The organism is Castellaniella defragrans (assembly GCF_014203015.1).
GTDB classification, from domain to species: Bacteria; Pseudomonadota; Gammaproteobacteria; order Burkholderiales; family Burkholderiaceae_B; genus Castellaniella; species Castellaniella defragrans.
On the sequence record NZ_JACHIB010000005.1, the window covers coordinates 55,815 to 111,228 of the forward strand.

General features: G+C 72.4%; 51 protein-coding genes (2 of these 51 only partly in view). 25 read left to right on the plus strand and 26 right to left on the minus strand.

Annotated elements, in window-relative coordinates; genetic code table 11:
- Positions 1 to 183, plus strand: partial view of an ATP-binding protein gene (locus HNR28_RS05205; protein ID WP_151025464.1) — the final stretch only. It extends 2,814 nt beyond the left edge of the window; 183 of the gene's 2,997 nt are visible here — the last part of the coding sequence; its start codon lies beyond the left edge, outside the window; the stop codon is at positions 181 to 183.
- A 259-nt stretch (positions 184 to 442) separates the two neighbouring features.
- Positions 443 to 1,822 (plus strand): sigma-54-dependent transcriptional regulator, encoded by a 1,380-nt coding sequence (locus HNR28_RS05210; protein ID WP_151025463.1) that lies wholly within the window; start codon positions 443 to 445, stop codon positions 1,820 to 1,822.
- Between the two features lie 60 nt (positions 1,823 to 1,882).
- Here HNR28_RS05210 and treY read toward each other — a convergent pair whose 3' ends face one another.
- From treY to HNR28_RS05240, 6 genes are all read right to left on the minus strand, one after another.
- A complete protein-coding gene (treY, locus tag HNR28_RS05215) occupies positions 1,883 to 4,453 on the minus strand; it encodes a malto-oligosyltrehalose synthase (RefSeq protein ID WP_221291613.1) in 2,571 nt (856 codons plus the stop codon).
- A 7-nt stretch (positions 4,454 to 4,460) separates the two neighbouring features.
- Positions 4,461 to 6,287, minus strand: a complete 1,827-nt coding sequence (gene treZ, locus HNR28_RS05220; RefSeq protein WP_244978185.1) for a malto-oligosyltrehalose trehalohydrolase — start codon at positions 6,285 to 6,287, stop codon at positions 4,461 to 4,463.
- Positions 6,284 to 7,342, minus strand: coding sequence for a mechanosensitive ion channel family protein (locus HNR28_RS05225; RefSeq protein ID WP_151024376.1), 1,059 nt, complete (start codon positions 7,340 to 7,342; stop codon positions 6,284 to 6,286). Before HNR28_RS05225 ends, treZ begins: the two co-directional genes overlap by 4 nt.
- 1 nt (position 7,343) lies before the next feature.
- Positions 7,344 to 7,868, minus strand: coding sequence for a DUF421 domain-containing protein (locus tag HNR28_RS05230; protein ID WP_151024377.1), 525 nt, complete (start codon positions 7,866 to 7,868; stop codon positions 7,344 to 7,346).
- A gap of 97 nt (positions 7,869 to 7,965) precedes the next feature.
- Positions 7,966 to 8,469, minus strand: a complete 504-nt coding sequence (locus tag HNR28_RS05235; RefSeq protein ID WP_043683761.1) for a CinA family protein — start codon at positions 8,467 to 8,469, stop codon at positions 7,966 to 7,968.
- Positions 8,466 to 9,233, minus strand: coding sequence for an alpha/beta hydrolase family protein (locus HNR28_RS05240; RefSeq protein WP_151024378.1), 768 nt, complete (start codon positions 9,231 to 9,233; stop codon positions 8,466 to 8,468). Before HNR28_RS05240 ends, HNR28_RS05235 begins: the two co-directional genes overlap by 4 nt.
- A gap of 250 nt (positions 9,234 to 9,483) precedes the next feature.
- Between HNR28_RS05240 and HNR28_RS05245 the strand changes: the two genes are divergently transcribed.
- Positions 9,484 to 11,553, plus strand: coding sequence for a hypothetical protein (locus tag HNR28_RS05245; RefSeq protein WP_170288443.1), 2,070 nt, complete (start codon positions 9,484 to 9,486; stop codon positions 11,551 to 11,553).
- A gap of 134 nt (positions 11,554 to 11,687) precedes the next feature.
- Here HNR28_RS05245 and HNR28_RS05250 read toward each other — a convergent pair whose 3' ends face one another.
- The gene (locus HNR28_RS05250) at positions 11,688 to 12,422 is read right to left on the minus strand and encodes an endonuclease/exonuclease/phosphatase family protein (RefSeq protein WP_151024380.1); all 735 of its coding nucleotides are present in this window, start codon (positions 12,420 to 12,422) and stop codon (positions 11,688 to 11,690) included.
- A gap of 316 nt (positions 12,423 to 12,738) precedes the next feature.
- On the opposite strand from HNR28_RS05250, the gene HNR28_RS05255 reads away from it, so the two are divergent.
- Positions 12,739 to 13,344 (plus strand): PRC-barrel domain-containing protein, encoded by a 606-nt coding sequence (locus HNR28_RS05255; protein WP_148304964.1) that lies wholly within the window; start codon positions 12,739 to 12,741, stop codon positions 13,342 to 13,344.
- A 79-nt stretch (positions 13,345 to 13,423) separates the two neighbouring features.
- Positions 13,424 to 13,609, plus strand: coding sequence for a hypothetical protein (locus HNR28_RS05260; protein WP_043683750.1), 186 nt, complete (start codon positions 13,424 to 13,426; stop codon positions 13,607 to 13,609).
- A gap of 26 nt (positions 13,610 to 13,635) precedes the next feature.
- Here the strand turns inward: HNR28_RS05260 and HNR28_RS05265 are convergent, their stop codons facing one another.
- The 4 genes from HNR28_RS05265 to HNR28_RS05280 are packed head-to-tail and all read right to left on the minus strand — an operon-like array spanning position 13,636 to position 17,662.
- A complete protein-coding gene (locus HNR28_RS05265; protein ID WP_151024381.1) occupies positions 13,636 to 14,196 on the minus strand; it encodes a ferritin-like domain-containing protein in 561 nt (186 codons plus the stop codon).
- Positions 14,186 to 15,187: a putative bifunctional lysylphosphatidylglycerol flippase/synthetase gene (locus HNR28_RS05270; protein ID WP_151024382.1), complete on the minus strand. Its 1,002-nt coding sequence runs from the start codon at positions 15,185 to 15,187 to the stop codon at positions 14,186 to 14,188. The genes HNR28_RS05265 and HNR28_RS05270 overlap by 11 nt, the downstream gene beginning before the upstream one ends.
- Positions 15,184 to 16,524: a cardiolipin synthase ClsB gene (gene clsB / locus HNR28_RS05275; protein ID WP_151024383.1), complete on the minus strand. Its 1,341-nt coding sequence runs from the start codon at positions 16,522 to 16,524 to the stop codon at positions 15,184 to 15,186. The genes HNR28_RS05270 and clsB overlap by 4 nt, the downstream gene beginning before the upstream one ends.
- Positions 16,514 to 17,662, minus strand: a complete 1,149-nt coding sequence (locus HNR28_RS05280) for a DUF3182 family protein (protein WP_170288444.1) — start codon at positions 17,660 to 17,662, stop codon at positions 16,514 to 16,516. Before HNR28_RS05280 ends, clsB begins: the two co-directional genes overlap by 11 nt.
- A 134-nt stretch (positions 17,663 to 17,796) precedes the next feature.
- On the opposite strand from HNR28_RS05280, the gene glgA reads away from it, so the two are divergent.
- Together glgA and HNR28_RS05290 are read left to right on the plus strand one after the other, a co-directional pair.
- Positions 17,797 to 19,374: a glycogen synthase GlgA gene (glgA, locus tag HNR28_RS05285; protein ID WP_151024385.1), complete on the plus strand. Its 1,578-nt coding sequence runs from the start codon at positions 17,797 to 17,799 to the stop codon at positions 19,372 to 19,374.
- A gap of 186 nt (positions 19,375 to 19,560) precedes the next feature.
- On the plus strand, positions 19,561 to 19,797 hold the full coding sequence (locus tag HNR28_RS05290) for a hypothetical protein (RefSeq protein WP_043683747.1): 237 nt from the start codon (positions 19,561 to 19,563) through the stop codon (positions 19,795 to 19,797).
- 48 nt (positions 19,798 to 19,845) lie between these two features.
- On the opposite strand, the gene HNR28_RS05295 is transcribed toward HNR28_RS05290, so the two are convergent.
- Positions 19,846 to 21,231, minus strand: coding sequence for a UDP-glucose dehydrogenase family protein (locus tag HNR28_RS05295; protein ID WP_043683745.1), 1,386 nt, complete (start codon positions 21,229 to 21,231; stop codon positions 19,846 to 19,848).
- Between the two features lie 281 nt (positions 21,232 to 21,512).
- Between HNR28_RS05295 and HNR28_RS05300 the strand changes: the two genes are divergently transcribed.
- The 7 genes from HNR28_RS05300 to HNR28_RS05330 are packed head-to-tail and all read left to right on the plus strand — an operon-like array spanning position 21,513 to position 28,779.
- Complete coding sequence (locus HNR28_RS05300; RefSeq protein ID WP_151024387.1) at positions 21,513 to 22,835, plus strand: glycosyltransferase family 4 protein; 1,323 nt, start codon at positions 21,513 to 21,515, stop codon at positions 22,833 to 22,835.
- Positions 22,836 to 22,841: 6 nt separating this feature from the next.
- Positions 22,842 to 23,513: a D-glycero-alpha-D-manno-heptose-1,7-bisphosphate 7-phosphatase gene (locus HNR28_RS05305; protein ID WP_084330681.1), complete on the plus strand. Its 672-nt coding sequence runs from the start codon at positions 22,842 to 22,844 to the stop codon at positions 23,511 to 23,513.
- Positions 23,510 to 24,661: a glycosyltransferase family 9 protein gene (locus HNR28_RS05310; protein ID WP_151024388.1), complete on the plus strand. Its 1,152-nt coding sequence runs from the start codon at positions 23,510 to 23,512 to the stop codon at positions 24,659 to 24,661. The genes HNR28_RS05305 and HNR28_RS05310 overlap by 4 nt, the downstream gene beginning before the upstream one ends.
- An 18-nt stretch (positions 24,662 to 24,679) precedes the next feature.
- Positions 24,680 to 25,678, plus strand: a complete 999-nt coding sequence (locus HNR28_RS05315) for a glycosyltransferase family 2 protein (protein ID WP_184142561.1) — start codon at positions 24,680 to 24,682, stop codon at positions 25,676 to 25,678.
- A complete protein-coding gene (locus HNR28_RS05320) occupies positions 25,675 to 26,766 on the plus strand; it encodes a glycosyltransferase family 9 protein (RefSeq protein ID WP_244978186.1) in 1,092 nt (363 codons plus the stop codon). The genes HNR28_RS05315 and HNR28_RS05320 overlap by 4 nt, the downstream gene beginning before the upstream one ends.
- Positions 26,763 to 27,785, plus strand: a complete 1,023-nt coding sequence (locus HNR28_RS05325) for a glycosyltransferase family 4 protein (protein ID WP_151024389.1) — start codon at positions 26,763 to 26,765, stop codon at positions 27,783 to 27,785. Before HNR28_RS05320 ends, HNR28_RS05325 begins: the two co-directional genes overlap by 4 nt.
- A gap of 4 nt (positions 27,786 to 27,789) precedes the next feature.
- Complete coding sequence (locus HNR28_RS05330) at positions 27,790 to 28,779, plus strand: UDP-glucuronic acid decarboxylase family protein (RefSeq protein ID WP_052355843.1); 990 nt, start codon at positions 27,790 to 27,792, stop codon at positions 28,777 to 28,779.
- A 30-nt stretch (positions 28,780 to 28,809) separates the two neighbouring features.
- Here HNR28_RS05330 and HNR28_RS05335 read toward each other — a convergent pair whose 3' ends face one another.
- The 6 genes from HNR28_RS05335 to HNR28_RS05360 form a co-directional block, all read right to left on the minus strand.
- Positions 28,810 to 29,376, minus strand: coding sequence for an NADPH-dependent FMN reductase (locus HNR28_RS05335; RefSeq protein ID WP_151024390.1), 567 nt, complete (start codon positions 29,374 to 29,376; stop codon positions 28,810 to 28,812).
- 68 nt (positions 29,377 to 29,444) lie between these two features.
- The gene (locus HNR28_RS05340) at positions 29,445 to 30,326 is read right to left on the minus strand and encodes a pirin family protein (protein WP_151024391.1); all 882 of its coding nucleotides are present in this window, start codon (positions 30,324 to 30,326) and stop codon (positions 29,445 to 29,447) included.
- A gap of 61 nt (positions 30,327 to 30,387) precedes the next feature.
- Positions 30,388 to 31,686 (minus strand): TRAP transporter large permease, encoded by a 1,299-nt coding sequence (locus HNR28_RS05345; RefSeq protein WP_151024392.1) that lies wholly within the window; start codon positions 31,684 to 31,686, stop codon positions 30,388 to 30,390.
- A complete protein-coding gene (locus tag HNR28_RS05350; RefSeq protein WP_043683729.1) occupies positions 31,679 to 32,185 on the minus strand; it encodes a TRAP transporter small permease in 507 nt (168 codons plus the stop codon). Before HNR28_RS05350 ends, HNR28_RS05345 begins: the two co-directional genes overlap by 8 nt.
- 74 nt (positions 32,186 to 32,259) lie before the next feature.
- Complete coding sequence (locus HNR28_RS05355) at positions 32,260 to 33,240, minus strand: TRAP transporter substrate-binding protein (protein WP_043683726.1); 981 nt, start codon at positions 33,238 to 33,240, stop codon at positions 32,260 to 32,262.
- A gap of 361 nt (positions 33,241 to 33,601) precedes the next feature.
- On the minus strand, positions 33,602 to 34,273 hold the full coding sequence (locus HNR28_RS05360) for a GntR family transcriptional regulator (RefSeq protein ID WP_151024393.1): 672 nt from the start codon (positions 34,271 to 34,273) through the stop codon (positions 33,602 to 33,604).
- 118 nt (positions 34,274 to 34,391) lie between these two features.
- Here HNR28_RS05360 and HNR28_RS05365 point away from each other — a divergent pair, with 118 nt between their 5' ends.
- The 5 genes from HNR28_RS05365 (at position 34,392) to HNR28_RS05385 (ending at position 40,064) form a co-directional block, all read left to right on the plus strand.
- Positions 34,392 to 35,216, plus strand: a complete 825-nt coding sequence (locus HNR28_RS05365) for a LamB/YcsF family protein (protein WP_151024394.1) — start codon at positions 34,392 to 34,394, stop codon at positions 35,214 to 35,216.
- Positions 35,217 to 35,274: 58 nt separating this feature from the next.
- Entirely contained in the window at positions 35,275 to 37,287 is a 2,013-nt protein-coding gene (locus HNR28_RS05370; protein WP_184142564.1) for a 5-oxoprolinase subunit B/C family protein, read from the plus strand.
- A gap of 214 nt (positions 37,288 to 37,501) precedes the next feature.
- Positions 37,502 to 38,116, plus strand: a complete 615-nt coding sequence (locus HNR28_RS05375) for a MauM/NapG family ferredoxin-type protein (RefSeq protein ID WP_151025058.1) — start codon at positions 37,502 to 37,504, stop codon at positions 38,114 to 38,116.
- The gene (gene napH, locus HNR28_RS05380; RefSeq protein ID WP_151025057.1) at positions 38,109 to 38,948 is read left to right on the plus strand and encodes a quinol dehydrogenase ferredoxin subunit NapH; all 840 of its coding nucleotides are present in this window, start codon (positions 38,109 to 38,111) and stop codon (positions 38,946 to 38,948) included. The genes HNR28_RS05375 and napH overlap by 8 nt, the downstream gene beginning before the upstream one ends.
- 102 nt (positions 38,949 to 39,050) lie before the next feature.
- Positions 39,051 to 40,064: an AraC family transcriptional regulator gene (locus HNR28_RS05385; RefSeq protein WP_043683718.1), complete on the plus strand. Its 1,014-nt coding sequence runs from the start codon at positions 39,051 to 39,053 to the stop codon at positions 40,062 to 40,064.
- A 99-nt stretch (positions 40,065 to 40,163) separates the two neighbouring features.
- Here the strand turns inward: HNR28_RS05385 and HNR28_RS05390 are convergent, their stop codons facing one another.
- From HNR28_RS05390 to HNR28_RS05415, 6 genes are read right to left on the minus strand one after another with little or no spacing between them, the layout of a single operon-like run.
- Positions 40,164 to 41,771: a phytoene desaturase family protein gene (locus HNR28_RS05390; RefSeq protein WP_043683715.1), complete on the minus strand. Its 1,608-nt coding sequence runs from the start codon at positions 41,769 to 41,771 to the stop codon at positions 40,164 to 40,166.
- 4 nt (positions 41,772 to 41,775) lie between these two features.
- Entirely contained in the window at positions 41,776 to 42,567 is a 792-nt protein-coding gene (locus tag HNR28_RS05395; protein WP_043683712.1) for a cyclase family protein, read from the minus strand.
- Positions 42,568 to 42,597: 30 nt separating this feature from the next.
- Positions 42,598 to 43,149: a flavin reductase family protein gene (locus HNR28_RS05400; protein WP_151025056.1), complete on the minus strand. Its 552-nt coding sequence runs from the start codon at positions 43,147 to 43,149 to the stop codon at positions 42,598 to 42,600.
- Positions 43,150 to 43,198: 49 nt separating this feature from the next.
- Positions 43,199 to 44,134 carry a SphA family protein gene (locus tag HNR28_RS05405; protein ID WP_151025055.1) on the minus strand — a complete coding sequence of 312 codons (936 nt, stop codon included), beginning with the start codon at positions 44,132 to 44,134 and terminating at the stop codon, positions 43,199 to 43,201.
- Positions 44,135 to 44,192: 58 nt separating this feature from the next.
- Entirely contained in the window at positions 44,193 to 45,437 is a 1,245-nt protein-coding gene (locus HNR28_RS05410) for a styrene monooxygenase/indole monooxygenase family protein (RefSeq protein WP_151025054.1), read from the minus strand.
- A gap of 23 nt (positions 45,438 to 45,460) precedes the next feature.
- Positions 45,461 to 46,249, minus strand: coding sequence for an SDR family oxidoreductase (locus tag HNR28_RS05415; RefSeq protein WP_151025053.1), 789 nt, complete (start codon positions 46,247 to 46,249; stop codon positions 45,461 to 45,463).
- A gap of 266 nt (positions 46,250 to 46,515) precedes the next feature.
- On the opposite strand from HNR28_RS05415, the gene HNR28_RS05420 reads away from it, so the two are divergent.
- On the plus strand, positions 46,516 to 47,025 hold the full coding sequence (locus HNR28_RS05420; protein WP_151025052.1) for a hypothetical protein: 510 nt from the start codon (positions 46,516 to 46,518) through the stop codon (positions 47,023 to 47,025).
- A 16-nt stretch (positions 47,026 to 47,041) separates the two neighbouring features.
- On the opposite strand, the gene HNR28_RS05425 is transcribed toward HNR28_RS05420, so the two are convergent.
- Complete coding sequence (locus HNR28_RS05425) at positions 47,042 to 48,316, minus strand: adenosylmethionine--8-amino-7-oxononanoate transaminase (RefSeq protein WP_151025051.1); 1,275 nt, start codon at positions 48,314 to 48,316, stop codon at positions 47,042 to 47,044.
- Between the two features lie 205 nt (positions 48,317 to 48,521).
- Between HNR28_RS05425 and HNR28_RS05430 the strand changes: the two genes are divergently transcribed.
- From HNR28_RS05430 to bioD, 3 genes are read left to right on the plus strand one after another with little or no spacing between them, the layout of a single operon-like run.
- A complete protein-coding gene (locus tag HNR28_RS05430) occupies positions 48,522 to 49,700 on the plus strand; it encodes an aminotransferase class I/II-fold pyridoxal phosphate-dependent enzyme (protein WP_409360357.1) in 1,179 nt (392 codons plus the stop codon).
- Positions 49,697 to 51,298 carry a methyltransferase gene (locus HNR28_RS18310; protein WP_244978187.1) on the plus strand — a complete coding sequence of 534 codons (1,602 nt, stop codon included), beginning with the start codon at positions 49,697 to 49,699 and terminating at the stop codon, positions 51,296 to 51,298. The genes HNR28_RS05430 and HNR28_RS18310 overlap by 4 nt, the downstream gene beginning before the upstream one ends.
- A gap of 47 nt (positions 51,299 to 51,345) precedes the next feature.
- Positions 51,346 to 52,008, plus strand: a complete 663-nt coding sequence (bioD, locus tag HNR28_RS05440; protein ID WP_184142582.1) for a dethiobiotin synthase — start codon at positions 51,346 to 51,348, stop codon at positions 52,006 to 52,008.
- On the opposite strand, the gene HNR28_RS05445 is transcribed toward bioD, so the two are convergent.
- On the minus strand, positions 52,005 to 52,940 hold the full coding sequence (locus HNR28_RS05445) for a DMT family transporter (RefSeq protein ID WP_244978188.1): 936 nt from the start codon (positions 52,938 to 52,940) through the stop codon (positions 52,005 to 52,007). The genes bioD and HNR28_RS05445 overlap by 4 nt on opposite strands.
- A gap of 147 nt (positions 52,941 to 53,087) precedes the next feature.
- Here HNR28_RS05445 and HNR28_RS05450 point away from each other — a divergent pair, with 147 nt between their 5' ends.
- Entirely contained in the window at positions 53,088 to 54,491 is a 1,404-nt protein-coding gene (locus tag HNR28_RS05450) for a cytochrome ubiquinol oxidase subunit I (RefSeq protein ID WP_043683687.1), read from the plus strand.
- A protein-coding gene (locus HNR28_RS05455; protein ID WP_043683685.1) for a cytochrome d ubiquinol oxidase subunit II crosses the window boundary here: on the plus strand, positions 54,481 to 55,414 show its 5' portion. The gene runs 71 nt beyond the window's last position; the window shows 934 of its 1,005 coding nt (coding positions 1-934); its start codon is at positions 54,481 to 54,483; its stop codon lies beyond the right edge, outside the window. The genes HNR28_RS05450 and HNR28_RS05455 overlap by 11 nt, the downstream gene beginning before the upstream one ends.

Consider the following 55,414-nt stretch of genomic DNA (forward strand, 5'->3'; position numbering starts at 1 on the left):
CCCGGCCTGCCGGTGCTCTTCATGACCGGACACCTCGAAGCGGCGTCGAAGGACGCGGCGGGAGCGGCTCCGGGCATGGAATTGATCGTCAAGCCGTTCACCCTGGACGTGCTGGCGGCCCGCGTGCGCGCTATGCTGCTCGCGGGGGCGGACGGCGCCGGCGGGGAGCCGCCGGCGCCGTGACGGGAATCCCGCGCCGGCCGCCGGCGCGGGGAAGGGCGGCGCGGGAAAAGACGCCGCGCATCCGCACACAATCTTTTTCCAGACTGCGTGCAAATGCTAACAAACGAAAATGTTCGCACGGAATCGCCGACAGTCCAGGCCGGATGAGGCATAGTAGATGTCCTCCCCGCAGCTTATGTTTGGCACCTGGGCCGATCGATAACGAAACCGGGAGTAACGGCCACTCGGGTGTCCAATCTCTTCTTGATCAGGACATGCCATGCCACATCTGCTCATTCTCGATGACGATGATCTGGTGCGCGAGATGCTTGTCGAGCTGGGCCGCGAGTGCGGCTACACCGTCGCTCAGGCAGCGTGCGTGAAGGACGCCTTGATCCAGCTGGACATGCGTCCCCCCGATCTGGTGCTGGCCGATCTGTGCGTGCCCGGGGGCGACGGGATGGAGGTGTGCCGCAACGCGGCGGCCGTCGGCAGCGAAGTGGTGATCATCACCGGCCACGGCAACATGGACAACGCGGTGCAGGCGCTGCGCCTGGGGGTCAGCGACTATCTCGTCAAGCCGGTCTGCATGGACCGGCTGCGCACCCTGATGAGCCGCGTGGCGGGCACCCGCGGCAAGCCGCCCCGGCCCCGCGCGTCGGGCGAGCAGGGGCATTTCGGCTGCATGTTCGGCGAATCCGAGGCCATGCAGGATGTCTATCGGCAGATTTCGCGCGTCGCCCCCAGCGCCATGACCGTGTTCGTGGTGGGCGAGAGCGGCACGGGCAAGGAGCTGGTGGCGCAGGCCATCCACCAGAGCAGTCCGCGGGGCGGCAAGCCCTTCGTGGCGGTCAATTGCGGCGCCATCGCGCCCAGTCTGATCGAGAACGAGATGTTCGGCCACGAGCGCGGCAGCTACACCGGGGCCGACCGGCAGCACAAGGGCTATTTCGAGCGCGCCGACGGCGGCACGCTGTTCCTCGACGAGATCACCGAGATGTCCTTCGACCTGCAGGTCAAGCTGCTGCGGGTACTGGAGACCGGCCGCTTCATGCGCGTGGGCACGCACCAGGAGATCGCCTGCGACGTGCGGGTGGTGGCGGCGACCAACCGTTCGCCCGAGGAGGCGGTGCGCGAGGGCAAGCTGCGCGAAGACCTGTATTACCGGCTGGCGGTGTTTCCGCTGGTCCTGCCGCCGCTGCGCCAGCGGGGGGACGACGTCATCCTGCTGGCCAACCGCTTCCTGGACGAGCTCAACGCCGATGGCGGGACGAACAACCGGTTCAGCGACGCGGCGATCGAGCGGCTGCGGCGGCACGACTGGCCGGGCAATGTCCGCGAACTGCGCAATGCGGTGCGCCGCTCCTACATCATGGCCGAGGGCGACGAACTCGACGCGCTGCTGGTGCCGTCGGCGATGCGGGAGGACGACGAGGAAGAGGCCGCCGGCAGCGTCACCCTGCGGGTGGGCGAGACCCTGGCCGAGGCGGACCGGCGCCTGATCCTGGCGACGCTGTCGTGCTGCGGCGGCGTCAAGAAGCAGACCGCCGCGATCCTGGGCGTCAGCCCCAAGACGCTCTACAACCGCCTCGAAGCCTATGCGGCGGCAGGCTACGAGGTGCCGGACCTGCACGGCGATACCAGCTGCGCGGAGACCTGATCCGCGGGGAGGCCCGGGCGCGGCCTCCGCCTCCGCCTTCGCGGCCGGGGATCCCCGGGCCTAGGGTGCGGAAGCCCCGGCCGCCCTGACGCACAGCGCCACCGGCCAGCGCCGCAGCAGCGCGGCGAGCGGCAGACGGCCGTCGGACCCGGCCTCCGCGGCGCCTGCGCCCAGGACGTCCTTCCAGCCGCCGGCGCCCGCGGGCGGCAGCACCAGGGCCGTGCCCTCCCAGTAGCGGCAGGCCTCGGCCGCCTCGCCCCGGGCGTAGCCCGCCAGCGGCAGGGCGCACAGGCGCGGCGCCACGACGAGCGCCCAGTCCTCCCCCCCGCCGCGCAGGAAGGCCACCACGTGCCGCGCCCGCGGCCCTTCGGCGGCCACGGGGACGTAGCCCGAACCGGCGCAGAACAGCCGGGGATGGGTGGCGCGCAGGGCCAGCGCGGTCTGGATCAGGTATTGCTTGACGCGGCCGCCGCGCCAGTCGGCCGGCGTCGGCGCGTGGGGCGGCGGACCGGCCAGCAGCCGATCCAGCCGGCGATGATCGACCGGGCGGCGGTTGTCCGGATCGACCAGGCTTTCGTCCCAGGTTTCCGTGCCCTGGTAGAGGTCGGGGATGCCGGGCGCCGTGTTGCGCAGCAGGGCCTGCGCCAGGCCGTTGATCCATCCGGGCGCCGCGAGCGGGGCCGCGAAGGCGGCCAGGGTCTTGAGCGGCCGCGGGTCTTCCGCGTCCGGGTCGAGGGCGTCCAGACAGGCCTGCGCGTCGGCTTCGTAGGCGGCATCGGGATCGGTCCACGAGCTGCGCAGCCCGGCCTCGCGCAGCGCCTTGCGCTGCCATTGCGCCACGCGCGCCAGCCAGGCGCGCACGGCTCGGGGATCCAGGCGCGTCGCGTCGGCCGGCCAGGCCGAGGGCCAGGATCCGACCAGGGTCTGCAACAGCATGTACCGGTCCGTGGGGACGAGCCGGTTGCGGGGCGGCAGCTCCAGCCAGCGCAGGGCGAAGCGCGTCCAGGGGCCGGGCATTTCCGTCAGCGCCGCCAGGCGCGCGCGGACGTCCTCGCCGCGCTTGTGGTCGTGCGTGGCGGTGGCCAGCATCGCCAGGGGCCAGTCCCGCGCCCGGCGCAGGTTGCGCCGATGGAACGCCGCTCCGTCCAGCGAGAAGCGCCGCGGCGAGGCGCCCACTTCGTTGCGCGAGAGCAGCGGTCCGTAGCGGTAGAAGAGCGTGTCCTCCAGCGACTTGGCGGCCAGCGGCGGCGTCAGCTGCTGCAGGCGCCGCAGGGCGGGCAGGACCCGCGGGGACGGAGGGGCCAGCCACGCCAGCCACAAGTCCAGCAGGCCGGCGTCTTCCGCCGGCAGCCGGGTCCGGGCGACGCGGCCCGCCTCGGCCCATGCCGCGCGGTCGGCCTCCGAGGGGCCGCCGTCCTCGGCGTAGCTGCGATAGACCGGAAAGCCGGCCAGCCAGGTGCGCAGCAGGCGCCGCCAGGCGTCCGTCCCCCAGCGGCGCGCGCGCGGGTCGTGCCGGGCCGCCGCCGCCCAGGCCTGGACGAGGGCGCGGAATTCGCCGGCCATCTGCCGGTCGAGCAGGGAGGCGCGGATGGCGCGCAGCTGGCGGGCGTGGCGGTGCGGCGATCCGCCGCAGGCGCGCCAGAACGCGAGCAGGGGGCGGCGCGCCGCCGGCGCGTGCAGCAGCGCCCCGGCATCGTCCATGAAGTCGTAGCCGGTGGTGCCTTCGATCGGCCAGCGGCGGTCCGGCGTCTCGCCGGGGGCGAGGATCTTTTCCACGACCAGATAGGGATTGCGGTCGGGCGCGGCGGCCTGCAGCGCCGCGCGCAGCCGGCGCAGGTACGCGCCCGGCTCGGCCAGCCCGTCGATGTGGTCGATGCGCAGGCCGTCGAGCAGGCCCTCGCCGTACAGGTCCAGGATCAGCGCGTGGGTGGCCTGGAACACCGCGGGGTCTTCGACGCGCACGCCCACCAGTTCGCTGACCAGGAAGAAGCGCCGCCAGTTGAGCCGGCAGGCGGCGGCGCGCCACCAGGCCAGCCGGTAGTGCTGCCGTTCGAGCAGCGCGTGCAGGCGGGCGCGGCCGGCGTCGCTGGCCGGATCGAAATCCCGCGGATCGGCGTCCCCGTCGCCGCGCGCCAGGGGCAGCGCCTGCCCGCCCGCGAGCACGGCGGCGGCGCCGTGCCCGCGCACCAGCCGGATGTCGCCCGCCGCCAGCGCGTCGCCGTAGGACCGGGGCAGCAGGGGTAGCAGGATGCGCCCCTCGCCGGCGGTCCAGTCGATGTCGAAGACCCGTGCGTGCGCGCTGGCCGCGCCGTGCTGCAGGACGTCGCGCCACCAGGGGTTGCGGGCATCGGCGGCCATGTGGTTGGGCACGATGTCGGCGATCAGGCCCATGCGCCGCGCGGCCGCATCCCCGGCCAGGCGGCGCAGCCCCGCCCGCCCGCCCAGCGCCTCGTCGACGCGGGTGGGGTCGATGACGTCGTAGCCGTGCGTCGAGCCGGGCCGGGCGCGCGTGAGGGGCGAGAGGTAGAGGTGGCTCACGCCCAGGGCCGCGTAATGGTCCAGCACGGCGCGGGCATCGTCGAAGGTGAAGTCCGCATGCAGTTGCAGGCGGGCCGTGGCGCGCGGGATCATGCCGCCCTCATGCCGCGGACTCCAGGAAGCACAGCAGACAGTCGGGCGCCAGTTCGCCCAGCCGGAACCGCAGCAGCGCCTCGCAGTCGGTCTCGAAGCGCAGGGCGCCGCCGTCCGGCGCGGCGGCGCGCAGGTCCTGCGGGAGGGGGCAGGCCGCGGATCCCAGGTTGGCGTAGAGCGTCAGGCGGGAGCCGTCGCCCAGGCGCCAGGCCGCCCGCACCGCGGCCGGCCCGAGCGCCTGCGCGCCCAGCGAGCGGGCGCCGCGCAGGCGCGGCGCCAGGCAGCGCGCCCGCAGGTCCAGCAGCCGGGCGTAGTAGCCCATCCACTCGCGTCCCGCGTCGTTGCAGGGCTCGGGCCGGCTGGCGGCGAAGGTGGCCTCGGCGTTCGGGTCCGGCAGTTCGGATCGGGGCGCTGCGTCGTCCATGAGGACCTCGGAGGCTTCCCTGCGGCCGCGCCGCACGGCCTCCGCCAGCGCGGGATCGGCATGGCTGGTGAAATAGAGGAAGGGCGTGCGCGAGCCGCATTCCTCGCCCATGAACAGCAGCGGCACCGCGGGGGAGAGCAGCTGCAGGGCGATGGCGGCGCGCAGGCGCGCGGTGCTCGGGCACAGCGCCGTCAGCCGTTCGCCGCGCGCCCGGTTGCCGATCTGGTCGTGGTTCTGCAGGAACGACACGAAGGCCGTGGGCGGCAGGTGCGCGCTGGGCGTGCCGCGCGGCGCGCCTCCCCGGTGGGCCGAGGGCTGGCCGCCCTGGTAGTGCCAGCCTTCGGCCAGGCAGCGCGCCAGGATGGCGGCGGGCTCCTGGCCGTAGTCGCCGTAGTAGCCCTGCCGCTCGCCGGTCAGCAGATGGTGCAGGACGTGGTGCAGATCGTCGTTCCATTGCGCGTCGTAGCCGGCTTCCAGCAGGCCGGCGCGATTGGCGTCGTCCTCGACCACGAGGTGCACGCGGCGGCCCGGCAGCCGCTCGCGCAGCCGGCGCGGCAGGGCGCGCAGCCAGTCCTCGTCGAAGATGGCGTGCACGGCGTCCAGGCGCAGGCCGTCGATGCGGAATTCGTCCAGCCAGCGGTGGGCGCAGTCCTCGAAGAACCGCCGCACGGCGGGCTGGCCGAAGTCGATCGCGGCGCCCCAGGGCGTCGTGACATCGGTGCGGAAGAACGAGGGCGCGTAGCGGGGCAGGTAGTTGCCGTCCGGGCCGAAGTGGTTGCAGACGAGATCCAGCATGACGCCGATGTCCAGGTTGTGGGCGCAATCAACGAAGCGCTTGAGGTCCTCGGGCGAGCCGTAGCTGCGGTCGGGCGCGTAGGGCAGCACGCCGTCGTAGCCCCAGTTGCGCGCGCCGGGGAAGTCGGCGATGGGCATCAGTTCGATCAGGTTGACGCCCAGGGCCACCAGGTCCGGCAGGCGCCGGCACAGGCCCGCGTAGCCGCCGCACAGGCCGGCGTGCACTTCCTGGATGACCGACTCCTCCCAGGGGCGCGGCCGCCAGTCCGGGTGGCGCCAGGGGTAGGGCGCCGGATCGGCCACGATGCTGGGATCGCGGATGTCGCCGTCCTGCAGCCGGGAGGCCGGATCGGGCATCGCCGTGCCGTCGGCCAGGCGGTAGCGGTAGCGCGTGCCCGGCGGGCAGCCGGCGACCCGGATCTCGACGTAGCCCTCGGCATCGGGGACGGCGGGCAGCGGCGGCCGGCCCTCCACTTCCAGGGTCATCCCGGCCGGCGCCTGCGGCGCCCAGAGGCGGAACAGCGTCGCGCCGTCCGGCTGGGCGAATGCGCCCCAGGGCCGCGCCGCGGCGGTGGCGCCGTGCGGGGCGGCGTCCATGCGCAGGGCGGCGCTCATGAGGCCGGCCGCGCAAGAGGATCCCGCCGCAGCCGGACGGTGCGTTCCATCGGCGTCAGGACGATGCCGCGCGCTTCCAGCGCCTTCAGGATGCCCAGGTTGATCGCCTGCTGGATGTCCATGTACTGGTTGTAGTCGGCGCTCAGGACGTAGTAGACCGCTTCCAGTTCCAGGGCCCAGTCGCCCAGGCGGGCGATGTGCGCCCGGTCGTGGCGGGTATCGGGCTGCGCCATGATCTGCGCCTGGACGTCGCCGGGCAGCGCGGCCAGCGTGTCGGCCGGCACGCCGTAGGGCAGGTGCAGCGTGAAGACCACGCGGCGCTGCTCCATCCGCTTGTAGTTCTGGATCGTCTGCTTGAGCAGTTCCGTGTTGGAACAGACGATCTGCTCGCCGCCCAGGCTGCGGATGCGGGTGGTCTTCAGGCCGATGTGCTCGATGCTGCCCGCCACCGAGCCGAACACGATGAAATCGCCCGGCTCGAAGGGCTTGTCCAGGCCGATGGCGATCGAGGCGAACAGGTCGCTCAGGATGGTCTGCACCGCCAGGGCGACCGCCACGCCGCCGATGCCCAGGCTGGCCACCAGCGTGGTGATGTTGACCCCGAGATTGTCCAGCACCGCGAGCATCGCCACGATCCAGATGACGGTGCGCAGCAGGTAGGACAGCAGCAGGGTGGTGACGGGGCTGGCCCGCGTGCCGGCCTTGGCGATGGACAGGAACGACAGGCAGGCGGCATCCAGCCAGAGCGCCGCCTGGACGGCCACCAGGGCGAACCAGACGTGCGCGTCCACCCAGCGCCACCAGGGCAGGAGGGCGCCGGTGGCGTGCGCGGCGATCAGCAGCGCGAGCAGCGCGAGAATCAGGCGGTTGCTGCGCGCCAGGATCGCCAGCAGCGACCTGAAATAGGCGCGGTGGGGCGTTTCGGCGTGGGCGCGCCGCTGCAGCGCGTTGAGCAGGGTCGCCAGGCCGAGGTAGATCAGGGCGGCCAGGATCAGGGCGCCGAACCAGGCGCCCCAGATGTCGCCGTAGCGGGCGGAAAGCTCGGCCAGGACCATGTCAGCGGCCTTTCGCCGCGGCGCCGGCGCCGTGCGCGCGCAGCACGCTGATGTTGCCGTCGGCCTCGATGTAGGCCCGCCGCACCAGGGCCAGGCGGTCGATGCCCTGCAGCCGCAGTTCGCTCATCAGCTCTTCCTCGGTGATGGCCTCGCGGCGCAGGTTGCGGCGCATGAGGGTGCCGTCGCGCACCAGGCAGATGTGGTCGATGGCCAGCGCCCGCGACAGGGCGGGGATGCTGTAGACCGCGCGGTCGATGAGCACGGTCCAGCCGACGATGGTGGCGACCAGCAGCATGCCGTCGATCACGGAGACGTAGTCCCCCGCCATGCCGTTCTGCGCGGCGTCGGCGATCAGCACCAGCACCAGCATGTCGGCCACGCCCAGCGAGCCGATGTCGCGCCGCCCGGCGATCCGCAGCAGGACGAAGATGAACCAGTACATCAGGCTGCCCCGGATCACGGTTTCCAGCGGCGGGACCGAGAAGGCGAACATTTCCGACCAGTCGGGGCTTGTGAGCAGGTGCATGGCGCGTCCTTCGGGCGAACGGGGATGCCCGGGGCGGAGCAAGCGCCGTGCCCGCGCGGCCGGCATCGTTCCGGCCGGCGCCGTGGGCCGCGGCGGCTCAGGCGCCGCCCTTCACCCACAGCGCGTGATAGCGGGGGATGCGCGCGATGGCGTAGTTCGCCGCGAGGCTGCGCACTTCGTTGCGCGTGCCGGGAAAGCGGCAGGTCTCGACGAAGATCCGCGGGGTGGGGCTGCCCGCTTCGCCGCGCAGCAGCCAGGCGTAGCATTGCGTGCCGGCCGGCACGCCGGCGCCGCCGCCGTCGGCCACGCCGGTGTTGGCCACGATCACCCCGGCCCGCGCGCGCTCGGCGGCCCCCATCGCCATGGCGCGGGCCACGGCTGTGCTGGTCAGGTTGTGCCGCTGCAGCACCTCGGGCGCGACGCCCAGGCAATGGAGCTTGGCCTGCGGCGAATACACCACGAACGCGCACTCCAGCAATTGCCCGGCGCCCGGCACTTCCGCGAGCAGCGAGGCGATGAGGCCCGCCGTGCAGGACTCGGCGGTGGCCAGGGTCAGGCGCTGCAGGCCCATGTAGCGGGCGACGTCCTCGACCCGGCTCATGGGCGTTCTCCGCCGGGGACGGGCGCGCCGGCCAGGCGGGCTCCCGTGACCATCTCGGTGATCCAGTTCACCAGCAGCGCGGTGTAGGCCCGCTGCGCCTTCTTGTCGGTCAGGGCATGGTCGGCGCCGTCGACGATCCGGTGGGTCAGGGAATGGGCGCGGCGGAAGGCCGAGCGGTAGCTCATGATGGTGGAGTGGGGGATGAAGTCGTCGCGTTCCGATTCGACGATCAGCACGTCGCCCGGGAAGCTGGCGCAGGCGGTCAGCGCGCGGTTGCCCTCCGGGGCCACGTGGCTGCTGCGGTAGGTGCGCAGCACGTCGCGGTTGAGCTGGTCCTTGGGCATGAACCATTCATCGTCGCGGTACAGGGCCGGTACGTGCAGCCCCAGCCAGCGCACCTTGCGCAGGCCGGTCAGGATGGCGGCCAGGTAGGCGCCGTAGCTGCTGCCGACGACGGCGATCTCGCCGCTGTCGAGCGCCGGATGCGCAGCGAGGGTGTCGTAGGCCGCCATCACGTCGCGCAGATTGTCCTCGCGGGAGACCTGGGAGCGCCGCGTCTCGGTGGCGGCATGTCCGCGCAGGTCGAAGGTCAGGCAGATGCAGCCCAGGGCGGCGATGCCGCGCGCCCGATTCAGGTCGAAGTCCTGATGGCCGCCCCAGCCGTGGATGAAGAGTACGCCCGGCACCTTGCTGCGGGGCGTCAGGAACGTGCCCTCGATGGCGTCCTCGGCCACCTGGATCCGTACCGTGTCGCTTTGAGCCATGCATTCCTCCATTCCGGCGCCCGCGGCGCCCGGGCGCCGCCCGGGGAGGCGGCGGCGCGCCTGGGCGAGCAAGCGACATGCCCGGTTCTGCGCGGGTACGCGCGGGTCCGGGCGCGGGTTCAGGGGGTTCAGGGATTCGGGCGGGTTCGTGTCCGCGCGTCCGGGGGCGGCGGGCGGCTGCCGGTTGCCCGGGTACGCGGCTTGCTCCTGCCGCCGGCGTCTCACCACAGCAGGAACGCACAGGAACGTCATGATGCAGTCTCTCATCGATCGCGCCGCGCGCGAGGCCGGCCCGGCGCCGCATCCCCGGCTCGCGCCGCTGTATTCCTCCGCCTCGCGGCTGGCGCCCGCGCTGAACCGCTTGCGCATGGTCCTGCCGCAGGACCTGCACGAGCGCCTGACCGAGCGCATGCGGCGGCTCGACGGCGCGCACTGGAGCGCGCGCTTCTGGCGCGGCGATGCCAGCCTGTGGAGCGGCGGGGACGAGGCCGGATGGCTGGGCTGGACCGACCCGGCGCGGCTGGCGGCGGTGGCGCACCGCTCGCTAGGCCTGTGCGCGCGCCTGCGCAGCCGGGGGCGCACCGATGCCGTGCTGCTGGGCATGGGCGGCGCCAGCCTGGGCGCCCAGGTGCTGGCCAGCGTCCTCGCCCCGGCGCAGGGCGGGCTGCGCCTGCACGTCCTGGATTCGACCAATCCGGAGCAGGTGCGCTCGCTGCAGGCGCGGGTGCCGGTCGCGCATTGCCTGTACCTCGTCGCCAGCAAGTCCGGCGGGACGCTGGAGTCCACCTTGCTGGCGCAGCACTTCGAGGATCACGTGGCCCGGGTCGAAGGGCGGCAGCGGGTCGGACAGCGCTTCTGCGCCATCACCGATCCCGGCACCCCGCTGCACGCGCGCGCGGAGGCCGGCGGCTATGCCGCCGTGTTCCTCGGCGATCCGCGCATCGGCGGACGCTATTCGGTCCTGTCGCCTTTCGGCATGGTGCCGCTGGCGCTCATGGGCCACGATCCCATCGCCTTCCTGCGCGAAGCGGGCACCATGCGCGACTTCTGCGGCCCGCGCGCGCACGGCCACGCCAACGTCGGCCTGCGCCTGGGCGCCCTGCTGGGCGAGGCGGCCCTGATGGGGCGCGACAAGATCACGTTCTGGGCCGACGAGGAACTGGCGCCGCTGGCCGAGTGGCTGGAGCAGCTGCTGGCGGAGTCCACCGGCAAGCAGGGGCGGGGCCTGGTGCCGGTGTGCGGCGAGCCCCCCGGCCCGCCCTGCCGGTACGGCTCCGACCGCCTCTTCGTCGTGCTGCAGGGGCCGGGATCGCCGGCGCGGGGAGACGAGCGGACCCGCCTGGGCCGGGAACTGGCGCGCGCGGGCCATCCGGTGGTCCACGTGCGCATCGCAACGCCCTATGCGCTCGCGCAGGAGTTCTATCGCTGGCAGTACGCCACCGCGGTGGCCGGCCACGTGCTCGGCGTCAATCCCTTCGACCAGCCCGACGTCGAGGCCTCCAAGCAGCGCACCCGCGGCCTGCTGGCGCGGGGAGCGGAGCCTGCGGACCGGCCCGCCGGGCAGCGCTGGGGCAGTCTGCTGCTGGATGTGGGCGCAAGCGAAGCCGGTGCGGGTGGGGCTGGCGCGGACGATGTCCGTGCGAGCGAGCCCGCCGTGGGCGATGTGGGCGCGACCGATGGCGGTGCGACCGATGGCGGTGCGGGCGATGTCGGCACCCGTGATGCCGCCGCACGCGATGCCGGCGCGCGCGGCGCCGCGGACTCGCCGGCCGGTCCCGAGCAGGCGCTGGCGCGGTGGCTGCGCCGCGGCCCGGGCGGCTACCATGCCTTGCTGTTCTACCTGCCGCGCACCGCCGGGACGCAGGCGTGGCTGTCCCGCTGGCAGCAGAAGCTGCGCGATGCCGGCGGCGGGGCGGTGACGGCGGCCTTCGGCCCCCGCTACCTGCATTCCTGCGGCCAGCTCCACAAGGGCGGGCCGGCGTGCGGCGCCTATCTGTTCGTGCGCATGGCGGCGCGGGCCGACGGCACGGACGGCGCGTCCGAGCCGCTGGCCGCCTGCCACGCGGCGCAGGCCGAGGCGGATCTGCGCGAACTGCGGGCGCGCGGCCGGGCGTGCGTTTCCGTGCGGTTCGGCGCAAGCCTGGAACAGGGTCTGCAGGACCTCTCGCGCCTGCTGGAAGGCGCCCTCGCGCAGGCGGCCGGCCTGGGCGGCCCGGATGGTCCCGACCGGCCGGACCGGCCGGGAAGCACCGCGCGGGCGGCCCCGGCTTCCCTTCCCCGGGAAGCGCGCGGCCGCGCGGAGGCCGGCGCCCTCGCGTGAACCGTCGGCGGGACGTTCACCGGCCGGGAACGTCCACAGGCGGAAACGTTCACCGGCCGGAAACGTTCACAGGCCGGAAACGTTCACAGGCCGGCAAGGCACACGGATGTTCATAGGCCGGCCACACGCACGGATCACAGATCGAACTCGGCGACCAGCGGCACGTGGTCCGAGAGGCGCGCCCAGATGCGCGAGGCGCGCGCCCCCGGCGAGGAGCGGCGCACGCCGCGCACATAGATGCGGTCCAGGCGCAGCAGCGGCCAGAAGGCGGGGAAGCTGCGCGCCGGGCGGCCGAAATGCCGGGTATGGACTTCCTGCAGTCCACAGTCCGCCAGCAGGGCGTTGGCGCGCAGGCGCCAGTCGTTGAAATCCCCGGCCACCAGCAGCGGCTCCCCGGCCGGGATCTGACGGGTGACCAGTTCGCACAGGCGTTGCAGTTGCTGAAGCCGGTGGCTTTCGCGCAACCCCAGATGGACGCAGACGGCGTGCAGCGGCCGGGGCATCTGGGGCGGCTGCAGCACGCAATGCAGCAGGCCGCGCGGTTCGGGACCGGCGATGCTGATGTCGTGGTTGACGGCCGAGACGATCGGGTAGCGGGACAGGACCGCGTTGCCGTGATGGCCCGCGGGATAGACCGCGTTGCGTCCGTAGGCATATTCGGGCCACACGGTGTCCGCCAGGTACTCGTACTGCGACAGCGTGGGCCAGTCGGGCCGGCTGCTGGCATGGCCCGAGTGGGCGCCGATCACCTCCTGCAGGAAGACGATGTCGGGCGCGGCCTGGAGCAGCGCCGCGCGCAGGTCCTGCAGGATGAAGCGGCGGTTGAAGCTCGAAAATCCCTTGTGGGCGTTGACCGTGAGCAGCATCATGGGCGGCCCGTCGTTCCTCTCCCGGCGCCGGAGTGCGCCGCCGCGCCGCCGTTTTCGTCGTTCCCGCCGATTTCGCCGTTCCCGTCGTTTCCGCCGTTTTCGCTCGCTTTCATGGCTTTCCTCGATTCATGTTTCTCCTCGACGCATGGCTTTCCCCGATTCATGGCGCCCCCCGATGGCGGCGCGCCCACCGCGGGCCTTGCGCCTGGCGCCCCTGCGCAGCAAGTACTTTGCCCGGCCCGCGCGGCCGGCCCGGGCATGGGGCTTGCTTGAGCCTGGATGCAGCCAATACCGGCGCGTTACACAGGAGATCCACATGAAGAAAACCCTTGCCCTCAGCCTTTGCGCTGCCCTGCCGCTGGTGATGTCCGCGGCCTATGGCCAGACGTCCCCTTCGTCTCCGGCCTCCCCTTCGTCGCCCCCATCCACCACCGCCCCCGGCGGCTCCAGCGGGGCGAGCAGCAGTTCCGGCTCCGGCGCGGCCAGCGGCGGCACCGACAGCAGCAGCGGCAACACGTTCGGCACGACCGGCGGCACGTCCGGCACGCCTTCCGGCACCACCCGCAATGGCGGGAGCATGGACGCGGGCCCGGGCACCACGGGGCCGGCCGGCGCCGGCGCCTCGGGCGCCAATTCCCCCGCGGCGCAGGAGATCAGCGGCAAGAGCGTCAAGAGCGACATGATCGGCGAAACGGTCTACAACGAGAACGATGAAAAGGTCGGCAGCGTCAAGGACGTCGTCCTGGACAACGGCGGCAAGGTGACCGACGTGGTGATCGGCGCGGGCGGTTTCCTGGGCATGGGCGAGCACGACGTGGCGGTGCCCTTCAACAAGGTCATGCGCTCCGACGACAAGCTGATCCTGCAGGGCTACACCAAGGATCAGCTCAAGGCGCTGCCCCGCGCGAAGATCGTCCAGTAGGCCGGCAGGCCGGCAAACCCGGAAGGGGCGGGCGGCGCGCGGCGCCTCCGTTTCCTTCCGACCCGAGCAGGAGAACACCATGCAAGCAGCCCATCAGGACCCCCGCGGCAAACCGGTCTCGCCCGATTCGCCCCAGCGGCGGCAGCACGAGAAAAAGACGGTGGAGGAAAGGGAAGAAGCGCTCGACGACGCGCTCGACGACACCTTTCCGGCGAGCGACCCCGTCTCCACCACGCCCCAGCCCCCCGCCAAGCCGGGGAAATGAGGCGGGCGCCCGCGGGCGCCCGCCAGTCAATCCAGCAGGTCGCGCATGTCGTCGGCGTGTTCCTGCTCCTGGGCCAGGATGCGGGTCAGCAGCAGGGTGGTCGTGGGATCGACGTCGCCGATCTTCTCGATCATCTGGCGGTAGGATTCCACCGCGACCCGTTCGGCGACCAGGTTGGCGCGGATCATGTCGCGGATGTCCAGGGATTCGTCGTATTCCGCGTGGCTGCGCTGCGCCAGCGTGGCCGGATCGAAGTCCGGCGTGCCGTTCAGCTGCACGATGCGCTCGGCGATCTGGTCGGCGTGCTCCTGCTCTTCGCGCGCATGTTCCAGGAATTCGGCCTTGATGGACATGTTGGCCAGGCCGGTGGCCGTGTGGTAGTGGCGCTTGTAGCGCAGCACGCACAGCAGTTCGGTGGCCAGGGCGCTGTCGAGCAGCGCCAGGATTTCCTCGCGGTGGCCGGCGTAATCGGACGTGACCGCCCCTTCCTCCAGGTTGCGCGCCACCGCGCGGATGGCGGCGACGTCGATGGGGGTTTCCAGCGCGTTCGGGCGACAGGGCGGCGCCTGCCTGATTTCATCGTTCATAGGGTTCCTCCGGTAAGTCGTGTCCGCCGGCACCGCAACTGGCGTGCCTGGCCCGGAGCTCCACGGCGAGGTAGCCGGGCAGGGCGACGCACAGCGGCACCCATTGATAGAGGACGCGGTACATCAGGACCGCGCCCAGCACTTCGTGGGCGCCCAGCTGTCCGCTGAGGGCATCGACGAACACCACTTCGGTGACGCCCAGGCCGCCTGGAACGTGGGCCACCAGGGCGGCGACGCTGCTGAGCAGCGTGATGCCCAGCACGTCCGGATAGGAGACCTGCCGCTCCAGCAGCAGGTAGAGGATCAGGGCCACGATGTTCCAGGACACCACGGCCAGGCCGCTCTGGGCGAGCGCCATCCAGACCGAGGGGAACGCCAGGGGATGCCCCCGGAACGTCCAGCGGCGCCGCGCGGCGGTGGCGCAGAGGAACATGTAGGCGCAGGCCACCAGCAGCAGGACCGCGCCGGCGGCCCGGGTGGCTTCGGGGCGGATGCCCCATGCGGCGAGCGTGCGCGGCACCGCGCCGAAGAAGAAGATCCCGCCCATCCAGCAGTAGCCCAGCCAGTTGGTCACCGAGCCGAACAGCACCACGCCGGCGGTGGCCGCGTGGCGCAGGCCCAGCGTCCGGTACAGCCGCAGGCGCACGCCCACGCTGCCCAGCAGCACCCCGAAGTTCACGTTGAAGGCGTAGCTGGCCGCCGCGATGGCGAGCGTCTTCCAGATCGTCTGCGCGTGGTTGAGGAAGCGCCGCGCCAGGTAGTCGATGCCGGAATAGGCCGCATAGCCCGAGAGCGCCAGCGCGCCGGCCGCCCACAGGGTCGGACCGGATATGCCGCGCGCGGCCAGGAAGACTTCGTGCCAGTCGATCCCGCGCCCCAGCTTGACCAGCAGCACGACCACGACGATGCTGACGGCCAGCGTCAGGATGCGCGCGATGCGGGGCCACCAGGCCAGCAGGCGCCGCCAGAGGGAGGCGACCGGGGGCGTCATGGATCGGTCCGGCCGTCGGTGCCGCCGGCGTCCGGGCCGGGGTGTGGCGTGCGATGTGGCGCAGGGCCCGGCGTGGCGCCCGGTGCAGGATCGGGCACGGGGTCAGGCGCGGGATCAGGCACGGGGTCAGGCGCGGGATCAGGCACGGGATCAGGCGCGGCCACCGACTCCAGCCGCGGCCGGTGGGCGGGCAGGCTGCCGGACCAGGCGGGAAAGCGCCGCAGCACGTGGAACACCACCACCGCCGTCCACAGGCGGCGCAGTCCGCCGTGCGGCCGCCGGACGATCGCGGCCGGCTGGCAGTCCTGCGCCAGCAGGGTCTCCAGCGCCTCGCGCAGCGTCGCCGTGAATTCGGCATCCTGGACGAAGACGTTGGCCTCCAGGTTCAGGGCCAGGCTGAAGGGATCGAGATTGCTGGAGCCGACGGTGGACCAGGCCTCGTCCGCGCAGGCCACCTTGCCGTGCAGGGGGCGCTTGCAGTATTCGTAGATGTCCACGCCGGCGTCGTTCAGGTACTGGTACAGCAGGCGCGCCGCCCAGCGGGCGATCCGCATGTCCGGCTGTCCCTGCAGGATGAGCCGGACCCGCACGCCGCGGCGCGCCGCCCGCACGATGTCGCGCAGCAGGCGGTAGCCCGGGAAGAAGTACGCGTTGGCGATGATGATGTCGCTGCGCGCCAGGCGGATGCCGGCGCGGTAGGTCCGCTCGATGTCGTTGCGATGGCGGCCGTTGTCGCGCACCACCAGGCGCGCGTTGGCGCCCTCCGCGACGCCGTGCCGGTCCGGGAGCGCGTGCGCCGGCCTGCGCCGGCCGGTCCTGCCCGGCTCGCGCAGGGCATTGCGGGCGAATTCCCGGATGTCGGCCGCCAGCGGCCCGCGGACCTCCAGGGCGTAGTCCTGCTTGGCCAGCGGGCCGTGGCTCGACAGGTGGTCGGCGGAAAAATTGATGCCGCCGATCAGGGCGACCCGGCCGTCGGCCACGAGGATCTTCCGGTGCATGCGGCGGAAGATGTTGGTGCGCACGCCCAGCAGGCGGGGCCGCGGGTCGAAGATGTGGAAGCGCACGCCTTCCTCGGTGAGCCCCGCGATGAATTCCGGCGACAGGCCCTCGGAGCCGTAGCCGTCGACCGTCACGTCCACGGAGACGCCGCGGCGCGCCGCCGCCATCAGCGCCTGCCGCAGCTCCCGTCCCACCGGATCGTCGAACAGGATGAACGTCTCCAGCAGGATCTCCGAGCGCGCTTCCTCGATCACCCGCCATGCGCGCGGGAAATACTGCTCCCCGTTGACGAGCAGGGTGAGGGCGTTGCGGCCGTCGGCCGGACCGTCAGCCGTCATGGGCGCAGATTCCGGCGTATTTGACCATCGGGCCTTCCCGCTCGTCCTCGCCGCGGTAGACCAGCTGCGCGGACAGCGGGGGCGCCTCGGCCTCGCCGTACCGTTCGAGGGTGTAGGCGCGCACCGTGCGCAGCGCCGGATCCCGCTGGAAGGCCTCCAGGGCGCAGATCTCCGCCATGCTGGCCCCGCCCGCGCGCCAGGACTGCTCCAGCACGCCGACGCGCACCGCCCCCGAGCCGTCGAGGCCGCGCGCGACGTCGTAGTTGCGCCGGGAGGCGATCAGCCCGGGATAGCAGTCGGCGGCCGCCTGGTCGTAGGCCGCCGCCAGCGCCACGGCCCGGTGCTCGTCTTCCTCCAGGCCGCCGGCCAGCAGCGCGGCCAGCGTGCCGCGCACGAAACGCAGATCCGAGCCGCCGTAGGCGGGCTCGCCCGCGTGGTCCCGCGTCAGGGTCTGCTCGCCCACGTAGCTGGCGACCAGGGGCCCCACGCGCACCTGGCCGACGCTGTAGGTGCGGATGTCGGCCAGGTTTTCCTCCAGGACCACGCCGTGCCGGACCAGATCGGCGCCGCTGCATTCCAGCAGCGCGGCCTGCGCCGCGGCCTCGCTCTCCAGCACGCGCTGGCCCCGGCCGCCCTTGCCCTGGGCGGGCTTGAGGCGCACGGGGCCCGTCTCCAGCAGGAGACGGGCGGCGCGGACGGCTTCCGCCCGGGAAAATGCCGTGTAGCCGCGCAGGACCGCGTCCCGCACCCGCGCACCGAAATGGAGCGACCATCCCTGCGGCCGCAGGGCGTGCGCGTCGACCAGGGCATGGGTGATCGCCTTGCTGGCCACGAACCCGTACGGCACCCGCCCGCCGAAGAAATCCTGCTCGCCCCGGATGCCGGCCAGCCTGGAGTCGCTCTGGCATTCGCGTTCGGTGAGGGTCTCCGCCGGCACGCAGTAGGGCTGGACCGCGTGCGGCAGCCGCTGGAATTCGGCCTCCGTCAGGAACGGACAGTCGAGCAGCCGGGCGATGCGGCGCGCCAGTTCGTCCTGGGACGCCGTTTCGTGCGCCGAAGCGTCCGGGCGGCGGGGATGCGCGAGCACGATGCGCGCGGCGTCCGGCGCGTCCCGCCGCGGGATGGCTTCACTGCCCATGTCGTTCTCCGAAACGCGATGAGCCCGGCAAAAGCAAGCGCCATGCCCGCGCGCAGGGGTGCGCACCGGGCTGCCGGGAGGCGCCGGGCACGCGAATTGCTCCTTCGCGGTATCGACGACAAGGGAGGGCTCCCGTGATCCTGAACATTCTGGCGGTCTCCGCCGAGGCATTTCCCCTGGCCAAGACGGGCGGACTGGGCGACGCCGTGAGCGGCCTGTGCCGGGCCCTGCATCGCCCCGGCCACACCCACGTCACCCTGATGCTGCCGGCCTATCCCGCCGCGCTGGAGCAGGCCGGGCCGCTGCACGAATGCGCCCGGCTGGAGGGCCTGGCGGGCGGGACGGCCACGCTGCTGGCCGGGACCGTGCCCTCGCTCGGCCTGCCGGTGCTGCTGCTGCGCAACGACGCGCTGTACCGCCGCGACGGCCTGTACGCGGATGCCGAAGGCAACGAATATCCCGACAACGCGGTGCGCTTCGCGGCGCTGGCGCAGGCGGCCGCCCGGGTGGCGTGGGGCATTCCCGGCGTGCAGCGGCCGGACATCGTGCATGCCCATGACTGGCACGCCGCGCTGGTGCCGCTGTATCTGCGGCAGATGCGGGCGGACGAGCCCAAGACCCTGCTGACGCTGCACAACATCGCCTTCCAGGGCGTCTTCCCCCTGGACCTCGCGCCGGCCCTGGGAATCCGGCAGAGTTTCTGCACCAGCGACTGCGCCGAATTCTGGGGACGGCTCAATTTCCTGAAGGCCGGCATCCGCCATGCGGACCTGATCAGCGTCGTCAGCCGCACCTATGCCCGCGAGATCCTGACGCCCGCGTTCGGCTGCGGGCTGGAAGGCGTGCTGGCCGACCGCGCCGGCGACTCCATCTCCATCCCCAACGGAATCGACGTGTCGGTCTGGAATCCGCAGGCCGACGAGTACCTGCCGGGCCTGGGCTTCAGCATCGGCCGGATGGAGAACAAGGCGGTCTGCAAGCGCCGGCTGCAGGAGCGCTTCGGCCTGACGCCGGATCCCGCCGCCGCCGTCATGGCGCTGGGCAGCCGCGTCACCCGGCAGAAGATGGCCGACGTGGCGGCGCAGGCGCTGCCCGGCGCGCTGGAGGCCCACCCGGAGCTGCAGGTATGCATCCTCGGGCGGGGCGAAAAGCCCCTGGAGGCGGCGCTGCAGGATCTCGGCCGGCGCTATCCCGGGCGCTGCGCCGTGCACGTCGGCTTCCAGGAGCCCGAGGCGCATCTGCTGCACGCGGGCGCCGACATCCTGCTGCACGGCAGCCGCTTCGAGCCCTTCGGCCTCACGCCGCTGTATGCCATGCGCTATGGCACCATCCCCATCGGCTCGCGCGTGGGCGGCATGGCCGACACGATCCGGGACCCGGGCGCCCCCCGGGGCCTGGAATCGATGCGCCAGGCGACCGGCGTATTGTTCGACGGCGATTCCGCCGCCGACATGGCGGCGGCCATCGACCGGGCCCTGGCGCTCCGGCGCCATCCGGACATCTGGCAGGCCATGCAGCGCAACGCCATGCGCACCGATTTCAGCTGGTCGCGGGCGGCGCCGCTGTACCTGCGCGCGTATCGCGCCCTGTGCCCCCGGCGGCCGGCCGGCGTGCCGGCGGCCCGCGTCCCGGCCGTGGGTCCCAAGGAGGAAAGCCGTGGCCGGCGCGCCGGCCTGCTGGGGTATGCCGATCCCGCCTGGACCCGGCCCTGATCGGCGGGCCGCGGGCGAGGGCGGACGGGACGGACGGCGCCGCCCCGGAAGCCGCGGGACGGGGAGCGTGGAGGAGGCGTGGAACGTGCGTCCCGGGGCCGCGGGCCCCGGCCTCCGTGCCGGGCCTCGGGCATGGCGCTTGCCTGTCGGGGGCTCCCTGGACCACTTTCAGCGAAGGAGCCTCCGATGGCGAAATGCGATACCTGCGGCAATGAATACGACAAGGCCTTCACCCTGACCCGCGAAGGCAGGACCTACACCTTCGACAGCTTTGAATGCGCGATCGCCGGCGCCGCGCCGCACTGCGACCACTGCGACACGCCGGTCATCGGCCACGGCGTGGAAAAGGACGGACAGATCTTCTGCTGCGCGCGCTGCGCCGAGCAGGAGCGGGTCACCGGCCTGCGCGACCGCGCCGGGTAGGACGCGGGAGCAAGGCCGCGGGCCGGTCCGCCGGTCCGCGCGGCCCCGCTACACGGCGTTCTGCAGCGCGTCGGTGAGCGGCTGGGAGATGGACGCGGGACGCTGGCCGATCTCCAGATGCCGCAGGCCGTGCCGCTCCAGCAGCGCGGCGTCGTAGAGCTGCCGGCAATCGAAGACGGTGGCGAGATTCAGCTTTTCCGCCACCTGGGCGAAGTCCGCCTCGCGGAATTCCTCCCACTCCGTCATCACGACCAGCACGTCCGCATCCTCGCAGGCGAGATAGGGGTCGGGGCACAGCTCGAACATGGAATCCGGGATCAGCGCCTCGGCGGACCGTCCCGCCACGGGATCGTAGGCGCGCACCCGCGCGCCGGCCTCCAGCAGGCTGCGCGCCAGCGCGAGGCTGGGTGCCTCCCGCAGATCGTCGGTGCCGGCCTTGAAGGCCAGCCCCCACAGGGCGACGCAGCGGCCCTTGAAATCGTAGGCCAGGCAGGCCAGCAGCGTGTCGAGCAGGCGCTCGCACTGGCCGGTGTTGACCGTCTCCACGCTGTGCAGCATGTAGGCGGGCTCGCCGTGATCCTGCGCCATGGCGATCAGCGCGCGCAGGTCCTTGGGCAGGCAGGAGCCGCCGTAGCCGGCCCCCGGCCGCAGGTAGTGCGGTCCGATGCGCGGGTCGGTCTTCAGCACCTTGCAGACGGCATGCATGTCCACGCCGAGCGGCCCGGCGATGCAGGCCAGCTCGTTGACCATCGAGATCCGGGCCGCCAGGGCGGCGTTGCAGGCGTACTTGGCGTATTCCGCGCTGCGCACGTCCATGGTCAGGGTGCGGCTGCCGTCCGGGTCGAAGGGCGCGTACAGCCTGCGCAGCAGGCGGCAGGCGGCCGGATCGTCGCAGCCGATGACGATCCGGCCCGGATGCAGAAAGTCTTCCACGGCGCGTCCCTCGGCCAGGAATTCTGGATTCGAGGCGACGGTGAAGCGGGGCCGCGGGACGACGGCCGACTGCGCTTCCAGCGACTCCGTCTCCAGGAGGGTGCGGATCCGCTCGCAGGTCCCCACCGGCACCGTGGATTTCACCACCACCAGCGTGCCATGGGTCAGGGTCCGGGCCAGCAGCGCCGCGCAGTCCAGCAGGTCGGTCAGGGCCGCGCGGCCGTCCGGTCCCGTCGGCGTGCCCACCGCGAGGAAGATCGCCTCGGCCCGCTCCAGGCTCAGGTCGGGCTCCAGGGTCGATTGGAACGCCAGCCTGCCGCTCGCGCGGCCGGCCGCGATGAGCGCTTCCAGGCCCGGTTCGTGAAAGGGCACCCTGCCTTGCCGCAGCATCTCGATCTTGCGCAGGTCCTTGTCCAGGCAGGTCACGTCGATTCCCGCCTGGGCGAAGCACGCGCCCGTGACCAGTCCGACATAGCCGGTTCCGATTATTGCAATGTTCATCAGGCCTCCCGCTGGGTGAATGAGGGCGGCGCCGTCGCGGCGTCCCAGGGCGGGAAGCAATCCGCGTGCCCGGACGGTGCCGCGGCAACGCCCCGGAAGCGGGCGACGGAGGCGCGGCAGCGCGGCGGAATGGCGGCGCGGCGGCCCGGCGGAGAAGCAGACCGGAGCAGCGGCGCGGCACGGAAATTGCTGTGCCCCGCCGTACGCCCATGTCGCCGGGCGCGGTCGGCCGCCAGGCCCCCGCGCCCAGGCCATGGCACCGCAATCACCGGAGAACACTCATGCAAAGAATTGCGATCGTGAGCGAGCATGCATCGCCGCTGGCGCCGGCGGGCGGCGTGGACAGCGGGGGTCAGAACATCTACGTGGCCAACGTCGCCCGCCAGCTGGCGGCCCGCGGCTGCCGCGTGGACGTCTACACCCGGCTGGACAGCCCGTCCCAGCCGCCGGTCATCGACTGGGGCGAGAACGTCCGCGTCATCCACGTGCCCGCGGGTCCCGCCCGCTACCTGCCCAAGGAGGAGCTGCTGCCGCTGATGGGAGCGTTCGGCCGCTTCCTGGAGGACTGCTTCGAGGTGGCCGAAGAGCCCTACGATCTCATTCACGCCAATTTCTTCATGTCGGCCATGGCGTCCATGCCCGTCGCGCGCCGGTTCGGCATCCCGCTGGCCGTGACGTTCCACGCGCTCGGGCGGGTGCGTCGCCGCCACCAGGCGCGGGCGGACCGGTTTCCCGACAGCCGCTTCGCCATCGAGGAGGAAATCGTGCGCCGCGCCGACTGCCTCATCGCCGAATGCCCGCAGGACCGGCGCGACCTCATCGAACTGTACGGCGCGGACCCCGCGCGGATCAGCATGGTGCCCTGCGGCTTCGACGGCGAGGAGATGGCGCCCATGGACCGGCGCGAGGCGCGCCGGCTGGTCGGCTGGCCGGACGACGCCTTCTACCTGCTGCAGCTGGGCCGCATGGTGCCGCGCAAGGGAATCGACAACGTCATCCGGGCGCTGGCCCGGCTGCGCTTCCGCCATCACGTCGATGCGCGCCTGTGCGTCGTCGGCGGAAACATCGCCCGGCCGACGGACCAGGACGTGCCCGAACTGCTGCGGCTGCGGGAGATCGCGCGCGAGGAGGGCGTGCCGGACCGCGTGGAGTTCACCGGCCGGCGCGGCCGCACCCAGCTGCGGCGCTACTACTGCGCGGCCGACGTGTTCGTCTCCACGCCCTGGTACGAGCCCTTCGGCATCACGCCCGTCGAGGCCATGGCCTGCGCCACGCCGGTGGTGGGCGCGGACACCGGCGGGATCCGCTACAGCGTGGCCGACGGCGAGACCGGCTTCCTGGTGCCGCCCCGGGACCCGGACCGCCTGGCCGAGAAGCTGGCCGTCCTGGCCCGCGATCCGGAACTGGCCCGCCGCATGGGGCAGGCGGGCGTGCGCCGCGCCAACCGGCTGTTCACCTGGCGCGAGGTGGGCGAGGAGCTGGCCGAGGTCTTCGAGGTGCTGATCCGGCGGCGTCCGCGGCTCTCGGGTCCGCGCGTGCCGCTGTCCTACGACCTGCCCCTGGCGCGCGCCGCGCGGGAAGCGGCCGAAACCACCAAGGATTGAGCGGCGATGAACGTGGACCATCTGGACAGGCGCGGTGCCGGTGCGGCGTCCGGGCGGCCGCAGGGCGCGGGCGGGACCGCGCGCCCGCCGGTGCGCGGCCCGGCCGTGTTCCTCGACAAGGACGGCACGGTGCTGCAGGACGTGCCGTACAACGCCGATCCCGGGCGCATGCGGTTCGAGCCGGGGGCGCGGGCGGGGCTGGCCCGGCTGGCCCGGCTCGGGATGCCGCTGATCGTCATCAGCAACCAGCCCGGGATCGGGCTGGGGAAGATCGCGCCGCAGGACCTGGTGGCGGTGCGCAACCGGCTCTCCGACATGTTCCGCGAGGCGGGCGCCGCGCTGGCGGGCTTCTACTACTGTCCGCACCATCCGCGCGCGACCGTGGCCCGCTACGCCTGCCTGTGCGCCTGCCGCAAGCCGGCGCCGGGGCTGCTGCGGCTCGCCGCCGCGTGCCATGACGTGGACCTGCGCCAGTCCTGGTTCGTCGGCGACATCCTGGACGACGTGGAGGCGGGCCGGCGGGCCGGATGCCGCACCATCCTGCTGGACAACGGCCACGAGACCGAGTGGCTGGCCGGCGCCTGGCGCATTCCCGAGCGCATCGAGCCCGACCTGGACGCGGCCAGCCGCTGGATCAGCGTCCAGTGCCCGCGCACCGGATCCGGAGGCACGGCATGAGCGCGCGGCGCCGGGAGGGCGCCCCGGGCGCGCGGTCCGATGCGGCACGCCCCGCCGATCCCTGGCGCGACGCGCGCGCCATTCTCTGCGTGCGCCTGGACAATCTGGGCGACGTGCTGATGACCACCCCGGCCCTGCGGGCGCTGCGCCGCTCGGCGCGGGGCCGGCGCATCACGCTGCTGGCCTCGCGCGCGGGCGCCGCGCTGGCGCCCTACGTGCCGGAAGTCGATGAAGTCGTGGCCTACGATGCGCCGTGGGTCAAGAACGCCGCCGACGATCCCGCCGGGGACCGGCGCATGATCGAGGCGCTGCGGCAGCGGAACTTTGATGCGGCGGTCATCTTCACCGTCTACAGCCAGAGCCCGCTGCCGGCGGCGATGATGTGCCGCCTGGCGGGCATCCCGCGGGTGCTGGCGCATGCGCACGAGAACCCGTACCGGCTGCTGAGCCACTGGGTGCGGGATCCCGAGCCCGGCCAGTACGTGCGCCACGAAGTCCAGCGCCAGCTGGACCTGGTGGCGACGGTCGGCGCGGCGTGCACGGACACGCGCCTGTCCTTCGCCACCCAGGACGCCGACCGGCGCTCGCTGGGCGCGATCCTGGCGGCGTACGGACTGGGCGGCGGCCAGGGCTGGATCGTGGCGCATTGCGGCGCCAGCGCGCCCTCGCGGCGCTACAACCCGGCCTTGTACGCCCGCGCCATTTCCCTGCTGCACGGCTGCGGCCTGAAGATCCTGCTGACGGGCGGCCCCGGCGAGCGCGCCCTGACCGCCGGCATCCTGGCGCAATGCACGGTGCGCTCGCACGTCATCGACCTGGCCGGGCGGCTCACCCTGGGCGAGCTGGCGTGCCTGATCGAGGATGCCCGCCTGCTGATCTCCAACAACACCGGACCGGCCCACATCGCCGCCGCCGTGGGGACGCCGCTGGTCGATCTGTATGCCCTGACCAATCCCCAGCACCAGCCGTGGCAGGTGCCCCACCGGCTGCTGTATCACGACGTGCCCTGCAGGAACTGCTACAGCAGCGTCTGCCGCGAGGGCACCCATGCCTGCCTGGAGGGCGTCGATCCGCGCAGGGTCGTGGCCGCCGCCCATGAACTGCTCGCGTGGCGGGCCGGCGTATCGCCCCGGCCGCTGGTCGCCTGAGCGCAACGAGGAGGATCCATGTCCGCAGCAACCCCGCACTCCACGCTCCCGGACGTATCGGTCGTGGTGCCGACCTACCGGCGCCCCGGCATGCTGGCGCGGTGCCTCGCCGCGCTGCTCGCCCAGACGCTGCCGGGCGGGCGCTACGAGATCATCGTCTGTGACGACGCGCCGGATCCGGCCGTGCGCGCCCTGCTGGAGCAGCTCGCGCCGGAAGGCGCCGGCCGGCCGGCGCTGCGCTACCTGCCGGTGACCGCCACCCAGGGGCCGGCGGGGGCGCGCAATCGGGGCTGGCGCGCGGCGCGCGCGCCGGTCGTCGCCTTCACCGACGACGACACCGTGCCGGATGCGCGCTGGCTGGAGGCGGGCCTGGCCGCCATGACGCCGGACGTCGATGCCGTGACGGGGCGCGTCGTCATGCCCGTGCCCGATCCGCCCACGGACTACGAACGGGACGCCGGGCGGCTGGCGCAGGCCGAGTTCGTCACCGCCAACTGCTTCGTGCGGCGCACAGTGCTGGAGCGGCTGGGCGGCTTCGACGAGCGCTACAGCCAGGCCTGGCGGGAGGACTCCGACCTGCATTTTTCCCTGCTGGAGGGCGGTTGCCGCATCGAGCGGGCGCCGGACGCCGTGGTGGTGCATCCGCTGCGGCCCGTGCGCTTCGCCGCGGGCCTGTCCATGCAGCGCAAGGTCATGTTCGATGCGCTGCTGTACCGCAAGCACCGCCTGCACTACCGCCAGCGCATCCGCCGGCGGCCGCCCTGGTTCTATCTGCTGGTCACCGCCGTGGCGCTGGCCGCCCCGGTCTGCCTGCTGGCGGGCTGGTTCGCCGCCGCCGCGGCGGCGGCCGCGGCGTGGCTGGCGCTGACGCTGGGCTTTTTCCTGCGCCGCCTGCGGGGCACGGCGCTGAGCGTGCGCAACGTCGCCGACCTGGCGCTGACCTCCGCGCTGATCCCGCTGCTGTCCATTTTCTGGCGGCTGGTGGGCGCATGGCGCTTCGGCCGGGTGGCGCCATGAGCGATCCCGTTGGCGCCATGAGCGATCCCGCGACCTTCTGGGCCGCCGGGCCGAGCCGCATCGCGGTCTTCCGGGCCTTGAACCTGGGCGACTTCCTCTGCGCCGTGCCAGCCCTGCGCATGCTGCGCCGCGCCGCGCCCGCCGCCCGCATCACCTTCATCGGCCTGGCGAGCGTGCGCTCCTGCCTGCCGCGCTTTCGCCGCTACATCGACGAGTTCGTCGAATTTCCCGGCGACCCGGCGTTTCCGGAGCAGCCCCCGCGCCTGGACGAACTGCCCGGCTTCTATCGCGCCATGCGGGAGCGGCGCTTCGATCTGGCGCTGCAGCTGCATGGCAGCGGCGCCCGCTCCAACGCCATCGTCCAGGCGCTGGGCGCCCGCCGGTGGGCGGGTTTCGTGCCGGACCGGTCCGCGCAGGCGCCCTGGGCGATGGCGTGGCCCGACACGCGGCCGGAAATCGTCCGCTACCTGCTGCTGCTGCGCCACCTGGGCGTGCCCGGTCCCGACGACCCCGGCATGGAGTTCCCGCTGGAGACCGCCGACCACGAACGGGCCGACGAACTGGCGCGGCGCCTGCGCATGGACCTGCGGCGCATGGTCTTCATGCATCCGGGCGCGCGGCTCGCGTCCCGCCGCTGGCTGCCGGAGCGCTACGCGGCGGTCGGCCGGCGCCTGGCGCGGGAAGGCTGGCGGATCGGCGTCACGGGCAGCGCGGGGGAGCGCGCGCTGACGTCTTCCCTGGCCGCGTCGATCGGCGCGGCGGCGCTCGACCTGGGCGGCCGCACGGACCTGGGCACGCTGGCCAGCCTGCTGCAGCGCGGCCGCCTGCTGATCTGCAACGACACGGGCGTCTCGCACGTCGCGGCGGCGGTGCGCGCGCCCAGCGTGGTGATCGCCTCCGGCAGCGACGTGGCCCGCTGGGCTCCCCTGGATACGCGCCTGCATCCCGTCCTGCATGCGGACGTGCCGTGCCGGCCCTGCGCCCACGATCACTGTCCCGTGCCCGGCCATCCCTGCGCCGCGCGGGTCGGCGCCGAGGAGGTCCTGCGCCTGGCGCGCGGCCTGCTGGCCGGGGGAGAGCGGCCATGAGCCGCAAGGAAGGCGCGCCCGGCGGGTCGCCGGACGGCGGGCGGGAGCGCGGCGGCGGCCGCCGCCTGCGCATCCTGACGTGGCACGTGCACGGCAATTATCTCCATGCCCTCACCCAGCTGCCGCACGACTTCGTCATTCCCGTGCTGCCCGGCGACCCGCCGGGCTACGCGACGCCCGGGCCGCGCATTCCGTGGGGCCCCAACGTGCATCCCGTGCCGGCCCGGGAGGTGTGCCGCGAGGCGCTGGACTGCGTCATCTACCAGTCGCGCGCCGCCTTCGAGCGCGACCGCCTGCTGCTGCTCACGCCCGAGCAGCGGGCGCTGCCCTGCGCGTACATCGAACACAATCCGCCCGAGCCGCATCCGACCGGCACGGTGCACTGGTTCCGCCACGAACGGGGCGTGCTGGTGCACGTGACGCCGCACAACGCGCTGATGTGGGATTGCGCGGACGTGCGCACGCAGGTCATCGAACACGGCCTCGTGGCGCCGCCGCGGCCGCTCTACACGGGCGAGCGGCCGCGCGGCATCGTGGTCGTCAATCACCTGGGACGGCGCGGCCGGCGGGTGGGGGCCGACCTCTACCAATGGGCCGCGCGGCAGGTGCCGCTGGACCTCATCGGCATGGGCTCCGAGGAACTGGTGGGCGGGCAGGGCGAGGTCCCCAACATGGAGGTGGCGGCGTACATGGCGGAATACCGCTTCTTCTTCAGCCCCATCCGCTACGCCAGCCTGGGGCTGTCGCTCGTCGAGGCGATGATGGCCGGCCTGCCGATCGTCGGCGTCGCCGCCACCGAGCTGCCCTGCGTGATCGCCAACGGCGTCAACGGCTGGGTGGACAGCCGGCCGCAGCGCCTGGTCGCCTGCATGCGGCAGCTGATCGACGAGCCCGCACTGGCGCGGCGCTGGGGGCAGGCCGCCCGCGAGACCGCCCTGCGGCGCTTCTCCATCGAGCGCTACATCGGCGACTGGAACGAACTGCTGGCCGGCCTGGTCGGCGGACAGGAGCAGGAATAAGGCCATGGAAGGACAGGACAAGAACTTTCGGTCCATGCTGCGCGCCCCGGTGCTGGTGGCGGGCGGGGCCGGCTTTCTGGGGGCGCATCTGTGCCGGCGCCTCCTGGACATGGGATGCGTGGTGATCTGCCTCGACAATCTGGACACGGGTTCGCGCGACGCGGTCGAGGCGCTGCGGGCGTATCCGCGGTTTTCCTGGATCCATCACGACGTCGTCGATCCCATTCCCATCGACGGGCCGCTGAGCCGGATCTACAACCTGGCCTGCCCGGCCTCGCCGCGGCATTATCAGGCCGATCCGCCGCATACCCTGCTGACCTGCGTGGACGGCGCGCGCAATCTGCTGGAACTCGCCCGCCGCACCGGCGCCCGCATCCTCCAGGCCTCGACCAGCGAGGTCTACGGCGATCCGCTGGAGCATCCGCAGCACGAGTCCTACCGCGGCAACGTGAACATCGTCGGCCTGCGCTCGTGCTACGACGAGGGCAAGCGCTGCGCCGAGACGCTGTTCTCCGACTACGGCGCGCGCTACGGCGTGCGCACCAAGATCGCCCGCATCTTCAACACCTACGGCCCGGGCATGGCGCTGGACGACGGCCGGCTGGTCTCCAACCTCATCGTCCAGGCCCTGAAGGGCTATGCCATGACCCTCTATGGCGACGGCAGCCAGACGCGGTCCCTGTGCTACGTGGACGACCTGATCGAGGGCCTGATCCGCCTGATGGAAAGCCCGCCGTCCTTCCGCGGGCCCGTGAACCTGGGCAATCCCAGCGAGATCACGGTGCTGGACGTGGCCGGCGCCATCCGCGCCCTGACCGGGACGTCCGCGCCGCTGGTGCGCCTGTCCCTGCCGCCCGACGATCCCAGGCGGCGCTGCCCCGACATCGTGCTCGCGCAGCGCCACCTGGGCTGGCGGCCCGCCACCGGCCTGCAGGACGGCCTGCGCAGGACGATCGCCGATTTCGCCCTGCGGGTCGAGGTCGAGGTCCCCTGAGCCGCCCCCCGGGCGGGCGCGGCGCGGCGATCAGGCGCGCATCGTCTTGAGCGCCGTCGCCCAGCGCAGCAGTTCGTCCAGCAGCGCGGTGGCCGAGGCGTCGATCAGCTCGTTGGAGGCGAATTCGCCGTTTTCCTGGAGGTGCTTGGACACCATGGGAATGGCGACGCCTTCCATCATGGGCATCATCTTCAGGGTGGTGACCTGCGGCTTGGCCGACTGGGTGGCGCGCAGGCCGCCCGAAACCCCGCCGTAGCCGACGAAGCCGCAGGGCTTGTAGTTCCATTCCTTGTAGACGTAGTCCAGCGCGTTCACCAGGGAAGGCGGCGCGCTGTAGTTGTATTCGGGCGTGACGAAGACGTAGGCGTCGGCGCGGGCCACGCTGGCGCTCCAGCGCTTGGTGTGGTCGTGCGCGTATTGCTGCATGCGGGGATGCACCGGCTCGTCGTAGAGCGGCAGATTGAAATCGGCCAGGTCCACCAGTTCGGTGTCGAACTGGCCGTGGCTGCGGGCGAATTCGTGGAACCAGCGCGCGACGGCGGGGCCCACGCGGCCCGGACGGGTGCTGCAGATGATGACTTGGAGCTTGAGCGGCATCGAATGTTTCCTTGCTTGGGAGTGGGCCGTCCGCGCGCCGGAGGGGGTCCGGGCGGCGCGGACGGATGCTAGCCCGCGCCCTCGGGGAGCGGGATGAATTCGCGGTCGTCGCCCACCGGCAGCTTCATGCGCTGGGCGCGCCAGTCCTCGCGGGCCTGTTCGATCCGTTCCCGCGAGGAGGAGACGAAATTCCAGTGGATGAACCGTTCGCCCACCGGCTCGCCGCCCAGCAGCATCACGGTGGCCGGGCCACGCGCCTGGATCTGCGCGGCGCGCCCCGGCGCCAGGACCTGCATCCGGCCTTCGGCCAGCGGGTGGCCGTCGAGCTCGACGGCGCCCCGGGCGACGTAGACCGCCCGCTCGGCATGCTCCGTGCCCAGGGCGCGGCGCGCGCCGTCGGCCATGTCCCAGTGCAGGTAGAACAGCGGCGAATGCGTCCGGACGCGGGCGGCGGCGCCGTCGATGGCGCCGGCGATCAGGCGGCCGGCGACGCCGTCCTCGTGGAATTCGGGCAGCTCGCCCGCACCCTGGTGGTGATGGAATTCGGGCGCGGTTTCCTCGTGCTCGCGCGGCAGGGCGACCCAGGCCTGGATGCCGTGCAGGGTGGCGCCGTGGGCGCGGGCGTATTCCAGCCGTTCGCTGTGGGTGATGCCGCTGCCGGCGGTCATCCAGTTGACCTCGCCGGGGCGGATTTCCTGCTGCGAGCCCAGGCTGTCGCGGTGGGTGATGGCGCCGTTGTACAGGTAGGTGACGGTGGAGAGGCCGATGTGCGGGTGCGGCCGGACGTCCAGTTCGCGCGGCGCGCCGCGCGCCACCTCCAGCGGGCCCAGGTGGTCGAAGAAGATGAAGGGGCCGACCATGCGGCGCTTGCGGTGGGGCAGCACGCGGCCGACGACGAAACCTCCGCCCAGGTCGTGCATGCGGCGGTCGATCAGCAGGGTGGCGTCCATGGCGTTCCTCGCGCGGGCCGGTGGGGGCGGCCCCGCGATCACGATACTACAGCTCTTTGCGCTACATGTGGCCGGGTAGCCAGGTGGCCAGCGCGGGGAAATACCACAGGATCACCAGCAGCAGGGCCATCAGGCCGAAGTAGGGCGCGCAGACCTTCGCCAGGTAGGTGATTTCCTTGCCGGTCATGCTCTGCAGCACGAACAGGTTGAAGCCCACCGGCGGTGTGATCTGGGCGGTTTCCACGGTGATGACCAGGAAGATGCCGAACCAGATCGGATCGATGCCGGCCGCCTGGATGATGGGCAGCACCACGCCCATGGTCAGGACGATGGTGGAAATGCCGTCCAGGAAGCAGCCCAGCACGATGTAGAACAGGGCGAGCGCGACGATCAGCATGCCGGGCGACAGGTGCAGGCCGCCGACGAATTCCGCCAGCTGGCGGGGCAGGCCGATGTAGCCCATGGACAGGGTCATGAAGGCCGCGCCCGCCAGGATCAGGGCGATCATGCAGTACAGGCGCGTGGCCCCCAGCAGGGAATCGCGGAACGATTTCCAGGTCAGGGTCTTCTGCCAGGCCGACAGCAGGAAGGCGCCGATGACGCCGATGGCCGCCGACTCGGTGGCCGTGGCCACGCCGCTGTAGATGCTGGCGACCACGCCCAGGATCAGCAGGACCACCGGGATCAGCTGGCGCGATTCGCGCAGCTTGCCCATCAGCGGCAGGTGTCCTTCGGCCGAGTCCGGCACGCGCTCGGGGTGCAGCAGCGCCCAGCCGGCGATCCAGCCGCTGAACAGCAGGGCGAGCAGCAGTCCGGGGACGACGCCGGCGATGAAGAGCTTGGCGATCGAGGTTTCCGCAGCCACGCCGTAGACGATCAGGATGATGGACGGCGGAATCAGCAGGCCCAGCGTGGCGGGGCCGCCCAGCGAGCCGATGATCTGCGCGTCGGGGTAGCCGCGCCGGCGCAGTTCGGGCAGGTTCATGCGGCCCACCGTGACGCAGGTGGCGGCCGAGGAGCCGCACACCGAGGCGAAGATCGTGCAGCCCAGCACGTTGGTGTGCAGCAGGCGCCCGGGCAGGCGGTTGACCCAGGGCGCCAGGCCGCGGAACAGGTTCTCGGACAGGTTGGTGCGGTAGAGGATCTCGCCCATCCAGATGAACAGCGGCAGCGCGGTCAGTGTCCAGCTGCTGGAGCTGCCCCAGATGGTCATGGCCATGGCGTCGCCCGCGGCGCGGCTGGAAAAGAATTCCATGCCGAACCAGGCGACGCCGGCCAGGGTGAGGCCGACCCACACGCCGCCGCCCAGCAGCGCGAAGAGGACGACGATCAGGGCGATGCTGGCCGAGATCTCATTCATGGTGGGGTTCCTCCGAGGCGGGGGGCGCGCGCCTGCCCAGCAGCTCCAGGCAGAACTCGTCCAGGAAGGCGATGAAGAAGACCAGGGTGCCCACGGCCATGGGGATCTGGGGGATCCACATCGGCGTGGCGTCGATGCCGGTGGAGATGTCCTGGAAGGACCAGGACTGCCAGACCAGGCGCGCGGAATACAGGGCCAGGAAGCCCGACAGCGCCACGGCGACGAGCAGCGCCGCGAGTTCGAGCCCGCGGCGCGCCTTGCCGTGCAGCATGCCCAGGATCAGGGTGACGCGGATGTGCTCGCCGTGCTTCAGCGTGCTGGCCAGGGCGAGGAAGCCGGCGCCGGCCATGGCGTAGCCGGCGTAGGCGTCGGCCCCGCCGACCGGGAAGCCCAGCAGGCGGCCCAGGATCATCAGGGTCACCATCAGCAGCACGCCGATCATGCCCAGGCCCGCCAGCCAGCCGCTGGCGGTGTAGAGTCCATCGAGAAATCGACGCATGATGCGTTCCTAGCGGTCGGAGGGCCGCGCGCCGTCCGGCGCGCGGCGGCGGCCGGGGGCCGCCCTTGGATCGGTCAGCGGCTGGCGCGGTAGGCGTCCAGGATCTGCTTGCCCTCGTCGCCCGCCTTGGCGGTCCATTCCTGGATGACGGTGTCTCCGACCTTGGCCAGGTCGGCCTTCAACTGGGCGGAGGGCTCGACGATTTCCATGCCGCCGGCCTTCAGCTTGGCGATGGAGTCGGCATCGACCTTGCGCGAGGCTTCCCAGCCGCGCTGCTCGGCGGCCGCGGCGGCCTTCAGCAGCGCGTCGCGCGCGGCGGGGGACAGGGCTTCGACGGCCTTCTTGTTGGCGACCACGGCGTTCTTCGGGATCCAGGCCTGGACGTTGGTGAAGTACTTCATGTTTTCGTAGAGCTTGTTGTCTGCGCCGGTGGCGCTGGAGGTGATCAGCCCTTCGATGACGCCGGTGGCCAGCGCCTGGGACAGCTCGGCTTCCTGGATGGTGACGGGCTGGGCGCCGACCAGTTCGCCGATGCGGGCGGTGGTGGGGCTGTAGACGCGCCATTTCAGGCCCTTCAGGTCGGCGCCGGAATGGATGGGCTTGTTGCTGTAGATGCTTTGCGGGGGCCAGGCCACGGCGTACAGCAGCACCATGCCCTGCTGGTCCAGCTTCTTTTGCAGGGCGGGCTTCTGCGCCTGGTAGAGCTTCCAGGCCTCGTCGTAGTTGCCGGCCAGGAAGGGCAGGCCGTCCACGCCGAAGGGCTGCCATTCGTTCTGGAAGCTGACCATGAAGAATTCGCCCGCCTGGGCCTGGCCGCCCTGCACGGCGCGCTTGATTTCCGGCATCTTGAACAGGGACGCGCCGGCGTGGACGGTGATCTTCAGCTCGCCCTGGGTGGCGGCGTCCACGTCCTTGGCGAACTGGGCGAGGTTCTGCGAATGGAAGTTGAAGGCCGGATAGGCCGAGGCCAGGTCCCACTGCGTGGCGGCACGGGCCTGGACGGTGAGGCCCAGGCCGGCGACCAGGGCGGTGGCGAAGAAAGTGCGACGCTTCATGGGGGGCTCCTGGAGAAGGATCGGGTGGGCATCGCCGCACGGCCGCGCGTGGGCCCCGGCGATGGCTGACGATAAAGATAGACCATCCCTCTCCCCGCGTCGATCAGGGTTATCAACAATAAGAATGATCTTGTAGCGGATGTAGTCTTTGATCGTTGAGTTTATTATTTGTATTGTTCAACGATAATTCAGGGACATCGATCGTTCAAGGAGATGGCCGACGTGGGTTGACGGCATGGAACGCGGCGGGGCGCGGCCGGGGCACCGGCAAGGCGGGGGGGTGTTCAGCCGAGGCTGGACGGTTGAGCCGACGCGGGACGGTTCAGGCGGTGCGGGATGGTTCAGGCGGTGCGGGCGGAATTCAATCGACGCGGGCGGAATAGACCGACAGCACCATGCGCTCGGACTGGATCAGGTAGTTCTCCAGGTCCCGGGCCGCCGTCGCCGTGTCGCCCTGCTCGAACAGTTCCAGCAGGCGGGCATTCAGATCGACGAAGGGCGCATGCAGATATTCGGGATCGTCCAGCAGGCCGAAGGCCAGCCGCAGTTCGGCCGAGATGTCGGCGAACATCGCCGACAGGCGCGCGCTGTCGGCCAGCGCCACGATGCCGGCGTGAAACAGCATGTTGGCCGAGCCCACCTCCAGCCAGTCGCCGGCGTCGCGCATGCGGCGCGCGTGCGCCATGGCCTGTTCCATGCGCTTGTGGGCGGGATGGCGCGGCCAGGCCTGCGCCAGCGCCTGGCATTCGATCAGCCGGCGCACGCGGTAGATGTCGATGATGTCGGCGATCGAGGGCACCACCACCGAGACGCCCCGGTTCGGTTCGTGGCGCAGCAGCCCTTCCTTGGACAGGATGCGGAAGGCCTCGCGCAGGGTGTTGCGCGAGACTTCCAGCTGTTCGCTCAGGCCGGCCTCGGACAGCCGCTGTCCCGCCCGCAGCTGGCCGTGGATGAGCTGCTGGCGGATGGTCTCCGCGACCGTGTCGGTCAGGCTCGGCGCGGCGCCGGGACTGGGATAATGGCGGGGATTCATGGCTGTCCTGGGAATCGGGCGGATGTGGGTGGAATCGTGGAACGGAATGTTTTGGAGGCCTGTTTTTGCCGGATCGTTCAACGATCCGGCCTGTGTCTTGCAATGATAAGGAACGCTCATGGACTTGAACAGCGATCTCGGTGAAAGCTACGGCGCCTGGCGCATGGGCGACGACGCCGCCATGCTGGACATCGTCACCAGCGCCAACGTGGCTTGCGGCTTTCATGCCGGCGACCCGGCCGGCATCCTGGACACCCTGCGCGCGGCCGCGGCGCGCGGCGTGGCGATCGGCGCGCACGTGGCCTATCCCGATCTGGCCGGCTTCGGCCGGCGCAACATGGACCCGACCAGCCGCGAGCTGGCGGCCGACGTCATCTACCAGATCGGCGCCCTGCAGGGCCTGGCCGCCGCCGCCGGCACCCGCGTGAGCTACGTCAAGCCGCATGGCGCCCTGTACAACACCATCGCGCACGACGCGCGCCAGGCGGAGGACGTCATCGCCGCCCTGCTGGCGCTGGACCCGGACCTGATCCTGATGGGCCTGGCCGGCTCGCCGCTGCTGGCGCGGGCGCGGGCGCGCGGCCTGCGGGTGGTGGCCGAGGCCTTCGCCGACCGGGCCTACACGCCCGAGGGGGCGCTGGTGTCGCGCCGCGAGCCGGGCGCCGTGCTGCACGATCCCGCCCAGGTCGCCGACCGCATGCTGGACCTGGTGCGCACCGGCGAGATCACCGCCATCGACGGCAGCCGCGTGCGCCTGCAGGCCGACTCCATCTGCGTGCACGGCGACAGCCCGGGGGCCGTGGCCCTGGCGCGCGCGGTGCGCCAGCGGCTGGAAGCGGCCGGCGTCGCCCTGGCGCCGTTCGCGGGCGCGCGGGTCGAAGACGGGCAGGCCAAAGGCGCGCAGGCCAAAGGCGCGCGGACCCCGGACACGCGAGCCACATGAGCGCGCCGGGCGGCTTTTCGGCCCGCGCCCCGGCGCGCGGCGCGAAGCGGGGGGCCCGGTGACGGCGCTGCGCTGCCTGCCGGCCGGCGACGGCGCGGTGCTGGCGGAACTCGGCTCGCTCGCCGAGACCCTGGCGCTGTTCCAGGCGCTGGGCGCACGGCCCGCCGGCGTGGAGGATGTGATCCCCGCGGCCCGCACCCTGCTGGTGCCGTTCGACCCGGCCGTCCTGTCCGCGCGCGCGGTGGCCGCCTGGCTGCGGCGCGCCGCCTCCGCCGTGGCGGCGGGCTCCGCGGGCGGCCTGGTGACAGCGGGTGGCGTGTCCGGTTCGCCAGGTGCGGGCCTGGCGAAGGGCCCGTCCGGCTTGCCGCATGCCGGTCCGGCAGCGGGCGGCGACCCGTCCGGCCCATCGGCTGGGGGCCTGGCGGCGGGCGCCGGGCGCCGGGTGGAGATTCCCGTGCGTTATGCGGGCGAGGACCTGGAAGAGGTCGCCGGTCTGCTCGGCCTGACGCGCGCCGAGCTGATCGAGCGCCACACCGGCACCGACTACCTGGCGGCCTTCGCCGGCTTCGCGCCGGGCTTCGTCTATCTGGCGGGCGGCGATCCCTGTTTCCACGGCGTGCCCCGGCGCGCCGCGCCGCGCGTGCGCGTGCCGGCGGGGTCGGTGGCCGTGGCCGGGGATTTCAGCGCCGTCTATCCGTCCGACAGCCCCGGCGGCTGGCAACTGCTGGGCGCGACGCCCTGGCGCATGTGGGACATGGACCGGGCCGAGCCGGCCCTGGTGCAGCCGGGGTTCCGGGTGCGTTTCCGCGACCTGGACGCGCCGGGGGCCGTGTGGAGCCTGCCGGCTTCGTCGGGTTCGGCGGGTGCGGCGGCCTTGGCGGCCTTGGCGGGTTCGGCGGCCGCGGCGGCCGCGGCGGCGCCGGCGCCGTCGCGCGAGGCGGCCGATGCGCCCGGGCCCTCGACGCTCCCCGGCCTGTCCAAGTCCTCCGGTCTCGTCGATTCCTCCGATCCTTCCGCCGCCTCTGCCCCCGTATCGGCCCTCGCAGCCGCATCTGCGGCCGCGGCCGAGCCGGCGGCGGCCTGCGAGGTGCTGGACGCGGGCCTGCAGACCCTGGTCCAGGACGAGGGCCGGCCCGGCCTGACGCGCCTGGGCGTCTCCCGCTCCGGCGCGCTCGATCGCGGGGCCATGCGCCGGGCCAACCGGCTGGTGGACAATCCGCCCGGTCTGCCGGTGCTGGAACACGCGCTGGGCGGGCTGCGGCTGGTCTGCCGCGGGCGGGCCGTGGTGGCGGTGACCGGCGCCACAGCCCCCGTGGTGGCGACCTCGGCCTCGGGCATGCGCCTGCCCGCCGCGGCCGGCCACCCCATCGAACTGCGCGAGGGCGACGAGCTGCGGATCGGCCGCGTCCGCGCCGGCGTGCGCTGCTATGTGGCCGTGCGCGGCGGCTGGGCGGTGCGGCCCGTCCTCGGCAGCTGCGCCACCGACATCCTGGCCGGCCTGGGGCCCGCGCCCCTGAGGCGGGGCGACCGGATCCCGATCGGCCGCCTTGTCCCGAACCGTGGCGGCGCCCTCGACGCTCCCGGTGGCGATGCCGGCGACGCCGCCGACGCCCCCGAGGCCTCCGGTGCCGCCGCCGCTCCCCATGCTCCCCATGCCCCCGATGCCCCCGAGGCCCCCGAGGCCCCCGAGGCCGCCCCCCCGCGCGCCGGGGAGCGGGTGTTCCTCGACGTGATCCCCGGCCCGCGCGACGACTGGTTCGAGGCCGGCGCCCTGCACCGGCTGCTGTCGCAGGACTGGATCGTGACGCCGCAGTCCAACCGGGTGGGCATGCGGCTGGCGGGCGCCGAGCCCCTGGTCCGCAGCCGCGCGGGCGAGCTGCCCAGCGAGGGGACGGTCGCCGGCGCCCTGCAGGTGCCGCCCAGCGGGCAGCCCGTCCTGTTCCTGGCCGATCATCCGCTGACCGGCGGCTATCCGGTCATCGCCGTGGTGCCGGTCGGGCAGCTGGACCGGCTGGCGCAGGTGCCGGTCGGCGCGGTGCTGCGCTTCCGGCGCGCGCCGCGCCCGCTGTAGGCCGTCCGGCCGCTGGCCGCCGGGCGCGGATCCCGGGCTGCGGAGCATGGGCCCGGGCTGCGGACCGGGGAAGGAGGTTCCGGGCTGCCGGATTCCAGTCGGCCGGTCTCCGCCGTCCGGCCGCGTTCCGCCCGGATGCTTGGGTATTAGTCCGGATTGTTCAGTGCTGAATCCATTCATTATCATGGAATCGGGGGCGTGAACAGGAAGGGCGATGGTCATCAGGCAGGTTTCTCGTCGGCGATTCCTCCAGACCGGGCTGTGCGGGCTGGCGGCGGGGGCCGGCCTGGGCCTGCCGCTGGTGCGGGAATCCTCCCCCGCCTGGGCGCTGACCCGCATCCGTCCGCCCGGCGCCCTCGACGCCCGCGATTTCGACGCGGCCTGCATCCGCTGCGGGCTCTGTGTCGAGGCCTGCCCGTACGATACCCTGCGCCTGCTGGAATCCGACGGCTCGGCGCAGGGCGGCACGCCCTATTTCGTCGCGCGCGAAGTGCCCTGCGAGATGTGCGCCGACATCCCCTGCCTGCGGGCCTGTCCCACCGGGGCGCTCGACCCGGGGCTGGAGCGCATCGAGGACGCCGCCATGGGCGTGGCCGTGCTCAGCCATCCCGAATTCTGCAACAGCTATGTCGGCAATTCCTTCTGCGACAGCTGCGTGCGCGCCTGTCCGCTGCAGGGCCTGGCCATTTCGCTGGCGGTGGGCCCCACGCCCATGGGGGGCCTGTTCACGCCCACGGTCGATCCCGACGTCTGTACCGGCTGCGGCAAGTGCGAGCACGATTGCATCGCTCCTTCCGCCGCCATCCGCGTCGCGCCCCGCCATGCTTGAAAAGAAGAAATTCCTGCTGTTGCGGCGCGTCTGCCAGGGGCTGATCCTGGCCGCTTTCGCGCTCGGTTCCTGGCTGGGCGTGCCGCTCGCCAGCGGCACCCTGGCCAGCAGCGTCTGGTTCGGGACCGTGCCGCTGTCCGATCCCTTCGTGCTGCTGCAAAGCCTGGCGGCCGGCCATCCGCTCGCCGGCGGCGCCCTCTGGGGCGGCTTCGCCGTGCTGGCGTTCTACGCCCTGGTGGGCGGCCGCGCCTTCTGCGGCTGGGTCTGCCCCGTCAATCTGGTGACCGACGCTGCCCAGGGACTGCGCCGCGCCCTGGGCTGGCGCAAGGCCCGCATGCTGCGGATCGACAAGCGGCTGCGCTACGCGGTGCTGGCGCTCGCCCTGCTGGGCAGCGCCGCGGGCGGCGTGGTGCTCTGGGAGGCGGTCAATCCCATCAACCTGATCATGCGCGCGCTGGTCTTCGGTCTGTGGCTGGGCGGGCTCACGGCGGCGCTCGGCATCTTCCTGTTCGATTTCCTCGCGCTGTCCAACGGCTGGTGCGGGCACGTCTGTCCGGTCGGGGTCTTCTACGGCGCCGTGGGCCGCCATGCCGTGGTGCGGGTGGCGGCCGTGCGGCGCGATGCCTGCAACGATTGCGGCGACTGCTTCGCCTATTGCCCCGAGCCGCAGGTGATCAGCCCGGCGCTGCGGGCGATCGACGGCCATGGCGTGGGGATCGACGCGATCGACTGCCTGCGCTGCGGCCGCTGCATCGACGTCTGCGAGCAGCGGGTGTTCGAGTTCTCGGTCGCCGGACGGGCCGCGGCGCGGTTTCCTGCGGATTCCGGATAGCCGCCGCGGCCGGCGGATAATGCCAGGGCCTTGTTCAGGGTTTTTCTTGATGGAGCTCAAGAATCCGGGGCCGCTATAAGTTTCACATGCCGGGGACCGAACATGCCACCCTCATCCATCCGCGACGGTCAGCGATCCACCTCCATCGAGCGCCTGCTGCAGGACCCCGAGCGCCTGCTGTTCGCCTCCGCCGACGTGGACGAAACCCGCCTGCGGGTGAGCGGCGTGATGAAGTCCCACCGCCTGGGCCTGCTCCGCGCCGGCGAGACCCTCGACGCGCGCATGCATCATGCGGGTTTCGGCGAGGTCTCGCTCAGCCGCCTGCGCTATGGCGCCACGGTGTCCATCGATCCGGATCCGCTGGAGGACTTCTACCTGGTGCAGATGCCGGTCGCGGGCTGCGCGCATATCCAGAGCAACGGCCGGAACATCGATTCCGACGCCGCCCTGGCTTCCGTGCTGAATCCCGACGAGGCGGTCCGCATGCGCTGGCTGGCCGGAAACGACCAGCTGATGCTGCGGCTGTCGCAGTCGCTGGTCGAGCGCACGCTGGTGGGCCTGCTGGGCCACCCGCTCGCGGAGCCCCTGCGTTTCGAGCCGGGCTTTCGCTGGCGCGAGAGCGCCGCCTGGCGCTGCCTGCTGGCCTACCTGGCCGACTGCGCGGTGCAGTGCCCCGACCTCGGGCGGCACCCGCTGGTGCTGTCCAACCTCGAACAGCTGGCGGCGTCGGTGCTGCTGTCCTCGCAGCGGCACAATTATTCCGCCACGGCGCCGGCGCGCCGCAGCACCGTGCTGCCGCGCCACGTGCGGCGGGTGCAGGACTACCTGCAGGCCCACGTCCACGAGCCGGTGAGCGTCGAGCGGCTGGCGCAGGTGGCGGGGATCAGCGTGCGCAGCCTGTATGCCGGTTTCCGCGACTTCCTCGGCGTCAGTCCCATGGGCTATCTGCACGCGCTGCGGCTCGAACGCGTGCGCGCCGAGCTGCTCGGCGGCGATGCGGGCAACGTGACCGGCGTGGCGCTGCGCTGGGGCTTTTCCCACATGGGGCGCTTCAGCAGCGAGTACAAGCGGCGCTACGGCGAGACCCCCAGCCAGACCCTGCGCCGCCGCGGCTGAGGCGCGCTGGCGCCGGCGGCATCGGAGGCGGCGGGTTTGGGGGCGGTGGGTTCGGCAGGGCCGGGCGCGGCGGCCCGCCCGGCCCCAAGGCGCGCCGGCTCAGCGGGGCTGGATCATCCCGGCCACCAGGTATCCGGAGCCGGCCCCCAGGCCCGGTCCCGGATGGGTGCTGGCGCCGATGTGGTACACGTTCGCCACCGGTGTGCGGTGGCCCCGCGCGCCCTGGCCGCCGGCGAAGGGCCGCAGCCAGAAGAACTGGTCGGGCGCGCAGCTGCCCGAATAGGGGTCGCCGCCCACCAGATTGCAGTTCAGCGCCTCCAGGTCGGCGGGCGAATAGGCCCGGCGGCCGACGATGCGGGCGCGCAGGTCCGGCATGACCTGTTCCAGCCGCGCCTGGACCCGGTCGGCGTAGGCCTCGCGGACCGCCTCGTTCCAGCGGCCGTCGGCCGGGATGGCGATGCGGCCGGCGGCGTCGCCCTTCAGGCGGGTGGGCAGCTCCTGCATCTGGATCCAGAGGATCCAGCCGCCCGGCGGCGCGCGGCTGGCGTCCACCGCCACCGGCTGGCCGATGCCCAGCGTGGGCCGGGCCGGCAGCCAGCCGTTGCTGGCCTCCGTGACCGACAGGCAGACCTGCTCCAGGCTTTCGGTGAGGTGCACCAGGGGCACCCGCAGCAGTTCCGGATCGCGCCAGGCCGGCGGCGCGTCCAGGGCGAAATGGACCTGCATGTCGCCCCGGCCGTAGCGGTAGGCCTCGGCGCGCTCGCGCACGAGCCCGGGCATGTGCGGCAGGAGCCTGCCGTAGAGCTGCTGCGGCGTCACGCTGCACACGACCGCCCGGCCGGCGGCGAAGCGCCGGCCGTCGGCCAGCCGCACGCCCGTGGCGCGCCGGCGCCGCCCCTGCCCGGCGAGTTCGACCTCCTCGACCTGCGCATCGGTCAGGACCTGGCCGCCGCGGGCTTCGATGAGGCCGACGAGCGCTTCCACCAGCCGCGATCCGCCGCCCTTCACCACGGGCATGCCGGAGCCGACCACGGCCGCCAGCGTGAGCTTGCCGATCAGGGCCGACGTGGCGTCGTCGGGACCCAGGCCCGAGTGCAGCGTCCAGGGCGCCATCAGGGCGCGCGTCTCGTCCGCCGCGAGGCTGCGCTCGGACCAGTGGCGGAAGCTCTCCAGCGCGCCGGCGGCGTAGGCCGCCAGGCCGTCCACGCCCCGCTTGCGCCATTCGGAAAACAGCAGCCGCAGCACGCCGCGCCCGTAGAGGTTCTGGCCCAGCAGGCCGAACGTCAGCGCGGCATCCTCGCCGAACAGGCGGGCGGCGGCCGCCGCCAGCGCCTGGCCGTCGCCCGGGGCCAGGGCGTCGAGGCGCCGCGCGGCGTCGGCCAGGTCCTGGCGCAGGGCGATGGAACGACCGTCCGGGTGCACCCATCCGGTGGCGTAGTCGCAGGAGACGAATTCCAGGCCGAGGGCCTCCAGCGCCGGCCGCAGTTCGGCATGGCCCGGGCTGCCGACGAACAGCGGATACCAGGACGACATGATTTCGTGCCGGTAGCCGGGAAACAGCTCTTCGGTGCGGATGCAGCCGCCCGGGCGGCCGTTGCGCTCGAGCACCAGGACCCGCAGGCCGCGCGTCGCCAGCAGGGCGGCCGACACCAGCGAGTTGATGCCGCTGCCGACGAAAATGGCCTGCGGATCGGCGGTGTATTTCATGGGCTCACTCCACCAGGGCCAGGACGCGCAGGGGGCTGCCCGAGCCGCCTTCGATCTTCAGCGGCGCCGCCAGGATGAGGGCGCCCCGGGGCGGCAGCTGGTCGAGGTTCTTCAGGCACTGCAGGCCGTAGCGGTTGGCGCCGTGCATGAGCGTGTGGCAGGGGTAGGGCACGGGCCAGGCGTACGACTGGCCCGCGTCGGTGTTGATGGTCTCGACGCCGAAGCCGTGCACCTGGCGCTCGTGGATCATCCATTCGACCGCCGCCTGGGTCGGGCCGGGGGTATGGGCGCCGTCTTCGCGCATGCCGAGGAAGACGTCCGGCCGGTCGGCGCGCAATGACCAGTCGGTGCGGAACAGCACCCAGGCGCCTTGCGGGATGCGGCCGTGGCGCCGCTCCCACGCTTCCAGGAATTCCACCGTGAGCAGCCAGTCGTCGTCGCGGGCCACTTCGGCGCTGGCGTCGACGACCACCGCGGGGGCGATGAAGCGCTCGACCGGGATGGTGTCCACGCCGTTGCCGGGATGGTCGCGCCCGGTGATCCAGTGGGCCGGGGCGTCGAAATGCGTGCCGGTGTGTTCGCCGCAGGAGAAGTTGTTCCAGTACCAGGCCGGCCCGGCCTCGTCGTAGCACGAGATGCGCTCGATCTTGAAGGGCTGGACCTGGCCGAACTGCGGCGGCAGCTGCAGCGCGGGAAACGAGGGACTCAGGGTCTGGGTCAGGTCGATGACGCGGATGCCGCCGTCGGCCAGGCGGGCGGCGAGTCGGGGCAGCAGGGTCTGGGTGTCGGTCGTCATGGGAAGGCGCCTCCTTCGGGAGAGAGAGATTCAGGCCGGGGCCAGGGCGGCGTAGCGGCCCGCATGGAAAACCAGCGGCGTGCCGCCGCACTGCCGGGTGCCGACGATGCGGCCGATGAGCAGCAGATGGTCGCCCGCGTCGCAGCAGCGGTCGTGCGCGCACACCAGCGCCGTCAGCGCGCCGTCGATGAGGGGCACGCCCTCGGGCGTGTCGTGGGTCGCCACCCCCTCGAACTTGTCGCGGACGGAGGGATCGGCGAAGCGCCGCGCGAGCGCCTGCTGGTCCCGGGCCAGCACGTGGATGGCGAAGTGCCGGCTGTCGCGGAAGATGCCGAGGCTGGGGGAGTGGTTGCCCAGGCTCCAGAGTACCAGCGGCGGGTCGAGCGACAGCGAGGCGAAGGAATTGATGGTGAGTCCCACGCGCCGCCCGCCGGAGGCGCGGGTCGTGACGATGGCGACTCCCGTGGGGTAGCTGCCCAGCAGGGTCCGCAGGGCGCGCGGGTCGAGGTCGCCCGGGGCCTGCGGGGGCGGCGGGCAGGCGCTCCCGTCGAAGCGGGGCGCGGCGGCGGTCGGATACGGCATGAGGACTCCTGGTGAAAGAGGCCCCGAGCGCCCTCGGGGCCGGACGGGATCAGAGCGGCATGATGAGCTTGAGCCAGAACTTGTCGCCGCCGAAGCGGTTCTTGACCAAGGTCTCGTGCTGCCACTGGGCGATGAACTGCATGCCGTTCTTGGCGGCGTAGTTCACGCTGGGGCCGAAGGCGAGCACCCGGCCCTTGCGTCCGTCGGACCACGGCCCCAGGGCCGAGGACACGGTCTCGCCGTCGAGCGTGTCGTCGGTGGTCTGCTGCACGTAGTAGCCCGAGACGCCCACGCCCCAGGGCCCGAAGTGCTTGCCCAGCAGGAAGTCCATGTGGAACTCGTCGCCCGAGCGGTAGTCCATCTTGGGCCCGCCCTGGAACGGGCTGAACGAGGTGTTGGTGCTCTTGAAGTTGTACATGAACTTGGCCGAGGCCTCCCAGCCCTGCTCATTGAGGTACGTGACCGCGAACAGCGGCTCGAAGCTCCAGTAGTTCGCGCCGATGCTGCGCCGCGGCTCGCCCGAGTGGTATTCGCCCAGCGGCACGTAGACGTCGAGCGCCGCGGCCCAGTGCCAGTTGCCGCGGTGCCAGGACAGGATGAAGGGGCTGACGGTGACGTCGCCCAGGCTGGCCTCGGTGTCCGAGCCCCCGCCCATGCGGATGCGCTGGTGCACCAGGGGCGCGATGACGTGCCAGCCCCAGTTGCCGCCCAGGATCTGGTGGGGGGTGACGTGGACGTAGCGCAGGGCGTCGAACCAGGCGTCCACGCTGGCGCCTGGGACCTTGTCGCCGTTGCCGTCGCGCAGCTTGCCGGAGTAGTAGCCGGCGTAGTTGATGAAGTAGCCGCCCGGCGGGGGCACGGCGCCCGCCATCCAGTTCTCGGCGCCGTTGGGGTACTGGTCGCCGCCTTCCTTGGCCTGGGCCAGGCCGCACAGGCCCAGCGCCAGCGCCAGCGCCAGCGCGGCGGCGAGCTGCTTGGTGTTCATGGGATGTCTCCTTTCGTTGTCCGTTTTTCCGCTCCGCTTCCCGGCGGGGGCGGCGTGTTCAGCTCGCCAGCGGCACGGCCTGGTGCTCCCGGATCAGGCGCTCGGTGGCCTCCATGTCGGTCCAGGCGGGGAAGTAGGCGGGCGGATGGTTGAAGCCATTGGCCAGGAAGCTGGCCAGCGCGGGCGATTCGTTGGCCGCGCCCAGCAGCCTGAGGGCCTGCGGCGGCGGCGGAGTGAGCAGCGAGTTGGTCCAGGCCACCACCCAGCGGGCGTAATCCCAGAATTTCTCGAAGGTCTGCTCCATCCATTCCCGGGTGTAGGGCCGGTCGCCGTGCGCCAGGATGGCGTCCAGGTAGATCCGGGCCGCCTTGGTGGCGTTGTTCGAGCCCTGGCCGGTGATGGGGTCGTTGACGCAGACGGCGTCGCCCATGCCGAACACCATGCGGCCCGACGGCAGGGTGAGCACTGGCTTGCGGATCGTGGGCGCGAAGGACCCCGCCAGGATGCCCTTGTCGTCGGTGAGTTCCGCCCGGCCCGCGCGCGCGCCTTCCCAGGGCAGGAAGGTGTCGAGGAAGCGCTTCGAGGCGGCCAGGTGCTCCTGCGGCGTGCGCACGTCGCGCCAGATGTCCAGCGGGCCGCCGGGCACGCCCTCGAACACCATGATGTCGCAGGGGCCGCTCAGGGTGTAGGCGGGGAAGACGAAGTATTCGCCGACGCCGGGGATCAGGTTGAACGAGACGCGCGAGTAGTCGGGCGTGGGCTCCAGGCCGTGGACCTGGGTCAGGGCCAGGGCGCGCTGGGGCTTGTCGAAGGGGGAGCGCGCGGCGTCGCGCTCGAACAGGCGCACGACCTCGCCCTTGCCGGCCGACAGGATGACCAGGTCGTGCTCCTGCGCCAGGGTTTCGAGCTCGGGCACGCCGACGTTCTGGATCAGGACCCGGGCGCCCCGGGCCTCGATCTTCTCCAGCCAGGCGGGCATCTTTACCCGCTGGTCGACGGATTGGGCGGGCCGGTGCAGGCGCGCGCTCCAGTCGATGGCCTTGCGGCCCGGCTGTTCGGGATGGGGCACCGCGTAGCCGATGCCTTCGACCGGCGGACACACGTCGTCCCAGTCGTTGATGCCCAGGTCCCGCTCGATCTGCAGGGCGGGGTCGAAGATGCATTGGCTCGACAGGATCGTGCCCTTGCGGATGTCGTCGGGCGAGCGGTTGGTGACGAGGGTGATGTCGTAGCCTGCGGCCAGCAGGCCGAAAGCCAGCGGCAGGCCGGACTGGCCCGCCCCCACGATTGCGATGCGCGGCATGGTGGTGCTCCTTGGGTGAAAAGTCATTGCGCCAGGCGCGGAATGGCCGGGCTGGCCTGCTCGGGCCCCATGGCCGAGTAGCCGCCGTCCACGGCGTAATCGGCGCCGGTCACGAAGGAGGCGTGGTCCGACAGCAGGAAGGCGACGACGTCGCCCACCTCCCGCGGATTGCCCACGCGCCCCAGCAGGTGGAAGTCCCGCGCCACGCGGTCGGTCTTGGCGCGGTCGCCGCCGGTGAGCTCGTCCATCACGCGCGACCAGGTCCAGCCGGGGGACACGGAATTGACGCGGATGCCGTCGGCGGCGAAGTCCATGGCCATGTTGCGCGTCGCCTGCACCAGCGCCGCCTTGGAGACGGGATAGAGCCAGCGCCCGGTCTGCGCCACCTTGGAGGAAATGCTGGTGAAATTGACGATGGCCCCGCCCTGGGCCCGCACGAGGTGCGGGCGGACGGCGCGCGCGGCCATCACGGCGCTCACCAGATTGACGTCCAGCGCCTTGAGCCAGTCGGCCCGGCCCGACTGCGGGCCGTCGTCGAGGTAGGTGGCCGCCAGGTTGACCAGGCCGTCCAGGCGCCCGAAGTGCGCCGCGGCGGCCGCGATGGCCTCTTCCAGCTGCCGGTCGTCGGTGATGTCCGCCGTCCAGAAGCGGATGCCCTGGGGATCGGCGTCCTCCAGCCGCCTGCCGCCCGCCGCGTCGATGTCCAGCACGGCCACCCGGGCGCCGTAGCCGCGCAATGCCTGCACCACGCCCGCGCCGATCAACGTGGCGCCGCCGGTGACGATCACCGCCTTGCCTGCCAGTCCTTTCATGCTGCCTCCTTGGATTCCATGTCCTGATCCTGATCCGGGGGGGAACTTCGGGGCGAAGATCCGTTCCCGCGGATTTGCTTTAGTTATGAATTGAATAGTGATGAATAATTCATGCCGCGCATATCTCGATCCTGCGGCGGCTATCCGGGAATTGCGGCTTGTTGAGGGAGGGGGCGGATTAAAGATCGTGGCCGTGCCGCCGTAGAGCCGGAGACGGGGCCGCCGGCGCCGCTGCGCCTGCCGGGACCCGCGGCCGGGATCACGCCATGAAACTCCTCGATTCGCTCGCTTCCGCCTTGCCGCCGGCGACCGGCCCCGCGTCCGCCGGCGGCGGTAGGGCGGCCGCCGGAAATGCCGCCGGGAGTGCCGCCGCGGATGCGTCGGCCTCGGCCTGGGCGTCGATTTCCGAGCTGGGGCGGGCGCTGTCCCGGGCCGCCTCCGCGGCGTCCCCGGGCACCTCGGGTGCCTCGGGTGCCTCGGGCCGCTACCAGGACATCGACGACAGCGACCTGCCCGACGCGGTCAAGCACCTGCTGCGGATGATCCGCGACCTGCGGGAAAGGCTGGCCGAATTGATGCGCGAACTGCAGGCGGTCCAGGCCGACCAGGGCATGGATCCCGAGGTCCGGCGCGCCCGCCTGCTGCGCATCCAGGCGCAGATGAGCGCGCTGAACGGCGCGCTGATGATGGCCACCCGCAAGCTCGCCGGGCTGATGCGCGAGATGGCCCTGGACCAGGCGCAGCAGATGGCCGCCGCCCAGTTGGCGCTGAAGTAGCGCGCCACCCCCGCCCTCAGGCGGGTGGCGCGGCCAGCACGGTGCACACCGCGTCGGTCAGCCGCCGCAATTCCTCCGGCGGCATCACGAAGGCGGGCGTCAGGTAGACGACGCTGCCCAGGGGCCGGATCCATGCGCCCGCATCGAGAAAGGCCCGGCACAGGGCGGCGCGGTCGGGCGCGCGGTCCAGCTCGACCGCGCCGATGGCGCCCTGGACGCGGACGTCGCGCACGTGGGGCAGGGCCTTGCAGGGCGCCAGGCCGTCGCGCAGCGCCCGCTCGATGCCGCGCACCTGCGCCAGCCGGGGCTCCGTCTCGAACAGGTCCAGCGAGGCCAGCGCGGCGGCGCAGGCGAGCGCGTTGCCCATGTAGGTCGGCCCGTGCATCAGCGCGTGCGCGGGGTCGTCGGACCAGAAGCCCTCGAAGACGCGCCGGCTGGCCACGGTTGCGGCCAGCGGCAGGGTGCCGCCCGTGAGCGCCTTGGACAGCGTGACGATGTCCGGCCGCACGCTCGCCTGCTCGAAGGCGAACATCGTCCCGGTGCGCCCGAAGCCGGTGAAGATCTCGTCGAAGATCAGCAGGATGCCGTGGCGGTCGGCCATCTCGCGCAGCCGCGCGAGCACGGCGGGTGCGTGCATCCGCATCCCGCCCGCGCCCTGCACCAGCGGCTCGACCAGGAGGGCCGCCACGTGATCGGCATGGCCGCGCAGCCAGGCGTCGAGGGCCTCGGCGCGCGCGTCGTCGGTGGGAAGTTCATGCAGGTCCTGCCGCGGCACGGCGCCGTCGAAAGCGGCGTGCATGCCCACCCCGGGATCGCAGACCGCCATGGTGCCGAAGGTGTCGCCATGGTAGCCGCCGCGGAACGCGACGATGCGCCGCCGCTGCGGTTCGCCCTGGTTGAACCAGTACTGCATGGCCATCTTCAGCGCCACTTCGACCGAGACGGAGCCCGATTCCGTGAAGAAGACGCGCTCCAGGCCCGGCCCGAGCAGGCCGCACAGGCGCCGGGCCAGCGTCAGCGCGGGTTCGTGCGCGAGCCCGCCGAACATGACGTGGGGCAGGCTGTCGAGCTGAGCCCGGACGGCCTGGGCGATGTGGGGATGGTTGTAGCCGTGGCAGGCGGTCCACCACGAGGCGATGCCGTCGATCAGGATGCGGCCGTCGGCCAGTTCGATATGGGTGCCTTGCGTGCGGACCACCGGCATCGGCGCGGCGGCGGTCTTCATCTGGGTGTAGGGCAGCCAGATGTGGCGATGGCCGTCGGCCAGCCAGGCGGGAAGGGCGGTTTTCATGATTTGTTTCAATTGGAGGGGCGCCGGAGACGGCGGCGGGTTGGTGGGCGGATGCGGCCTGTTCGGCGCGAATGGGCGGGAAAATCGTTCAACTCCGTCTTGTCGTCATCTCCTGTCTAAATGTGACGAAAACAGGTTTATTTCATTCATCTTGCTATTATCGCTTCCCAATGGATTTTTCACCCGGAGGGAGGGCGGCATGGCGGTGGACCTGTTCGACCCGGTTTTCGAGCATCATCTGCGCGAGGCGCAGCGGCGGGGCCTGCGCCGCAGCGTGCGCGTGTTCGAGCCTGCGGCGCCGGGGCGCAGCAGGCTCGGCGGCCGCGAGCTCCTGAATTTCTGCAGCAACGATTACCTCGGGCTGTCCCTGCATCCGGCGCTCGTCGCCCGGGCGTGCGGCCACGCCCGGCGCCACGGGGCGGGCGCGACCGCCTCGCGGCTGGTCTGCGGCACCGGGCCGGCCTGCGCCGCGACCGAGGACAGGATCGCGCGCGCCAAGGGCACGCAGGCCGCGCTGCTGTTTTCCTCGGGATGGCAGGCGAATGCGGCGATCCTGCCGGCGCTGGTACGGGGGCTGGGCGCCGATGCGCAGGTCTACGTCGACCGGCTGGCCCACGCCAGCCTGCACCAGGGCTGCCGGGCGGCGGGCATCCGGCAGATCCGCTTCCGCCACAACGACCTGGATCACCTCGATGCCCTGCTGCGCGCGCGGGCCGGGCGGCCGGGACGGCGCGTGATCGTGACCGAAAGCGTGTTCAGCATGGAGGGCGACCGTTGCGACGTGGCGGCGCTGGCCGGCCTGGCGGAGCGGCACGGGGCGTTCCTCTACCTGGACGAGGCCCACGCCACGGGCGTGCTGGGGCCGGACGGCATGGGCCTGTCGGGCCTGGCCGGGGGGCGGGTCGATCTCGCCATGGGGACGTTCAGCAAGGCGATGGGGAGCTTCGGCGCCTACGCCGCCGGCTCCCGGGCGCTGTGCGACTACCTGGCCAACGCCTGTTCCGGCTTCGTCTACACGACCGCCCTGCCGCCGGCCGTGCTGGGCGCCATCGAGGCCGCGCTGGACCTCGTGCCCGGGATGCGCGCCGAGCGCGAGGCGCTGGCCGGCAAGGCCGACGCGCTGCGCGGCGCGTTGCGGTCCATGGGGCTGGACACGGGCGCGTCGAGCACGCAGATCGTGCCCGTCCTGGTCGGCGACGAGCGCCGGGCGCTGGCCTTGAGCGAGGCGCTGGAGACGCGCGGCGTGCTGGTGACCGCCATCCGCCCGCCCACCGTGCCGCGCGGCACCAGCCGCCTGCGCATCGCGCTCAGCGCGGCGCACACGCGCGCGGACATCGGCCGCTTGACCGATGCGCTGTCGGGCGCGCTGGAGGCTGTCGCATGAATGCCGCGGACCGTCCCGGGCGCGCACCGCCCACGCTCGTGTTCGCGCATGGCTGGGGGTTCGACGCCGGCTTCTGGGACGCGCTGCGGATCCGGCTGCGGGCCTGGCCGCAGCGGGTCCTGGAGCGGGGCTACTTTTCCGGCCCGGTGGCGGACGACGCGCTGCCGGAAGGCCCGCTGGTGGTGATCGGCCACTCGTTCGGCTGCATGCGCCTGCTGGCGCGGCTGGCGCCGTCGCGCCGCCGGCCGTGCGCCTGGATCGGCATCAACGCCTTCGCCCGCTTCAGTGCGGGCGACGACTTCCGCCATGGCGCGGCGCCGCGCCTGCTGCAGCGCATGGCGGACCGGCTGGAGGCCGCGCCGGCGGCCGTGGTGGACGAGTTCCGGCGGCGCTGCGGCGCGGCCCCAGCGGGCGCGGCGCCGCATCCGCGGGTGCTGGCCGGCGACCTGCGGGCCCTGCGGGAACTCGACCTGCGTGCCCATGTGCGCGGCCTCGCCGCGCCGCTGCTGGTGCTGGCGGGCACGGCGGACCCCGTGGTGCCGGCGCCGATGGCCGCGGACGCCTTTCCCGGCCGCGCCATCGGCTGGATGCCGGGCGGGGGGCATCTGCTGCCCTTGCAGGCCCCCGACTGGTGCGCCGCGCGCATCGCCGGCTTCCTGGCGCATCATGGGCTGGCATCGGCATCGGCATCGGCATCGGCATCGGCATCGGCACCGGCACCGGCACCGGCATCGGCATCGGCAGCGCGGGAGGGGACCTGGGCTGGCCGTCCGGCGGGCGGGGAGGGCGGTGAAGCGCCGTGCGTCCGCCCCGGCGGCGTGGCGGCGCGCTTCGGCGCGGCGGCGGCCCATTACGACCGCCATGCCGGCGTGCAGCGCGAGGTCGCGGCCCGGCTGGCGGCGCGGATCGCCCGGCTCGACCTGCCGGCGCGGCCCCGCATCCTCGAGATCGGTTGCGGCACGGGGCTGCTCACCGGCATGGTGGACGCGCATTTCCCCGAGGCGGACTGGACGATCACGGACCTGTCCCCCGCCATGCTGGCGCAGGCCCGCAGCCGCCTGCGCCCGGGGCGGGCGAGCCGCTATCAGGTCATGGACGGGGAACATCCGGCGCTGGCGGACGGACCCGGGCGCTTCGACCTGATCTGTTCCAGCATGGCCCTGCAGTGGTTCGGCGACCCCGCGCGCGGGCTGGCGCGGTTGGCGGCCCTGCTGGCGCCGGCCGGGCACCTGGCCGTCGCCCTGCCGACGCGCGGGACGTTCGCCGAGTGGCGCCGGGCGCACGAGGTCCTGGGGCTGCGCCCGGCCATGATGCGCTTTCCCGCCGCCGGGGCGCTGCGCCCCCGCCGCCCGGACGTCGCGGCGCGGATCGACGTGGAGCGCATCGTCGACGAGTGCGGCAGCGCCCGGGCGTTCCTGCGCGGCCTGAAGGGCATCGGCGCGACCGCGCCCCGGCCCGACGGCCGGCCGCTGCCCGTGCCGCTGCTGCGCCGCGTGTGCGCCGAGTTCGACCGCGCCGGCGCACGCTGCTCCTACCGGATCGCGTTCAGCCTGTGGCGCAGGGACGAGGCCGGTGCGCACGGGGAGGCCTCGCCGTGAGGCCGCGTGCAGCCGGATCCGGCGCCGGGCCGTGCCCGGGCGCGTTCGTGACGGGCACGGACACCGACGTGGGCAAGACGCTGGTGGCGGCGATCCTGGTCAAGGCCTGGAGCGGCGACTACTGGAAGCCGTACCAGACCGGCGTCGCGGCCACCCGCGGCGACACCGAGACCGTGGCGGCCCTGCTCGGTCCGGGCGGCGGCCACGTGCTGCACGCCCCCGCCTGCGTGCTGGCGGCGCCGCTGGCCCCGTGGGCGGCGGCGCGGGCGGAGGGCGTGACACTCGACGTATCCGGCCTGCGTCCTCCCCGGACGGCCGTCCCGCTGGTCGTGGAAGGCGCGGGCGGGCTGTACGTGCCGGTGGACGCCCATTGCATGATGATCGATCTGGCCGCCCGCCTGGGCCTGCCCGTGGTGCTGGTGGCGCGCAGCACGCTGGGCACGATCAACCACACGCTGCTGAGCCTGCGGGCCTTGCGCGCGCGCGGCCTGCCCGTGCTGGGCGTGGTGATGAACGGCCCGCCCTCGCCCGGCAACCGCGAGGCGCTGGAACGTTTCGGGCGGGTGCGCATCATCGCGGAGATTCCGCCGCTGGCCCGGGTCGATGCGGCCGCGGTCGCCCGCGTGGCCGCGGGCATCCCCGCGCTGGACACCCTGATGCGGGACGTGCGGCGGTCCCGGCGGCGGCGTGCGGGGTTCCCGCCGGCCTAGGATGCCGCGACGGCGCGCGCGGCGCCGTTGCGGCGCCATTCGACGAGGCCGATCGTGATGCCGCTGGCGCAGACGACGGCGATGCCCAGCCAGGACACCGGATCGGGGAACTGTTCCCAGATGAGCCAGCCCAGCGCGGCGGCGCTGACGATCTGGAAGTAGATGAAGGGCGCCAGCAGCGAGGCGGGCGCCTGCCGGTACGCCTGGATCTGCAGGAAATGCCCCAGGCAGCCCCAGAATCCCGTGCTCAGCAGCACCAGCCACTGCGCCGGGGAGAGCCGCGCGGACAGCGCCGCGAGATCCTGCCAGTAGAGGGGCAGGGCCAGCGCCATGACGGCGCTGCCCACGGCGCCGCTCCAGATCAGCGTCGTGTAGGAATCGTCCACCGCCACCCGGCGCGACGCGATGTACTGCGACGCCAGCGCGCAGGCCGTCAGCAGGCCGAAGAGCGTGCCGGCCGGGTCCAGCCCCGCGCCCGGCCGCACCACCACCAGCACCCCCAGGAGGCCCACGCCCGCCGCCACCCAGCGCGACAGGAAGGGCGGCTCCTTGAGCGCCCAGGGCGCGATCGCCAGCACGATCAGGGGCGCGAGGAAATTGATCGCGGTCGCCTGGCCCAGTGGCAGGTAATGCAGGGTGGTGAAGAACAGCAGGGTGGCGGCCAGCATGGACAGGCCGCGCGCCACTTGCGCGCGCGGGCGGCTGCAGCGCAGGGCCCGCCATCCGCGGGCCGGGACGACCACCATCATGGCCAGCGCCATGTGCACCCCGTAGCGCACCAGGCACACCACGAACAGCGCGACGCCGGCGTCGGGGCCCATCAGGTACTTGCCGCTGGCGTCCAGCCCCGACAGCGCCCACATGGACACGACCAGAAGCAGGACGCCCGCCAGGGTGCGGCGGGCGGGGGTTCCAGTGGGGGTGGGGGGCAAGGGTCGTCTCCGGCGGGGCGTTCAGCCTCGCTACTATAGGCCATTCCCCGGCAATCCCGGGCATTCCCGGGTCGCCCGGACCGAAGTCCCCTGGAACGAAACTTGCTGCCCGGCTGCGCCCCTCGGTCGGCGAGGAGGGAGGCCCCCATGGACGCAGTCCTGCTTGCGCGCATCCAGTTCGGATTCACGATTTCGTTCCACATCATCTTTCCGGCGATCACGATCGGACTGGCCAGCTACCTGGCGGTGCTGGAGGCCTTGTGGCTGGCCACGGGCAGGCCGGTCTACATGACGCTGTACCGCTTCTGGCTGCGGCCCTTCGCCGTCGCGTTCGCGATGGGCGTGGTGTCGGGCATCGTCCTGGCCTACCAGTTCGGCACCCACTGGAGCGGATTCTCGCGCTTCGCGGGCGCCATCACCGGCCCCTTGCTCACCTACGAGGTCCTGACCGCCTTCTTCCTGGAGGCGGGCTTCCTGGGCGTGATGCTGTTCGGGCTCAAGCGGGTCGGCCCGGGGCTGCATTTCGTGTCGACCTGCGTGGTCGCGCTCGGCACGCTGATCTCGGCCACGTGGATCCTCGCCTCCAACAGCTGGATGCAGACGCCGCAGGGCCACGAGATCGTGCGGGGCGTGGCGGTTCCGGTCGACTGGCTGCGGGTGATCTTCAATCCGTCCTTTCCGTTTCGCCTGAGCCACATGGTGGTCGCCGCGTTCGTCGCCACGGCGCTCATCGTGGGCGGCACCGGCGCGTGGCACCTGCTCCGGGGCCGCAGCAACGCGCCGGTGCGGACGATGCTGTCGATGGCGATGTGGATGCTGCTCGGCGCGGCGCCGGCGCAGGCCGTGATCGGCGATTTCCACGGCCTCAACACGCTCGCGTACCAGCCCGCGAAGCTGGCGGCGATGGAGGGACACTGGGAAAAGGCGTTGCCGGGCGAAGGCGTGCCGCTGATCCTGTTCGGCTGGCCCGACATGGGCGCCGAGGAGACGCGCTACGCCGTCGAGGTGCCCCGGCTCGGCAGCCTGATCCTGACGCACAGCTGGGACGGGCAGGTCCCCGCGCTGAAGGATTTCCCCGCGGCCGACCGGCCCGATTCGACGGTCGTGTTCTGGACGTTCCGCGCCATGGTCGGCCTGGGCCTGTTGATGATCGCGCTGGCCTTCTGGGGCGCGTGGCTGCGCCGGGGCGGGCGCCTGTACCTGAACCGGCGCTTTCTGCGGTTCGCCGTGGCCATGTCGCCCGCGGGCCTCGCGGCCATCCTGGCCGGCTGGAACACCACCGAGATCGGCCGCCAGCCCTGGGTCGTGTACGGGCTGCTGCGCACCAGCGAGGCCGCGTCGCCGCATCCGGCCGGGCAGGTCGCGTTCACCCTGGCCCTGTTCGTGCTGGTGTACGTCGCGGTGTTCGGCGCCGGCACGACGTACGGCATGCACCTGCTCGCGCAGGACCCGCTGGATTCGGCGCCCGAACCCGACGGCGGCGCGGGCCAGGCCAGCCAGCCGATGCGGCCGCTCTCGGCCGCGCAGGAGCGAGACGACCATGGGCATTGATCTTCCCCTCATCTGGGCCATCATCATCCTCTTCGCGGTGATGATGTATATCGTGATGGACGGCTTCGACCTGGGCATCGGCCTGCTGTTTCCCTTCGTCCGGGACCGCGGCGACCGCGACGTCATGGTCAATACCGTGGCGCCGGTGTGGGACGGCAACGAAACCTGGCTCGTCCTGGGCGGCGCCGGCCTGCTGGCCGCCTTTCCGCTGGCCTATTCCATCGTGCTGCAAGCCCTGAGCGTGCCCATCGTGCTGATGCTCGTGGGCCTCGTGTTCCGCGGCGTGGCCTTCGAGTTCCGCTTCAAGGCGCCGCCGGCGGCCCGGGGGCGCTGGGATCTCGCCTTCTGGGGCGGATCGGTCGTCGCGGCCTTTTTCCAGGGCATCGTCCTGGGCTCCTTCGTGGACGGTTTCGCCGCGCCCGGCACGCGCTCCGGCGCCGGCCTGCCGTGGCTCGCGCCGTTTCCGGTGTTCACGGGACTGGGGCTGATCGTCGGCTACGGCCTGCTCGGCGTGACGTGGCTGACGATGAAGACCGAGGGCGGGCTGCGGGCGCGCTGCGTGCGGATCGCCGGGCCGCTGGCCTGGGCCTTCCTCGGCGTCATCGTCATCGTCAGCGTGTGGACGCCGCTGGCCCATCCCCGGATCGCGGAGCGCTGGTTCTCCTATCCCAACCTGCTCTGGTTCGCGCCCGTGCCGCTGCTGGTGGGCGTGGCGCTGTGGCAGCTGCGGGCCGCGCTCCGGCGCGATTCCGGCGCCGCGCCGTTCCTGTGGACCCTGCTGCTGGTGTTCCTGGGCTACAGCGGCCTGGGCATCAGCCTGTGGCCCTACGTGGTGCCGCCCATCCTGACCATCCGGGAGGCGGCCGGGCCGCCGCAGAGCCTGGGCTTCACCCTGGTGGGCGCGCTGCTCGTCATCCCCATGA

Coding starts and splice junctions, on each gene's coding strand:
- HNR28_RS05230 (WP_151024377.1), bottom strand. CDS start 7,868: ATGCACCTGCTCACAAGCCCCGACTGGTCGGAAATGTTCGCCTTCTCG.
- HNR28_RS18310 (WP_244978187.1), top strand. CDS start 49,697: ATGAATGCCGCGGACCGTCCCGGGCGCGCACCGCCCACGCTCGTGTTC.
- HNR28_RS05375 (WP_151025058.1), top strand. CDS start 37,502: ATGGTCATCAGGCAGGTTTCTCGTCGGCGATTCCTCCAGACCGGGCTG.
- HNR28_RS05240 (WP_151024378.1), bottom strand. CDS start 9,233: ATGGCTCAAAGCGACACGGTACGGATCCAGGTGGCCGAGGACGCCATC.
- HNR28_RS05295 (WP_043683745.1), bottom strand. CDS start 21,231: ATGAACATTGCAATAATCGGAACCGGCTATGTCGGACTGGTCACGGGC.
- HNR28_RS05365 (WP_151024394.1), top strand. CDS start 34,392: ATGGACTTGAACAGCGATCTCGGTGAAAGCTACGGCGCCTGGCGCATG.
- HNR28_RS05405 (WP_151025055.1), bottom strand. CDS start 44,134: ATGAACACCAAGCAGCTCGCCGCCGCGCTGGCGCTGGCGCTGGCGCTG.
- HNR28_RS05395 (WP_043683712.1), bottom strand. CDS start 42,567: ATGACGACCGACACCCAGACCCTGCTGCCCCGACTCGCCGCCCGCCTG.
- HNR28_RS05325 (WP_151024389.1), top strand. CDS start 26,763: ATGAGCCGCAAGGAAGGCGCGCCCGGCGGGTCGCCGGACGGCGGGCGG.
- napH (WP_151025057.1), top strand. CDS start 38,109: ATGCTTGAAAAGAAGAAATTCCTGCTGTTGCGGCGCGTCTGCCAGGGG.
- HNR28_RS05350 (WP_043683729.1), bottom strand. CDS start 32,185: ATGCGTCGATTTCTCGATGGACTCTACACCGCCAGCGGCTGGCTGGCG.
- HNR28_RS05335 (WP_151024390.1), bottom strand. CDS start 29,376: ATGCCGCTCAAGCTCCAAGTCATCATCTGCAGCACCCGTCCGGGCCGC.
- HNR28_RS05315 (WP_184142561.1), top strand. CDS start 24,680: ATGTCCGCAGCAACCCCGCACTCCACGCTCCCGGACGTATCGGTCGTG.
- HNR28_RS05400 (WP_151025056.1), bottom strand. CDS start 43,149: ATGCCGTATCCGACCGCCGCCGCGCCCCGCTTCGACGGGAGCGCCTGC.
- HNR28_RS05330 (WP_052355843.1), top strand. CDS start 27,790: ATGGAAGGACAGGACAAGAACTTTCGGTCCATGCTGCGCGCCCCGGTG.
- HNR28_RS05270 (WP_151024382.1), bottom strand. CDS start 15,187: ATGACGCCCCCGGTCGCCTCCCTCTGGCGGCGCCTGCTGGCCTGGTGG.
- HNR28_RS05210 (WP_151025463.1), top strand. CDS start 443: ATGCCACATCTGCTCATTCTCGATGACGATGATCTGGTGCGCGAGATG.
- HNR28_RS05265 (WP_151024381.1), bottom strand. CDS start 14,196: ATGAACGATGAAATCAGGCAGGCGCCGCCCTGTCGCCCGAACGCGCTG.
- treY (WP_221291613.1), bottom strand. CDS start 4,453: ATGATCCCGCGCGCCACGGCCCGCCTGCAACTGCATGCGGACTTCACC.
- HNR28_RS05250 (WP_151024380.1), bottom strand. CDS start 12,422: ATGATGCTGCTCACGGTCAACGCCCACAAGGGATTTTCGAGCTTCAAC.
- HNR28_RS05415 (WP_151025053.1), bottom strand. CDS start 46,249: ATGAAAGGACTGGCAGGCAAGGCGGTGATCGTCACCGGCGGCGCCACG.
- HNR28_RS05255 (WP_148304964.1), top strand. CDS start 12,739: ATGAAGAAAACCCTTGCCCTCAGCCTTTGCGCTGCCCTGCCGCTGGTG.
- HNR28_RS05390 (WP_043683715.1), bottom strand. CDS start 41,771: ATGAAATACACCGCCGATCCGCAGGCCATTTTCGTCGGCAGCGGCATC.
- HNR28_RS05425 (WP_151025051.1), bottom strand. CDS start 48,316: ATGAAAACCGCCCTTCCCGCCTGGCTGGCCGACGGCCATCGCCACATC.
- HNR28_RS05260 (WP_043683750.1), top strand. CDS start 13,424: ATGCAAGCAGCCCATCAGGACCCCCGCGGCAAACCGGTCTCGCCCGAT.
- HNR28_RS05280 (WP_170288444.1), bottom strand. CDS start 17,662: ATGGGCAGTGAAGCCATCCCGCGGCGGGACGCGCCGGACGCCGCGCGC.
- clsB (WP_151024383.1), bottom strand. CDS start 16,524: ATGACGGCTGACGGTCCGGCCGACGGCCGCAACGCCCTCACCCTGCTC.
- HNR28_RS05450 (WP_043683687.1), top strand. CDS start 53,088: ATGGACGCAGTCCTGCTTGCGCGCATCCAGTTCGGATTCACGATTTCG.
- HNR28_RS05300 (WP_151024387.1), top strand. CDS start 21,513: ATGCAAAGAATTGCGATCGTGAGCGAGCATGCATCGCCGCTGGCGCCG.
- HNR28_RS05310 (WP_151024388.1), top strand. CDS start 23,510: ATGAGCGCGCGGCGCCGGGAGGGCGCCCCGGGCGCGCGGTCCGATGCG.
- HNR28_RS05420 (WP_151025052.1), top strand. CDS start 46,516: ATGAAACTCCTCGATTCGCTCGCTTCCGCCTTGCCGCCGGCGACCGGC.
- HNR28_RS05360 (WP_151024393.1), bottom strand. CDS start 34,273: ATGAATCCCCGCCATTATCCCAGTCCCGGCGCCGCGCCGAGCCTGACC.
- HNR28_RS05245 (WP_170288443.1), top strand. CDS start 9,484: ATGATGCAGTCTCTCATCGATCGCGCCGCGCGCGAGGCCGGCCCGGCG.
- HNR28_RS05320 (WP_244978186.1), top strand. CDS start 25,675: ATGAGCGATCCCGTTGGCGCCATGAGCGATCCCGCGACCTTCTGGGCC.
- HNR28_RS05410 (WP_151025054.1), bottom strand. CDS start 45,437: ATGCCGCGCATCGCAATCGTGGGGGCGGGCCAGTCCGGCCTGCCGCTG.
- HNR28_RS05225 (WP_151024376.1), bottom strand. CDS start 7,342: ATGGTCCTGGCCGAGCTTTCCGCCCGCTACGGCGACATCTGGGGCGCC.
- HNR28_RS05235 (WP_043683761.1), bottom strand. CDS start 8,469: ATGAGCCGGGTCGAGGACGTCGCCCGCTACATGGGCCTGCAGCGCCTG.
- HNR28_RS05345 (WP_151024392.1), bottom strand. CDS start 31,686: ATGAATGAGATCTCGGCCAGCATCGCCCTGATCGTCGTCCTCTTCGCG.
- HNR28_RS05305 (WP_084330681.1), top strand. CDS start 22,842: ATGAACGTGGACCATCTGGACAGGCGCGGTGCCGGTGCGGCGTCCGGG.
- HNR28_RS05385 (WP_043683718.1), top strand. CDS start 39,051: ATGCCACCCTCATCCATCCGCGACGGTCAGCGATCCACCTCCATCGAG.
- HNR28_RS05290 (WP_043683747.1), top strand. CDS start 19,561: ATGGCGAAATGCGATACCTGCGGCAATGAATACGACAAGGCCTTCACC.
- treZ (WP_244978185.1), bottom strand. CDS start 6,287: ATGAGCGCCGCCCTGCGCATGGACGCCGCCCCGCACGGCGCCACCGCC.
- HNR28_RS05340 (WP_151024391.1), bottom strand. CDS start 30,326: ATGGACGCCACCCTGCTGATCGACCGCCGCATGCACGACCTGGGCGGA.
- HNR28_RS05355 (WP_043683726.1), bottom strand. CDS start 33,240: ATGAAGCGTCGCACTTTCTTCGCCACCGCCCTGGTCGCCGGCCTGGGC.